Origin of the sequence: Comamonas sp. C11, from assembly GCF_024496285.1 — a bacterium.
In the GTDB taxonomy this organism is placed as follows: Bacteria; Pseudomonadota; Gammaproteobacteria; order Burkholderiales; family Burkholderiaceae_C; genus Comamonas; species Comamonas testosteroni_F.
Genome location: NZ_CP101743.1, coordinates 3,777,996 through 3,832,796 on the forward strand (window position 1 = coordinate 3,777,996; position 54,801 = coordinate 3,832,796).

54 protein-coding genes, 5 tRNA genes, 2 pseudogenes and 2 riboswitches (1 of these 63 cut by a window edge) are annotated in these 54,801 nt (G+C 60.9%); of the genes and pseudogenes, 31 read left to right on the forward strand and 30 right to left on the reverse strand.

From position 1 onward, the window contains the following. On the forward strand, window positions 1-899 hold the 3' portion of the coding sequence (locus NOX35_RS17270; protein ID WP_256493548.1) for an IS256 family transposase. It extends 328 nt beyond the left edge of the window; only the last 899 of its 1,227 coding nucleotides appear in the window; its start codon lies beyond the left edge, outside the window; it ends in the stop codon at window positions 897-899. 654 nt (window positions 900-1,553) lie between these two features. Here NOX35_RS17270 and NOX35_RS17275 read toward each other — a convergent pair. Further along, a protein-coding gene (locus tag NOX35_RS17275) for an IS3 family transposase (RefSeq protein WP_256494147.1) occupies window positions 1,554-2,800 on the reverse strand; the annotation gives its coding sequence in 2 pieces (ribosomal slippage) (window positions 1,554-2,470 and window positions 2,470-2,800; 1,248 coding nt in all). 433 nt (window positions 2,801-3,233) lie between these two features. Between NOX35_RS17275 and NOX35_RS17280 the strand changes: the two genes are divergently transcribed. Together NOX35_RS17280 and NOX35_RS17285 are read left to right on the forward strand one after the other, a co-directional pair. Beyond that, on the forward strand, window positions 3,234-3,629 hold the full coding sequence (locus tag NOX35_RS17280) for a GFA family protein (protein WP_256494148.1): 396 nt from the start codon (window positions 3,234-3,236) through the stop codon (window positions 3,627-3,629). A 27-nt stretch (window positions 3,630-3,656) separates the two neighbouring features. Beyond that, window positions 3,657-4,781, forward strand: a complete 1,125-nt coding sequence (locus tag NOX35_RS17285; RefSeq protein WP_256494149.1) for a winged helix-turn-helix domain-containing protein — start codon at window positions 3,657-3,659, stop codon at window positions 4,779-4,781. A gap of 417 nt (window positions 4,782-5,198) precedes the next feature. Here NOX35_RS17285 and aphI read toward each other — a convergent pair whose 3' ends face one another. From aphI to NOX35_RS17330, 9 genes are all read right to left on the reverse strand, one after another. Next, window positions 5,199-5,390 (reverse strand): 2-hydroxymuconate tautomerase AphI, encoded by a 192-nt coding sequence (aphI, locus tag NOX35_RS17290; RefSeq protein ID WP_182283431.1) that lies wholly within the window; start codon window positions 5,388-5,390, stop codon window positions 5,199-5,201. Between the two features lie 185 nt (window positions 5,391-5,575). After that, a complete protein-coding gene (locus NOX35_RS17295; RefSeq protein WP_256494150.1) occupies window positions 5,576-6,556 on the reverse strand; it encodes a tripartite tricarboxylate transporter substrate binding protein in 981 nt (326 codons plus the stop codon). A gap of 207 nt (window positions 6,557-6,763) precedes the next feature. Then, window positions 6,764-7,555, reverse strand: coding sequence for a 2-oxo-3-hexenedioate decarboxylase (gene dmpH / locus NOX35_RS17300; RefSeq protein WP_182283433.1), 792 nt, complete (start codon window positions 7,553-7,555; stop codon window positions 6,764-6,766). A 65-nt stretch (window positions 7,556-7,620) separates the two neighbouring features. Continuing rightward, window positions 7,621-7,746, reverse strand: coding sequence for a hypothetical protein (locus NOX35_RS17305; protein ID WP_256494151.1), 126 nt, complete (start codon window positions 7,744-7,746; stop codon window positions 7,621-7,623). Window positions 7,747-7,760: 14 nt separating this feature from the next. Beyond that, a complete protein-coding gene (locus NOX35_RS17310) occupies window positions 7,761-8,024 on the reverse strand; it encodes a hypothetical protein (RefSeq protein ID WP_256494152.1) in 264 nt (87 codons plus the stop codon). 216 nt (window positions 8,025-8,240) lie between these two features. Continuing rightward, window positions 8,241-9,278: a 4-hydroxy-2-oxovalerate aldolase AphG gene (gene aphG, locus NOX35_RS17315; RefSeq protein ID WP_256494153.1), complete on the reverse strand. Its 1,038-nt coding sequence runs from the start codon at window positions 9,276-9,278 to the stop codon at window positions 8,241-8,243. A 12-nt stretch (window positions 9,279-9,290) separates the two neighbouring features. Beyond that, on the reverse strand, window positions 9,291-10,214 hold the full coding sequence (gene aphF, locus NOX35_RS17320) for an acetaldehyde dehydrogenase AphF (RefSeq protein ID WP_256494154.1): 924 nt from the start codon (window positions 10,212-10,214) through the stop codon (window positions 9,291-9,293). A 151-nt stretch (window positions 10,215-10,365) separates the two neighbouring features. After that, complete coding sequence (gene dmpE, locus NOX35_RS17325; protein WP_182283437.1) at window positions 10,366-11,148, reverse strand: 2-oxopent-4-enoate hydratase; 783 nt, start codon at window positions 11,146-11,148, stop codon at window positions 10,366-10,368. A gap of 178 nt (window positions 11,149-11,326) precedes the next feature. Further along, the gene (locus NOX35_RS17330; RefSeq protein ID WP_256494155.1) at window positions 11,327-12,781 is read right to left on the reverse strand and encodes a 2-hydroxymuconic semialdehyde dehydrogenase; all 1,455 of its coding nucleotides are present in this window, start codon (window positions 12,779-12,781) and stop codon (window positions 11,327-11,329) included. A 112-nt stretch (window positions 12,782-12,893) separates the two neighbouring features. Here NOX35_RS17330 and NOX35_RS17335 point away from each other — a divergent pair, with 112 nt between their 5' ends. Next, complete coding sequence (locus NOX35_RS17335; RefSeq protein ID WP_182283439.1) at window positions 12,894-13,790, forward strand: LysR substrate-binding domain-containing protein; 897 nt, start codon at window positions 12,894-12,896, stop codon at window positions 13,788-13,790. A gap of 28 nt (window positions 13,791-13,818) precedes the next feature. On the opposite strand, the gene NOX35_RS17340 is transcribed toward NOX35_RS17335, so the two are convergent. From NOX35_RS17340 to NOX35_RS17385, 10 genes are all read right to left on the reverse strand, one after another. Continuing rightward, window positions 13,819-14,271: a heme-binding protein gene (locus NOX35_RS17340; RefSeq protein ID WP_182283440.1), complete on the reverse strand. Its 453-nt coding sequence runs from the start codon at window positions 14,269-14,271 to the stop codon at window positions 13,819-13,821. Between the two features lie 11 nt (window positions 14,272-14,282). Next, on the reverse strand, window positions 14,283-15,173 hold the full coding sequence (locus NOX35_RS17345) for a transporter (protein ID WP_256494157.1): 891 nt from the start codon (window positions 15,171-15,173) through the stop codon (window positions 14,283-14,285). Window positions 15,174-15,375: 202 nt separating this feature from the next. Beyond that, window positions 15,376-16,320: a catechol 2,3-dioxygenase gene (locus NOX35_RS17350; protein WP_182283442.1), complete on the reverse strand. Its 945-nt coding sequence runs from the start codon at window positions 16,318-16,320 to the stop codon at window positions 15,376-15,378. Between the two features lie 10 nt (window positions 16,321-16,330). Further along, window positions 16,331-16,696, reverse strand: a complete 366-nt coding sequence (locus NOX35_RS17355; RefSeq protein WP_182283443.1) for a 2Fe-2S iron-sulfur cluster binding domain-containing protein — start codon at window positions 16,694-16,696, stop codon at window positions 16,331-16,333. A 7-nt stretch (window positions 16,697-16,703) separates the two neighbouring features. Beyond that, window positions 16,704-17,777, reverse strand: a complete 1,074-nt coding sequence (locus NOX35_RS17360; RefSeq protein ID WP_182283444.1) for an NADH:ubiquinone reductase (Na(+)-transporting) subunit F — start codon at window positions 17,775-17,777, stop codon at window positions 16,704-16,706. A 59-nt stretch (window positions 17,778-17,836) separates the two neighbouring features. Next, window positions 17,837-18,193 carry a phenol hydroxylase subunit P4 gene (locus tag NOX35_RS17365; RefSeq protein WP_003066651.1) on the reverse strand — a complete coding sequence of 119 codons (357 nt, stop codon included), beginning with the start codon at window positions 18,191-18,193 and terminating at the stop codon, window positions 17,837-17,839. Further along, window positions 18,190-19,800 carry an aromatic/alkene/methane monooxygenase hydroxylase/oxygenase subunit alpha gene (locus NOX35_RS17370; RefSeq protein WP_256494158.1) on the reverse strand — a complete coding sequence of 537 codons (1,611 nt, stop codon included), beginning with the start codon at window positions 19,798-19,800 and terminating at the stop codon, window positions 18,190-18,192. The genes NOX35_RS17365 and NOX35_RS17370 overlap by 4 nt, the downstream gene beginning before the upstream one ends. A 47-nt stretch (window positions 19,801-19,847) precedes the next feature. Further along, a complete protein-coding gene (locus NOX35_RS17375; protein WP_182283446.1) occupies window positions 19,848-20,141 on the reverse strand; it encodes an MmoB/DmpM family protein in 294 nt (97 codons plus the stop codon). A gap of 11 nt (window positions 20,142-20,152) precedes the next feature. Beyond that, window positions 20,153-21,145, reverse strand: coding sequence for a phenol hydroxylase (locus tag NOX35_RS17380; RefSeq protein ID WP_256494159.1), 993 nt, complete (start codon window positions 21,143-21,145; stop codon window positions 20,153-20,155). 41 nt (window positions 21,146-21,186) lie between these two features. Continuing rightward, window positions 21,187-21,378, reverse strand: a complete 192-nt coding sequence (locus tag NOX35_RS17385) for a phenol hydroxylase subunit (protein ID WP_182283448.1) — start codon at window positions 21,376-21,378, stop codon at window positions 21,187-21,189. Window positions 21,379-21,683: 305 nt separating this feature from the next. On the opposite strand from NOX35_RS17385, the pseudogene NOX35_RS17390 reads away from it, so the two are divergent. Both NOX35_RS17390 and NOX35_RS17395 read left to right on the forward strand, forming a co-directional pair. Then, window positions 21,684-23,387, forward strand: a pseudogene (locus tag NOX35_RS17390) (sigma 54-interacting transcriptional regulator). A 4-nt stretch (window positions 23,388-23,391) separates the two neighbouring features. Further along, a complete protein-coding gene (locus tag NOX35_RS17395) occupies window positions 23,392-24,144 on the forward strand; it encodes a GntR family transcriptional regulator (RefSeq protein WP_182283450.1) in 753 nt (250 codons plus the stop codon). A 537-nt stretch (window positions 24,145-24,681) separates the two neighbouring features. Here the strand turns inward: NOX35_RS17395 and NOX35_RS17400 are convergent. The 3 genes from NOX35_RS17400 to NOX35_RS17410 form a co-directional block, all read right to left on the reverse strand. Further along, on the reverse strand, window positions 24,682-25,083 hold the full coding sequence (locus tag NOX35_RS17400) for a cupin domain-containing protein (protein WP_256494161.1): 402 nt from the start codon (window positions 25,081-25,083) through the stop codon (window positions 24,682-24,684). A 48-nt stretch (window positions 25,084-25,131) separates the two neighbouring features. Further along, window positions 25,132-25,965 (reverse strand): AraC family transcriptional regulator, encoded by an 834-nt coding sequence (locus NOX35_RS17405; RefSeq protein WP_256494162.1) that lies wholly within the window; start codon window positions 25,963-25,965, stop codon window positions 25,132-25,134. A gap of 131 nt (window positions 25,966-26,096) precedes the next feature. Further along, the gene (locus tag NOX35_RS17410; RefSeq protein ID WP_182283452.1) at window positions 26,097-26,702 is read right to left on the reverse strand and encodes a TetR/AcrR family transcriptional regulator; all 606 of its coding nucleotides are present in this window, start codon (window positions 26,700-26,702) and stop codon (window positions 26,097-26,099) included. Between the two features lie 146 nt (window positions 26,703-26,848). On the opposite strand from NOX35_RS17410, the gene NOX35_RS17415 reads away from it, so the two are divergent. The 4 genes from NOX35_RS17415 to NOX35_RS17430 all read left to right on the forward strand — a co-directional run bounded on the left by NOX35_RS17415 (window position 26,849) and on the right by NOX35_RS17430 (window position 30,753). Beyond that, on the forward strand, window positions 26,849-27,904 hold the full coding sequence (locus NOX35_RS17415) for a sugar phosphate isomerase/epimerase (protein WP_182283453.1): 1,056 nt from the start codon (window positions 26,849-26,851) through the stop codon (window positions 27,902-27,904). A 39-nt stretch (window positions 27,905-27,943) separates the two neighbouring features. Further along, complete coding sequence (locus NOX35_RS17420; protein ID WP_256494163.1) at window positions 27,944-28,828, forward strand: alpha/beta fold hydrolase; 885 nt, start codon at window positions 27,944-27,946, stop codon at window positions 28,826-28,828. Window positions 28,829-28,830: 2 nt separating this feature from the next. Then, window positions 28,831-29,784 carry an alpha/beta hydrolase gene (locus NOX35_RS17425; protein ID WP_182283455.1) on the forward strand — a complete coding sequence of 318 codons (954 nt, stop codon included), beginning with the start codon at window positions 28,831-28,833 and terminating at the stop codon, window positions 29,782-29,784. Window positions 29,785-30,546: 762 nt separating this feature from the next. Next, complete coding sequence (locus NOX35_RS17430; protein ID WP_182283456.1) at window positions 30,547-30,753, forward strand: integrase core domain-containing protein; 207 nt, start codon at window positions 30,547-30,549, stop codon at window positions 30,751-30,753. 32 nt (window positions 30,754-30,785) lie between these two features. On the opposite strand, the gene NOX35_RS17435 is transcribed toward NOX35_RS17430, so the two are convergent. Continuing rightward, window positions 30,786-31,652 (reverse strand): hypothetical protein, encoded by an 867-nt coding sequence (locus NOX35_RS17435; RefSeq protein WP_182283457.1) that lies wholly within the window; start codon window positions 31,650-31,652, stop codon window positions 30,786-30,788. A 204-nt stretch (window positions 31,653-31,856) separates the two neighbouring features. On the opposite strand from NOX35_RS17435, the gene NOX35_RS17440 reads away from it, so the two are divergent. The 6 genes and pseudogenes from NOX35_RS17440 (at window position 31,857) to NOX35_RS17465 (ending at window position 35,375) form a co-directional block, all read left to right on the forward strand. Continuing rightward, a complete protein-coding gene (locus NOX35_RS17440) occupies window positions 31,857-32,084 on the forward strand; it encodes a hypothetical protein (RefSeq protein ID WP_182283458.1) in 228 nt (75 codons plus the stop codon). Between the two features lie 343 nt (window positions 32,085-32,427). Continuing rightward, window positions 32,428-32,664 (forward strand): annotated as a pseudogene (locus tag NOX35_RS17445) (IS5/IS1182 family transposase); the annotation flags it as partial. A 136-nt stretch (window positions 32,665-32,800) separates the two neighbouring features. Then, window positions 32,801-33,205, forward strand: coding sequence for a group III truncated hemoglobin (locus NOX35_RS17450; protein WP_182283459.1), 405 nt, complete (start codon window positions 32,801-32,803; stop codon window positions 33,203-33,205). Beyond that, window positions 33,198-34,463: an NnrS family protein gene (locus tag NOX35_RS17455; protein WP_256494164.1), complete on the forward strand. Its 1,266-nt coding sequence runs from the start codon at window positions 33,198-33,200 to the stop codon at window positions 34,461-34,463. The genes NOX35_RS17450 and NOX35_RS17455 overlap by 8 nt, the downstream gene beginning before the upstream one ends. Window positions 34,464-34,476: 13 nt before the next feature. Further along, a complete protein-coding gene (locus NOX35_RS17460; RefSeq protein WP_182283461.1) occupies window positions 34,477-34,938 on the forward strand; it encodes an Rrf2 family transcriptional regulator in 462 nt (153 codons plus the stop codon). Then, on the forward strand, window positions 34,935-35,375 hold the full coding sequence (locus NOX35_RS17465; RefSeq protein ID WP_182283462.1) for a CopD family copper resistance protein: 441 nt from the start codon (window positions 34,935-34,937) through the stop codon (window positions 35,373-35,375). The genes NOX35_RS17460 and NOX35_RS17465 overlap by 4 nt, the downstream gene beginning before the upstream one ends. An 82-nt stretch (window positions 35,376-35,457) precedes the next feature. Here the strand turns inward: NOX35_RS17465 and NOX35_RS17470 are convergent, their stop codons facing one another. Beyond that, window positions 35,458-36,183: a ferredoxin--NADP reductase gene (locus NOX35_RS17470; RefSeq protein ID WP_182283463.1), complete on the reverse strand. Its 726-nt coding sequence runs from the start codon at window positions 36,181-36,183 to the stop codon at window positions 35,458-35,460. A 621-nt stretch (window positions 36,184-36,804) separates the two neighbouring features. After that, window positions 36,805-36,897, forward strand: a riboswitch (glycine riboswitch). Window positions 36,898-36,910: 13 nt separating this feature from the next. Continuing rightward, window positions 36,911-37,030, forward strand: a riboswitch (glycine riboswitch). A gap of 52 nt (window positions 37,031-37,082) precedes the next feature. Here NOX35_RS17470 and NOX35_RS17475 point away from each other — a divergent pair. Then, the gene (locus NOX35_RS17475) at window positions 37,083-37,748 is read left to right on the forward strand and encodes a trimeric intracellular cation channel family protein (protein ID WP_003069687.1); all 666 of its coding nucleotides are present in this window, start codon (window positions 37,083-37,085) and stop codon (window positions 37,746-37,748) included. 115 nt (window positions 37,749-37,863) lie between these two features. After that, a complete protein-coding gene (gene mnmC, locus NOX35_RS17480; RefSeq protein ID WP_256496936.1) occupies window positions 37,864-39,810 on the forward strand; it encodes an FAD-dependent 5-carboxymethylaminomethyl-2-thiouridine(34) oxidoreductase MnmC in 1,947 nt (648 codons plus the stop codon). 80 nt (window positions 39,811-39,890) lie between these two features. Here mnmC and NOX35_RS17485 read toward each other — a convergent pair whose 3' ends face one another. Continuing rightward, the gene (locus tag NOX35_RS17485) at window positions 39,891-41,210 is read right to left on the reverse strand and encodes a hemolysin family protein (RefSeq protein ID WP_256494169.1); all 1,320 of its coding nucleotides are present in this window, start codon (window positions 41,208-41,210) and stop codon (window positions 39,891-39,893) included. Between the two features lie 284 nt (window positions 41,211-41,494). On the opposite strand from NOX35_RS17485, the gene NOX35_RS17490 reads away from it, so the two are divergent. The 7 genes from NOX35_RS17490 (at window position 41,495) to NOX35_RS17520 (ending at window position 48,572) form a co-directional block, all read left to right on the forward strand. After that, window positions 41,495-43,279, forward strand: coding sequence for a nitrite/sulfite reductase (locus NOX35_RS17490; protein ID WP_256494170.1), 1,785 nt, complete (start codon window positions 41,495-41,497; stop codon window positions 43,277-43,279). Window positions 43,280-43,303: 24 nt separating this feature from the next. Beyond that, window positions 43,304-43,690 (forward strand): DUF934 domain-containing protein, encoded by a 387-nt coding sequence (locus tag NOX35_RS17495; protein WP_182283466.1) that lies wholly within the window; start codon window positions 43,304-43,306, stop codon window positions 43,688-43,690. After that, window positions 43,687-44,334: a phosphoadenosine phosphosulfate reductase family protein gene (locus tag NOX35_RS17500; RefSeq protein WP_256494171.1), complete on the forward strand. Its 648-nt coding sequence runs from the start codon at window positions 43,687-43,689 to the stop codon at window positions 44,332-44,334. Before NOX35_RS17495 ends, NOX35_RS17500 begins: the two co-directional genes overlap by 4 nt. Window positions 44,335-44,525: 191 nt before the next feature. Further along, window positions 44,526-45,458: a sulfate adenylyltransferase subunit CysD gene (cysD, locus tag NOX35_RS17505; protein WP_182283468.1), complete on the forward strand. Its 933-nt coding sequence runs from the start codon at window positions 44,526-44,528 to the stop codon at window positions 45,456-45,458. Between the two features lie 161 nt (window positions 45,459-45,619). Next, entirely contained in the window at window positions 45,620-46,993 is a 1,374-nt protein-coding gene (locus tag NOX35_RS17510; protein WP_182283469.1) for a sulfate adenylyltransferase subunit 1, read from the forward strand. Between the two features lie 145 nt (window positions 46,994-47,138). Then, the gene (gene fdxA, locus NOX35_RS17515; protein WP_003053491.1) at window positions 47,139-47,468 is read left to right on the forward strand and encodes a ferredoxin FdxA; all 330 of its coding nucleotides are present in this window, start codon (window positions 47,139-47,141) and stop codon (window positions 47,466-47,468) included. A 36-nt stretch (window positions 47,469-47,504) separates the two neighbouring features. Next, window positions 47,505-48,572: an NAD(P)/FAD-dependent oxidoreductase gene (locus tag NOX35_RS17520; RefSeq protein WP_256494172.1), complete on the forward strand. Its 1,068-nt coding sequence runs from the start codon at window positions 47,505-47,507 to the stop codon at window positions 48,570-48,572. Between the two features lie 136 nt (window positions 48,573-48,708). Here the strand turns inward: NOX35_RS17520 and NOX35_RS17525 are convergent, their stop codons facing one another. Both NOX35_RS17525 and def read right to left on the reverse strand, forming a co-directional pair. Then, a complete protein-coding gene (locus tag NOX35_RS17525) occupies window positions 48,709-50,199 on the reverse strand; it encodes a nucleobase:cation symporter-2 family protein (RefSeq protein ID WP_182283471.1) in 1,491 nt (496 codons plus the stop codon). 529 nt (window positions 50,200-50,728) lie between these two features. Next, window positions 50,729-51,268 (reverse strand): peptide deformylase, encoded by a 540-nt coding sequence (gene def / locus NOX35_RS17530; RefSeq protein ID WP_182283472.1) that lies wholly within the window; start codon window positions 51,266-51,268, stop codon window positions 50,729-50,731. 180 nt (window positions 51,269-51,448) lie between these two features. Between def and NOX35_RS17535 the strand changes: the two genes are divergently transcribed. The 5 genes from NOX35_RS17535 to NOX35_RS17555 all read left to right on the forward strand — a co-directional run bounded on the left by NOX35_RS17535 (window position 51,449) and on the right by NOX35_RS17555 (window position 52,014). After that, a tRNA-Asn gene (locus NOX35_RS17535) sits at window positions 51,449-51,524 on the forward strand. A gap of 45 nt (window positions 51,525-51,569) precedes the next feature. Then, a tRNA-Asn gene (locus NOX35_RS17540) sits at window positions 51,570-51,645 on the forward strand. A 47-nt stretch (window positions 51,646-51,692) separates the two neighbouring features. Beyond that, window positions 51,693-51,768, forward strand: a tRNA-Asn gene (locus NOX35_RS17545). A gap of 47 nt (window positions 51,769-51,815) precedes the next feature. Then, a tRNA-Asn gene (locus NOX35_RS17550) sits at window positions 51,816-51,891 on the forward strand. 47 nt (window positions 51,892-51,938) lie between these two features. Then, a tRNA-Asn gene (locus tag NOX35_RS17555) sits at window positions 51,939-52,014 on the forward strand. A 46-nt stretch (window positions 52,015-52,060) separates the two neighbouring features. Here NOX35_RS17555 and NOX35_RS17560 read toward each other — a convergent pair. Then, window positions 52,061-52,375 carry a hypothetical protein gene (locus NOX35_RS17560; protein WP_003080190.1) on the reverse strand — a complete coding sequence of 105 codons (315 nt, stop codon included), beginning with the start codon at window positions 52,373-52,375 and terminating at the stop codon, window positions 52,061-52,063. 442 nt (window positions 52,376-52,817) lie between these two features. Further along, window positions 52,818-54,104 (reverse strand): TIGR03862 family flavoprotein, encoded by a 1,287-nt coding sequence (locus NOX35_RS17565; protein ID WP_182283473.1) that lies wholly within the window; start codon window positions 54,102-54,104, stop codon window positions 52,818-52,820. 213 nt (window positions 54,105-54,317) lie between these two features. Between NOX35_RS17565 and trxA the strand changes: the two genes are divergently transcribed. Beyond that, window positions 54,318-54,647, forward strand: a complete 330-nt coding sequence (trxA, locus tag NOX35_RS17570) for a thioredoxin TrxA (RefSeq protein ID WP_003053480.1) — start codon at window positions 54,318-54,320, stop codon at window positions 54,645-54,647. Window positions 54,648-54,801 lie beyond the last annotated feature (154 nt).

Here is a 54,801-nt window from a genome sequence, read left to right on the forward strand (position 1 = left end):
GCTTCGACGACAAGATCATCTCCCTGTACGCCCGCGGCATGACGGTGCGCGAGATCCAGAGCCACCTAGAGGAGATGTACGGCACCGAGGTCTCGCCCAGCCTGATTTCCTCGGTGACCGACGCCGTGGCCGATGAGGTCAAGACCTGGCAAGCCCGCCCGCTCGATGCAATCTACCCTATCGTCTATCTGGACTGCATCCATGTGAAGGTGCGCGAGGGCGCTGTGCGGGTCAAGGCGGTGTACCTGGCCATCGGCATCACCATGACGGGCGAGAAGGAGGTGCTGGGCCTGTGGCTGGCGCAGACCGAGGGTGCCAAGTTCTGGCTGCAGGTGGTGACCGAATTGCGCAACCGGGGCGTGCATGACATCTTCATTGCCTGCGTCGATGGGCTCAAAGGTTTTCCGGAAGCCATCGAGGCCGTCTTCCCCAAGGCGGTGGTGCAGCTGTGCATCGTTCACATGGTGCGCCACAGCCTGAACTACGTCTCATGGAAGCGCCGCAAAGAAGTAGCTGCCGACCTGCGCCGTATCTACACGGCCGCCACCGCCGAGGAGGCCGAGCTGATGCTCGGTGAATTCGAGCAGCGCTGGGATACCGAGTACCTGCCCATCGGCCAGTCCTGGCGCAGGAACTGGAGCCGCTTGACCCCGTTCTTTGACTACCCGCCGGAAATCCGCAAGGTCATCTACACAACCAATGCCATCGAGTCGGTGAACATGGGCCTGAGGAAGCTGACCAAGAACCGGGGCTCGTTCCCCAGCGACGAGGCGCTGACCAAGCTGTTCTACCTGGCCCTGCGCAACATCAGCCAGAAGTGGACCATGCCCATCCGGGATTGGAAGGCTGCGCTGACCCGCTTTACCATTGAGTTCGGAGACCGCATCTCCGTCAATTGAAGTCCGAACCGTTTACACAAAAATTCGGACACGCCCCATTTTCTAGAAAAATACCAAAAAGATATCAGTGCAAGTAACACATAGAACAGCACTCCGATAAACAGCAAACCTGTGGCAGTGATGACTCGCTGCCCATCGCGCTTGAACCAAAGTGCTCCTGCGCCGCTATATAGACGTCGCTCACTGCTGCGCAGCTTCTCTCCACGCCATTGACCGAAGCTCGCGATGGCGACAACGATCTTTCCAGTAAATATCAGTACAAAATCGATACAGCACCAGAGCAGAAAGGCAATTACTTCGCTCATCAAAAATCCTTGATTGCATTAGTCAGCACTCTTTTCCATGAGGTCGGGTGAGCCATTGATCCTTCAATCTGTCGTTAAAAATGAAAACATTTTTTCTCGCGATATCGATGATGTTCTTCTTTAGTGCCGCGCAAGCCATGTCGTTTTCAGAGGCTGTGCAAAAGCTCCAGATTCTTGAGCTTGCGAGGCATAGCTCTGCGTATTGCGAGGGGCAAGGCATACCGACCAACCAATCCTATGACAACTGGCTGAACAAGAGTGGAGCCCTTTTTTCGGAAGCGCTTGTAGCTATCGAGAAGCAAGTAAGTGATCTTGCCCCCATAGTTCCGGACACCGTCCAGTCGCTAAGTTAGCCCTGATGGGCGGGGTGATTCTGCCGTCGTCGGAACTCCCTGGGCGACATCATCTTCAAACTCGAATGCGGGTGGATTTCGTTGAAGTGCTCGAACGCACCCGGCAATTGCGCCAGCACCGTCGGCGCGTCACGCAGGTCCATACGGCTCATGTAGTCGCGCTTGAAGGTGTTGACGAAGCTCTCGGCCATGCCGTTGCTCTGCGGGCTACACACGGGCGTGTTGATCGGCTTCAGGCCCAGCGATCTAGCAATGCCACGCGTCTCATGCGCGATGTAGGCGATGCCGTTGTCGGTGAGCAACTCCAATTCACGCTCCAGGGGCACGGCTTCAACCGTGCCCAAGCGCCGCTCCACGGCTTCCACCAGCATGTCGCGCACAGGCTCTCCCGCAAGTCCCTTGCCCTCCCAAGCTCGCCAGGCCAGGATCTCCCGGTCGCAGCAGTCCTTGGCGAAGGTGGCTGTGACCGTCTCGCCAGAATCGCACTTGATCTCAAAGCCGTCAGAGCACCAGCGCATGTTGCTCATCGGCACACTGACCTGGCCATCGTGAACACGGCTCGAATGCCGTCGCTTGGGCGCCTTGGGCAACAGCAGTCGATGCCGCGCCATGACCCGGTAGATGCGCTTGTGGTTCAGCACCTGTTGACCTTGCGAACGTCGCTCTCGATTGAGCAGCGCACCGGCGCGGCGATAGCCATAGCTGGGCAACTCGGCAATGTGGCGCAGCAGGTCAGCCAGCAAGGGCCCATCCTGGGCCGGGGTGCGGCCTCTGCGGTTGTCCTGCCAGTGGCCAGGGCGGTGATGCCGCACATGCAGATTCGAGCGCGCCACGCCCAGCACCGAGCAGACCGACTTCATTGGTCGTCCCCGGGCAATAAGGGCGAGCGCGCAATCCACTTTTTTGCTGCGGCAAGCTCCACGGCTTCCTTGAGTATCTCGTTCTCCAAGGTCTTTTTGCCCAGCACACGTTGCAGCTTGGCGATCTCGGCGCGAGCTGCGGCCAGCTCCGAAGCCGGCACAACCGCTTCACCGGCGCTCACGGCCACCAGCGCACCTTCGCGATCCAGTCGCCGCCAAGTGAACAGCAGGCTGGCAGAGACGCCCTCCTGGCGGGCCACGAGCGAGACGCTCATGCCCGGTTCATACGTCTTGCGAACCAAGGCCGCCTTCTCGACAGCCGACCAGCGACGCCTGCGCTGGTCTCGGGTGATGACCTCAATAGTTTCTGTATGCCTAGTCATACGCACAGTCCTATGCCTATCTCGAAGATAAGCGATGGACCGTGTCCGGAGATTCAAGGGGCTATCTCATAAGTAAGCAAGGCGTGTCAAAGGATGATCAGATAGTAGCCAGGGCGATCATCGTTAACGATATATCCAAAAGCGCTCAAGAGTACCTGTCAACGAAGGTGGTTGACTGTTCCAGGTTCGATTCGATATTGCTGACGTATTCACGTCAACTGAAGCGATGAAGCGGGCACCCGTCGTTGCAGGCAGTGAAAGTGGGTGCTTGTAAAAAGCTGCGCTCGGAGGTCCGCTACTGGCCGAACGGCGACTGTCGCTGTTCGATCCAAAGCAGACATTCCGTCAAGCTCTACAAGGCAAAGGGAAACATTGCTCATTTGCGAAATACTGTAATAATATACAGTATTAGTTTAAGAATGAAAGATGGGCTATGTTGAAAGGTAGTTGCTGCTGCGGAGAGGTGAAGTTTGAGGTCACCAGCCTGCCAACCATGATGGGCACATGCCATTGCAGCCGCTGCAGAAAGATAGGGGCCAGCACCTTCGTATTCGTCAAGCGTGATGACTTCACGTTGCTTTCTGGCGCTGACTCCATCACCACATTCAAGCCGGAAGCCCCGTACAAATACAGCCGCTGCTTCTGTTCTCGCTGCGGCTCTGCACTTGGCGAGGTGACCTCAACCGGCGAATCATTCCCCGTTGCAGCGAATTGCTTTGACGACGAATTGCCGCTCAGCAACCTCTTCCACGAATTCGTACAAGAAAAGCCCGACTGGTACGAAATATGTGATGACGCGAAGCAGTTCCCTGGGCACCCTCATCAGTAAAAAAACGTGGCAGCTCCAATACAGCACATGCGCTGGCGACAGCTTGCACTAGCGTCTCAAGGACTGGGCGGGCGCAAGAGGTTCGGCAAGGGTCTTGCTGGCACCTTGGCTGCGATTGAGCATCTGGGCTACGTGCAGATAGACACGCTGTCCGTTGTGGAGCGTGCACATCACCATGTTCTCTGGAACCGGGTGCCGGGCTACTCTTCGCAGTACCTGAATCAGTTGTCCAGTGCTGGAAAAATATTCGAATACTGGTTTCACGCAGCGGCTTACTTGCCTATGCGGGACTACCGGTTTGCGTTGCCACGCATGCTCTTCTTTCGTCGTGATGAGAGCCCCTACTTCAGGAGCGTCGATAAGGCTCTGATCGCGGAAATCCTTGCACGTGTGCGAGGAGAAGGGATGCTGAAAACACGCGACCTTAAGGAAAGCACCAAAGGCAAAAGTGTGTGGTGGGACCATGGACCAGGTCGGCGAGCACTCGACAAGTTGTTCATGCAGGGCGACTTGATGATTCGCGAGCGCAACGGCATGGAAAAGCTTTACGTGCTGCCGGAGCAATTGCTCTCCCCAGACGTGAATCAGCAAGAACCTACTGTCGATGAAATGGCGGCTTATCTCCTGGACAGCACCATGCGTGCACATGGTGTCTTTACCTTCGGACAGCTGCTTCATTTGCGTACCGGAAAGCCTTTGCGCAACGCGATGCGAGAGCTGTTGCAAGCGCGTCTGGAGCAAGGTGCCGTGCATAGATTGGATGACCTCGCTCATCCAGATACCTACGCTGTAGTTGCCAAGCCCCGAGCAGAACGTCTGTCACGTGAAAGCGCTGAAGTACGCCTGCTGTCGCCCTTCGACAACGCGGTGATTCACCGGGAGCGTCTGGCGCAGATGTTCCACTTTGATTACCGGCTTGAAAGCTACTTGCCTGCGGCCAAGCGCAAGTACGGCTATTTCTGTCTGCCCATCCTGTGGCAGGGCGAATTTGTGGGGCGTATTGACTGCAAGGCAGACCGTGGTGCCGCGCGCTTTTATGTGCACAACCAACATCTAGAACAGGGATGGGTTCCTGACACCGCTTTTCAGCAGGGGATGCAAAACGCCATTGGCGAACTGGCACGATTTTGTGGCTGCACTGAAGTTCAATAAACAATTTCGTACTTCGAGTCTCGCTGCTGAAAGACGAACGGCTGCTCATGGCCGATCTGCGACTGTCGCTGAACGACCCGTTGCAGCCGCTCAAGCCTCGTTGATCTACGACTGCTGTACAGCGATTGCCGCTGTTCCTGGCCCTATCGCGACCTATCGGCCACCGTTCCATAACGGCCATCCTAACATTGACACCGACAGCTACGCGGCGTTGTTCAGGCGCTGCCATACAGGCGGATTGCCATAGTGCCTTCTGCTGTTCCAGGCCGAAGAATGCACCATGACTTCCCAGGACCGTACATCCAAGTGATCCTATTGAAGCGGAAATAGGAGGCTTTGAATCATCTACAGACTCTGGTCGATCTAAGCTGAAGAATTTAAGACCGAGGTAATCAAGAGAGGTTGAGCCTCCGCCCGTCAGCGTCCCAGCTCTTTGGCACTGACGCCGGCAATGCCCCAGTTCTCCTTGGGCACATCGTGTATCCAGACCCGCACATTGGCGGCGGGAGCGCCAACGGCCTCGACCAGGGCCTGGGTAACCTTTTCAATCACCGCCTTTTTCTGTTCCTCGCTGCGACCTTCCAGCATGTAGATTTGTGCGAATGGCATCTGGCACCTTTTTTTCCATCAGTTATCGATTGCGCTGAGCTTGGTGGGCAGCCCCTCATCCAAAAGGATGAGGTAGCAAAGCTCAGGCCCGGGGCACAGCACCCAAAACCTCCCTGGCCCACCAGGGGTACGTAGCCCCACCCCCAAAGAGACAGGAGGAGGCCGCGCAGGAGTTCAGGGGGTACTTACGCTTTAATCCCCAACTTGCGAATCAAGTCTCCCCAGCGCTTGTTCTCGGCACGGATGAAGTCGGCGAACTGCTGCGGCGTGGTGACGCGCTGATTGCCCGAGATGTTGTCAAAGGCCTGCTGTACCTCGCCCGTCTTGGCACCGAGCTCCCAAGCCTGGTGCAGCTTGGTGATCACGGCCTGGGGCGTGGCGGCCGGCGCGACCAGGCCGAACCAGGTCTCGACCTCGAAGCCGGGGTAACCCGACTCGGCCACCGTGGGCACATCAGGCAAGGCCTTGGAACGCTGGGGCGAGGTCACGGCAATGACCCGCAGCTTGCCAGCCTTGATGTGCTGCAAGGTCGTGGCCAGCGAGCTTTCCATGCTCATCATTACCGTGCCCGACAGCAGATCGGGCACGATCTGGCTTGAGCCCTTGTAGGGCACATTGGTCAGTTGGATGCCGGCCACGGACTGCAGCAACTCGGCCGCCAGGTGGTTGCTGGTGCCAATGCCAGAGGTCGCGTAATTCACCTTGCCGGGATTGGCCTTGGCATAGGCCACCATGCCCTTGAGGTCGGAGAACGGCGCCCCCGGGTTGATCACCAGCGCGCAAGGCGTGGTGCCGACCAGGGAGATGGGACGCAAGTCCTTCTCCACATCAAAGGGCACGCTGTTGTACAGGTGGGGAGCAATGGCCAGACTGCTGATGGCTGTGAGCCCTATGGTGTAGCCATCGGTTGCGGCCTTGGCCACGGCGTCCGTGCCGATATTGCCGCCGGCCCCTGCCTTGTTCTCCACCACAAAGGGCTGGCCCAGCTTGTCGGACATGGCCTTGGCAGCCGCGCGGCCCATGACGTCCGTGGGGCCACCCGCCGGAAACGGCACGATCATGCGCACCGGGCGCGTGGGATAGCCGGCCTGCGCCAGGGCGCGCCCGGGCAGGCCCATGGCCATGGCAGCCATGGCGACCGCTGTCATCAACTCTCTTCTTTGCATTGCTTGTCTCCGTTGTCGTTCTGAAAAAACTTGAGGGTGCGCATCGTTTGGAGGCGCCAAGACAGCTCTGACTCAAATCCCAAACCCCTCAAAGCCTGGTGCTTGGCCTTTAAAACTGACGCGGCTAAGGCCTGGGAGGCCGAGCAAGGGCCGGCCCGTAGCGAGGACAGCGCCCCCCGAAGAAAGAGGGGGAAGGTGCGAAGCGACTTAGGGGGCGAACTGAATCGAGGTGCTGCCCATCCCCTGCACGCGCAAACACACATGGTCGCCAGCGGCCACGGCCACGGCCTCGGTGGCGCCGCCCGACAGAATCAGGCTGCCCGCCGGAATTTCCTGGCCACGCCGGCCCAGGTGGTTGGCCAGCATGGCGATGGCCGCAGCCGGGTGGCCCAGCACCGCCGCACCAGCCCCCATGGCCACGGGCTGACCGTTTTTCTCCAGCACCAGGCCTACTGTGCGCAGGTCCACGGCGTCGGGGCGCAAGGGCTGGCCGCCGACCACAAAGCGCGCGGCCGACGTGTTGTCGGCCACCACGCTCTTGAGGTCGAACTTGAAGTCGCGGTAGCGGCTGTCAATGACCTCGATGCCGGGCATCACAAAGTCGGTGGCGGCCAGCACAGCGCCGATATGGCAGCCAGGCCCTTTGAGCGCATGCTTGAGCACAAAGGCGATCTCGGGCTCCACCTTGGGGTGGATAAGCTCCGAGGTCTTGACCGTGCCGCCATCAGGCACGCTGAAGTAGTCCACCAGAAAGCCGAACACCGGGTCGGTGACGCCCATTTGCTTCATCTTGGCGTGCGAGGTCAGCCCGGCCTTGAGGCCCACCACGCGCGCGCCGCGCGCCAGCTTGCGAGCCAGGATGGCGGCCTGAATGGCGTAGGCATCGTCCCAGTCCATATCGGGATGGGCGTCGGTGATCTTCAAGGTATCGTGGGCCTGCAACTCGCAGGTCTCCAGATGCTCGGCAAGTTGTTCAATGGTTGCGGGGTTAAGTGCCATGTGGTGCTCCGAATATTGAAAATGAATGGACGGGCAAGGCCTGCTCAGGTCTGATCCTGTGTGAGCTAGGCCGTGACGGGAGTGAAGGGCGAGTGCGTGTTGTCCACGACTTCCAGCTCCCTGCAGCCCTGTGCGTTATTCAGCCATTGACCGCCCACGGCGGGTGTGGAGCAGACGTTGCGGCTGGGCATGCGGCCTGAGAAGCTCAGCGGCCCGACCACGATCCTGGCCTTGACGCGGCCTGCACGGCCAGATCGACCATGGCATGGGAAAAGCGCATCGTCTGCACCCTGGGCTTGCCGGTGCGCGTCTCCTGCTCGCGCGCCGCCTGGGCCGAACTCGCGCTGGTATAGCCCGAGCTGAAAGGCCAGGCCGGCGACCACCAGACTTCGTTGATCAGTGCAAGACACGGCTGACCTATCTGGCCCACGGTGTCCGCAAATGCAAAGGCCTTGGCCAGGGAGAGCATGCGTAGCTGGTAGCCGACCTAGCGCGCGGCCGCGTGAAATGCGATCACCATGGGCGGCTGCAGCGCGCCCGTGACCATGGATACGGCATCGCGCAAAGGCCGCCAGCGCCCCGGTGTTGGGCGAGATGATGGCAATGCGCAGCGCGCTGCCATCATCGGCCGCAGAGGCCCGGGGGGACTGTGCCAGACCCCAGGCCGCCGATGCCGCACGGCGCTTCATGCTGCGACCTTGATCCCGCGCGCACGCGCCATGGTCAGCGCCGTGTCTTCGATCATGTCTTCCTGGCCACCGACCATGCCGCGCCGGCCCAGTTCGACCAGCAGATCACGAGCCGGAATGCCGTACTTCTTCTCGGCCCGCTTGGCGAACAGCAAAAAGCTGCCGTACACACCCGCATAGCCCAGGGTCAGCGCGTCGCGGTCCACGCGAATGGGGAAGTCCATCAGCGGCACGACCAGGTCTTCGGCCACATCCTGGATCTTCCAGACATCGACGCCGGTCTCAATTCCCATGCGCTCGCACACGGCCACCAGCACTTCCATGGGGGTGTTGCCCGCACCAGCGCCCAGGCCTGCGGCCGCCGCATCAATGCGGTTGGCGCCTGCTTCCACGGCAACGATGGAATTCGCCACGCCCATGGCCAGATTGTGGTGGCCGTGAAAGCCCAGCTCAGTCTCGAGCTTGAGCGCAGCGCGCACGGCGGCAATGCGTTCCTTGACCTGGTCGGGCAGCAGATAGCCTGCCGAGTCGGTCACATAGACGCAGTTGGCGCCATAGCCTTCCATCAGCTTGGCCTGCTTGACCAGACCTTCGGCGCTGTTCATATGCGCCATCATCAAAAAGCCCACGGTGTCCATGCCCAGCTTGCGTGCGGCGGTGATGTGCTGCTCGCTCACATCGGCCTCGGTGCAATGCGTGGCTACGCGGATGGTAGACACGCCCAGTTCATGTGCCATCTGCAGGTGGTCCACGGTACCTATGCCGGGCAGCAGCAGGGCCGAGACCTTGGCCTGCTTCATCAGCGGGATCACGGTGGACAGGTATTCCTCGTCGCTGTGCGCGGGAAAGCCGTAGTTCACCGAGGCTCCGCCCAGGCCGTCGCCGTGGGTGACCTCGATCAGCGGCACGCCGGCCCCATCCAGGCCCTGCGCCACGCTCTTCATCTGCTCCAGCGTCATCAGATGGCGCTTGGGGTGCATGCCGTCACGCAGCGTCATGTCGTGGACGGTGATCTTCTTGCCTTTGAGTTCCATGTTGCCTCTCCTTCAGGCGGCTACGGGGGCCATGGGTGCGAGCGTGAGCTTGCCGGCCAGCATTTGTTCGGCGAACATCTCGGCTGTGCGCGCGGCGGCGGCGGTCATGATGTCCAGATTGCCCGCGTACTTGGGCAGGTAGTCGCCCAGGCCTTCGACCTCGAGGAAGACGGAGACGCGCTTGCCGTCAAACACCGGGCCGTTGACCAGGCGGTAGCCGGGCACGTATTTCTGCACCTCTGCCAGCATCTGGTGGATGGAGACGGTGATGGCGGCCTGGTCGGGCTCGTCCTCGGTCAGGCAGTGCACGGTGTCGCGCATCATCAAAGGGGGTTCGGCCGGGTTGATGACGATGATTGCCTTGCCTTTTTTGGCACCGCCTACCTTCTCCACCGCACCTGCCGTGGTGCGCGTGAATTCGTCAATGTTCTTGCGCGTGCCCGGTCCCACGGACTTGGAGGACACGGTGGCCACGATTTCGCCATAGGCGACGGCCTGCACGCGGCTCACCGCCGCTACCATGGGGATGGTGGCCTGCCCCCCGCAGGTAACCATATTCACATTCATGGCGCCGCTGCCCAGGTGCTGTATCAGGTTGACCGGGGGCACGCAGAAAGGGCCTATGGCCGCCGGCGTGAGGTCAATCATCAGCGCCCCCTGTTCGTTGACCTTGCGCGAGTTCTCGGCATGCACATAGGCGCTGGTGGCGTCGAACACGATTTGCACGCCATCGGCGTGCATATGCGGCAGCAGTCCATCCACGCCCTCAGCCGTAGTCTTGATGCCCATTTCACGCGCCCGCTTCAAGCCATCGGAATCGGGGTCTATGCCCACCATCCACACCGGCTCCAGCACGGGGCTGCGCTGCAGCTTGGCCAAGAGGTCGGTGCCGATATTGCCCGGTCCTATTAGCGCACATTTGATTTTTTGACTCATCACTGTTGTCTCCAAATAAATTTGTTATTCACATCGCCGCTCACATGCCACGCAACTGGCGCGGCCCAAGTCAGGGACAGCGAGCAAGGGCCGCCCCGCCGCAAGGCTGTCGTCCCCCTCGGGGGGAAGGCGCGAAGCGACTCAGGGGGGGTCATATGAACCTTACGGAACAACCGCCGATGCCACCGATGGAAACGCACAAGTTGTCCCCGGCCTTGACCGGCACCATGGCGGCCAGCGAGCCGGAGAGCACGACTTCTCCGGCCTCCAGCGCAATGCCGTAAGCGCCCAGGGTGTTGGCCAGCCAGGCCACGGCATTGGCCGGATGGCCCAGGGCCGCGCTGCCCGCGCCCGTGGCCACGATCTCGCCGTTTTTCTCCAGCACCATGCCGCAGGTACCCAGGTCCACATCGCGCGGGTCGACCAGGCGATCGCCCAGCACAAAAACGCCGCAGCTGGCGTTGTCGGCCACGGTGTCCTGGATCTTGATCTTCCAGTCGCGGATGCGGGAGTCGACGATCTCGAAACAGGCCATCACCCCCTCGGTGGCGGCCAGCACATCGGCTGCCGTCACGCCCGGACCCTGGAGCGTTTTCTTGAGCAAAAAGGCGATCTCGCCCTCGGCCTTGGGCTGTATCAGGCTGCTCGCCAAGACAGCCTCACCTTGGTTGAAGACCATGCCATCGGTGAGCCAACCAAAGTCGGGCTGGAACACGCCCAGCATGTCCATCACGGCCTTGGAGGTCACGCCTATCTTCTTCCCAACCACGCGCTCACCCGCCTCCAGGCGACGCGCCAGCATGCGCTGCTGTATGGCGTAGGCATCATCGACGGTGATGTCAGGATGGCGGTTGCTCAAAGGCTCGACCACCCTGCATTCACGCAGGGCCGCATACAGCTCATCGCCCAGGGAGTGTTGCAGTTCAGTGTTCATAGGAATGGCTCACGAAAAGATAAGAAGACAAAGTGGCGCTGCATTTGAACTGGCACGCCTCAACTCAGGGACACCGCGCAAGGGCCGCCCCGCCGCGCCGGTGTCGCCCCCCTCCGGCGCGTAGCGCCAGAGAGGGGGAAGGCGGGGCCGCCTAGGCGCACAGCGCCTCAGGGGGTGTCTAAAGTTTTATGCAAACATTCTTGAGCTCGGTATAGAACTCCAGCGAATGCACACCGCCTTCGCGGCCGATGCCCGATTGCTTGGCACCGCCAAAAGGCGTGCGCAGATCGCGCAGAAACCAGCTGTTGACCCAGGAAATGCCCACATGCATGCGCTGGGCCACGCGGTGGGCGCGGGCCAGGTCTTGCGTCCAGACGGCGCTGGCCAGGCCATAGACGTTGTCATTGGCCTTGGTCAGCACCTCTTCTTCGGTATCGAAGGGAGCGATATGACAGCAGGGACCAAATATCTCTTCCTTGATGACGCGTGCCGTCTCGGGCAGGCCGGTCCAGATCGTGGGCTGCACCCAGGCGCCGTCCGCATACTGGGCGCCCAGGTCGGGCACGCCGCCGCCGGTGACCACGGTGGCGCCTTCCTGCACCGCCAGCTGGTAATACGACAGCACCTTGGCCTGATGCTCCTTGCTGATCAGCGGGCCCAGCTTGGTGTCGTCGTCTTCGGGCACACCGATCTTCCACCCCTCGATCTGCTGCTTCAGCGCGGCCACAAAGCGCTCGTAAATCGGGCGCTCCACATAGACACGCTCCGTGCCCAGGCAGACTTGGCCGCTGTTGACAAAGGCCGAGCGCAACGTTCCTTCGATGGCCGCCTCGAAATCGCAGTCGGCAAAGACGATGGCGGCGTTCTTGCCCCCCATCTCCAGGCTCACGGGGCGCGCGCCCTTGGCAGCAGCCTTCATGATGGCCTCGCCAGTGCGCGTCTCGCCGGTGAAGGTGATGGCATCCACGCCGGGGTGGCTGGTGACGAACTCGCCGGCGGAATCGGGGCCGAAACCATGGACCACGTTGTAGACGCCGGGCGGAATGCCGGCCTCGTTCATGACCTCGCCCAGCAGGGCTGCAGTCTGGGGCGATTCCTCGGAAGGCTTGACCACCACGGTGTTGCCGCAGGCCAGCGCCGGGCCTACCTTCCAGGTCATCAGCAGCAGGGGCAGATTCCAGGGGCAGATCACGCCCACCACGCCCACCGGGCCACGGTGGCCGTAGTTGATCGCACCGCGCCCGTCCGGCGTGGTCATTTCGAAGAACTCCGTGGGCACGTTCTTGACCACGTCGGCAAAGATCTTGAAGTTGGCCGCACCACGCGGAATGTCGATATGGCTGGCCACACTGCGCGGCTTGCCCGTGTCCGCACATTCTGCGGCCAGAAACTCCTCGAAGCGGCGGTTGATGCCATCGGCCACGGCATAGAGTTTTTCCACGCGCTCGGCCACGCTCATACGGCCCCAGGGTCCGTTCAACGCAGTGCGCGCTGCAGCCACGGCGGCATCGACTTCGCTGCGGCCGGCCTCATGCACCTTGGCAATCACCTGGCCCGTGAGCGGTGAGTGCTTGTCGAAGCTGCACCCCGTGGAAACGTAGGCACCGTTGATGAAGTTCTGGATGTCTTTCATGGTTTTCTTCCTGTCACGCATGCTTTTGCAGCAACGATAAATTCGGTGTTCAATACTGTCCAATACTGAATTTTCCAAAATAGATACCTAAAAGGTATCAAGGAGCCACCCCATGGACTTGAGGCAGATGAGGTACTTTCTGGCGCTGGCTGAGGAGCTGAATTTCGGCCGGGCCGCGGCCCGGCTGCACATGGCCCAGCCACCGCTGACGCGGCAGATACGCGCCATCGAAGAGGAGCTGGGCACCGAGTTGTTTGTGCGCACGCCCAAGGGAGTGGAGCTGACGGCGGCAGGCCAGACCCTGCTGGACGAGGTGCCCAACATCCTGTCGCTGGCCGAGCGCGCCCGCGAGCGCACGCAAAGAGCCGGTCAGGGACTGACTGGCCAGCTGGACGTGGGCATTTTTGGCTCCGGCGTGCTGGACGTGATTCCGCGCCTGCTGGCGGCGTTTCACCAGGCCAGGCCCGAGGTGCGCATAGCGCTGCACAACCAGACCAAGGACGAGCAACTGCAGGCGCTGCGCGAACGCAGAATCACCATTGGCTTCAACCGACTGGTGCCTGCAGAACCTGGCATAGGCGTGCAGACCGTGCTCAAGGAAGCCCTGGTCGTGGGCCTGCCGGCCACGCACAGGCTGTGCGCGCGCAAAGAGGTCGCTCTGTCCGAGCTCGACAACGAGCCCATGATCCTCTACCCCAATCTCTCTTTGCATGGCCTGGCCCAGGAAGTCAGCAATGCCTTCCACCGCGAGGGCCTGCGTCTGAACGTGGCCCAGTCGGTGGAAGATGTACTGACCTGCGTGGCTTTGGTGGCAGGCGGGTTTGGCGCCTGCATTACCACGCGTTCGGCCACCAGCTTGCGTCTGCCCGGCGTGGAATACCGGCCGCTGCACTCGCGCCACTTGCGTGACATCGAGCTCAGCTGCCTGTACCGCAGCGACGATGCATCGCCGGTGCTGGCGGCCTTTCTGGACGAGGTGCGTACCTTTGCGGACCAGGGCAAAACCTAGGCCTGAGGGGGCAGGCAGGCGCCAGGTTTTAGCCACCTTGCTGGTCCTCAATCAGGCCCAGGGCCTGCAGGCCGGCCTCGGCAATGATCTCGTCCTGCTGCTCGCTGCCGCCGGACACCCCGATACCGCCAATGCGTGCGCCCTCCACCACGATGGGCCGCCCACCGCCAAAGCCCACAAAGCGCGGTCGCAGGACCAGGCCCTGGCGCACGGCCGCTGAATGCTGGGCCAAGGCCTCTTGCCACTGGCCCGTGGGCAGGCCAAAGCTCACGGCCGTATAGGCCTTGTCCGTGGCGATGTCCATGGAGTGCAGGGGTGCGCCCGTCATGCGCACAAATGCAGCCTGCACCCCTGCCGCATCCACCACGGCCACATTGACACGCACACCCAATTCCACGGCCTTGGCTACGGCCGCACCCACGGCGCGCAAGGCGGCTTCGGTGCGGATCACGGGCTGAGAAACCATCAGTGAGTCCAGCATGTCAAGCCTCCTCAAAATGCTTTGACTACTGTGAAGCGCACCAGCGAACCCTTGGGCAGGGCCCCCGTGCCGGCCGTGGCGCTGACTTCCTTGTAGACCGCGCCCTTGAGGAACACGCCTGCACCCGGCACCGGGTAGACCAGCTCGGCGCCCAGTGCATGGCGCGAGGAATGCTGGTTCGTGGCACCCGGGCCTTTGTCATCGCTGATCTGCCACTGGCTGTAACCCACCAGGCCGGCATGCACGGCACCAAAATTCTTGCCCAGACCCCATTCCAGCGTCACCTGGTTGCCGTTGCGAAAGCCCATATCGTTCTTGCCGTTGCGCTCAAAACGCATCAGACCCGAGGCCGAAACAGTCTTGGCAGCGTCAAAGTAATAGGTCAGGCCACCGGTGAGCATGGTGCTTTTGTAACCCTTGCCCGGCGAAGCCGGGTCGCGGCTGCTGGCCGAATCCAGCCAGATACCGGCACCGGCCACAGCGTCCCACTGCGGGCCATGCCAGCCCAGCACCAGTGGACCCAGATAAACGTCGCCCACGCCCGAACGGCTATCGGAAATGCCGGCCGCATTCACCGTGAGTGAGGTACGCATCACCGGCACGATGGCCTCCATGCCGTAGTCGGCACCGAGCAGCTTGTAGTTGGTGATCCAGACAAAACGGTTGGCCAGGGCCGTCACGGTTCCACGGTTGTGGCCGGGCAGGTTGTCGCCGCTACCCGGCGCGCGGAAATCGTCGATGCTGTAGTTCACCATATAGCCCAGGTAGTAAACGCCGGGCGGCGGCACGCTGGGGCCCTGCATGCCCTCCACACCGGGGACGTAATGGCCTTCGGCCTGCACGGCCGTGGCTGCCAGCGTACCCAGCAGGGCCAGGGCAGCAGATGCAATCTTGTGCTTCATCTCTATCTCTTTCTTGTGGGTTCACAGATGTCTCGGGGATCCATGGGGCTGTGCAGGGGGGCTACGCAAAAAGCTGGCGCGGCCCATATCAGGGCTGCCGCGCAAGGGCCGCCCCACAGCGCTGGCAGCGTCCCCCTGCCCGCATTGCTTGCGATGCCAAGAGCGGGGGGAAGGCGCGAAGCACCTCAGGGGGTGTTCCCCTTCAGGTGTACACATCCGTAAATGACGCCACGAGCTCACCCGTGTGATAGAAAATGCCGCTGCCAAGACGGTCCTCGCTCCAGGTGGTAACGGGGCGATCGGGCTGGGCCAGATAGCCCAGGCCGGCAAAGGTCTCGTTGCGGTTGCCGCTGGGGTCGAAGAAGTAAATCGTCTCGCCGCGCGTGATGCCGTGGCGTGTGGGAGCCACGTCGATGCGCACCTTGTTCTTGGCCATGACGTCGGCGGCCTTGAGCACGTCGTGCCAGGAGTCCAGAAAGAAGGCAATGTGGTGCAGGCCCGAGGTGGGGCCGCCCACAAAGGCGATGTCGTGCGGCGTGGTGGAGCGCGCCATCCAGGTCGCGGCTTGCATATTGCCTTCTGGGCCGACCAGAATCTGCTCGGTCAGGAAGAAGTCCATGCACTCTGCCATGAAGCGGGTGTTGTCCTCCACGGTGTTGATACCGGCCTCGGGATTCATCTCGCACATCAGCAGACAGTGATCTATCCAGTGCGCGCCTGCGCCCTTGAGGCCATCGGGCCAAGGGTCGGGGTTCAGAGAGCCCACATCCGTGCCCACGCACTCCTTCTTTGCGTACAGGCGCATCTCATGGCCGCTGGGCAGATTGAACTGCAACATGCGGCCCACCGTGGGCTGGCTGCCTTCGGGCAGCATGGTGGTCTTCACACCCCAGGCCTCGATGCGTGCCTGCAGGCTGTCGAGGTCGGCATCGTTTTGCACCTTGTAGGCCACATGGTTGAGGCCGGCGCGATCACTTTGCGTAAGGATGAGGGAATACTTGTCCCACTCGTCCCAACATTTGAGGTAGACATTGCCCGCTGCATCGCGCAGCGTGACCTTCATTCCCAGCACGTTTTCGTAGTGCTTGAGCGCAGCATCCATGTCCATCACGCGCAAGTTGGCGTGGCCGATTCGCATTACACCCATGTTTGTCTCCTTAGTTGCTTGTTGGTGTGTCGTGGGTTGTGGGCGCCGTGGAGGCCGCCCGCAGAAAAAATGGTTTGTGCAGGCGCTGTGCCACCGCAATGCGTACGGCCTCCAGCGGGGCTACACGACAGGCCAGGGTGTAGCCCTGATCGCGTTCGAGATCGCTCACATGGGCACAGCTCACGGGGCCCAGATGGCGTACCGCACCTTCGAGCACCTGCACCTTGCAGACGCCGCAGCCACCGTTGACGCAGCCCACCGGAATGCCTTTGCGCCCCAGGCGCAACATGCCACTCAGCAGGCTTTCGTGGGTGCCGCAGGCATAGGTATCGCCGGTTTGCTCCACGCTGACTTGCACGTTTTGCATGGCTGTCATGGCGGCCTCAGACACGCTTGAACAAGGGGCTGCGCGCGCCTTGCGCATCGGCGGCCGAGAGGAATTTCTCGGTGTAGATATCGCGCTCAAACAGCCGGCCCTGCATCAGGGTGGAAATACAGGCCTCGACCATGGGTGGAGGCCCGCACAGATAGGCTTTGCAACCCGCAAAGCCGCCTTGGAAATGGGCTTGCGCAGCCTCATGCACAAAGCCACGCGCGCCTTGCCAATCCCCGCAGTCCTCGCCCGATATTGCGGGGATGTAGGTGAAATGCGGGTGCTGCTCGGCCAGGGCGCGAAACTCGTCGTCGTAGTACAGCTCCTCGCGCGAGCGCTGGCCGTAGACCAGTGTGATGGGCTGCTCGCAACCCTTGGCCAGCAGCTCCAAAATCATGGCGCGCGGGCTGGAAAGCCCCGAGCCCCCAGCCATGAAGACCATGGGCTGGCGTGCCGAATGGCGCACAAAAAAGCGTCCATAGGGCCCGGCCAGCTGCAGGCTGTCACCTTCGCTCAGATGCTCGTGCAGCCAGCCCGTGCCCGCACCGCCCGGCACCAGCCGCACATTGAGCTCGATCTCCTGGGCGCAGCCGTCGGCGCCAGGCGCGTTGGCGATTGAAAAAGCGCGCGAGCCGCCCTGCTCCTCGCTCAGACCGGGTATGCGCAGCTGCACATACTGGCCCGCCTGGTAGCGTATGGGCTGCTCCAGGCGCAGGTGCAGAGCCTTGATGGTGGGCGTCAGATCGACGATACGCACCACTGTGGCTGCGAAGTCGCGCACGGGGATGATTTGCGCATCGGGCTCGTCCTCGAAATCGGCCTCGATGGTGGCATCGGACTGCAGCGTGGCGCAGCAGGCCAGCGTCATGCCGTCCTCGCGTTCCATGTCCATCAACGCGAAGGGATTGGCCGCGCCGTGGTCCACGTCGCCGTCGCAAACCTGGACCTTGCAGGTGCCGCACAGGCCATGGCCGCAGGCGTGGGGAATGTAAATACCCTGGCGCAGCGCGGCGTCCAGCAGGGTCTGGCCTTCCTCCACTTCAATCGAGGCGCCCAGGGGTTCTAAGGTCAGTTGGTAGCTCATATCGTCTCGCTCTCATTCCTGCAGCGCCGGCCAGGCCAGCGCTGCAACCGCCAGGGTGGTTAGCTGTAAGAGCCTTGGATGCCGATCAGGCCCGGGGTGCGGAAGCGGATCACGTCCTTGTGCGTCAGGCCGTTGTCGGCCAGCGACTTGGACGCATCGGGCGACCAGGGCTGGCCCGACTTGAACCACTGCACCTCGCTCCAGTCGATGCGTGCAAAGTCGGGGTGGGCGCCATAGACGTCGGGCAGCACGGCCTGGGCCAGCGCACCGAAAGGCATATCGGGCGGCAGCGGCAGGGCTACGGGTGAGCAGAACATCAGGTGGTCTTCCCAGCCGATATAGAGCAGAGGCGCGGGAAAGTTCTCGCGCACATCCTTGGCGGGAAAGCGATAGGGCTTGAGTGCGGTGACGCTCATGGCTGGGCCTCCTGGCTGGGGTTGGCGGAAGCGTTAGTGGCTGCGTTGTTGGCCGAGGTTGCCGGTGGCGGGTCGCCGCGCCAGGCCGCGAAATTGCGCTGGTCCTCCGATCCCTCAAAGTCCATGTTGTCGCGGCCCACATTCATGCCGTACCAGTCCAGCACCGCAGCCAGCGGGTCAAAGCCTTCGGCCGTGGGGTCCACATCGGGCTTGAAGCAGTTGCCCTGGTAGATCTGGTGCACGGGCAGCCAGGACTGGACAAACTTCTCGGGCTCGTCGTCGAAGACATGCTTGCAGCCGTCGCTGCAGAAGTGGTACTTGCTGCCCTCGTAGTCGGACTCGCGATAGCAGATCTTGGTGGCGTCACCGGGCTCGGTGAAGCCCATAGGGATCTGGCAGGTGGTGCACAGCATGGGCAGGGTCTTGCTGTAAAAGCGCTTGCCGGCCTGCTGCTCGGCACGATAGTGCTCCAGGCGGGGACGGTAGTGCTTGTCAAAGCTGTCCGGGTATTTTTCAGACAGCCACTGCATCTCCTGCTCGCCGGGCACCCAGGTGTGAAAAGGTGCGGCCGCCGTGTAGTTGTAGAAGATGTTCCAGGCCTGGTGGCTGATGTGGTCCTTGCCTTCGCAGGCCAGCTTCCAGCCTGCGGGCTCTCGGATGCCGTAGCGCGCCAGATCGCGGAACAGAGCGCCGCCGTTTTCCTCGGCATACATCTCCCAGGCTTCCTTCCAGCTCATCACGCGCTTGGGCAGCATGTAATCCTGCATCATGGCCACCAGGGTCAGCACGCGGTAGCCGCGCCAGAACCATTTGTCGATCCAGCGCTGCACGATGGGCACGTTGCCCGGGTCCTGCTCCAGCATGAACTTGATGCATTCGATGCCCAGCGTCATATGGCGCGACTCATCGCTTTGCGCCGAGAAGCCAAAGGTCACGGTGGACAGATCGCCGTTGTGCGCCGCGCCCGACATAAAGGGAACGAACAGCAGATTGGTCAGCACATATTCGAAGGAGAAGCTCACTGCCGTGAGGAACTCGAACGGGCCTGCGCTCAGCGCATCTTCAAAAAAGGACTTGGGCACCGACAAAAACCAGACCCGGTCGAACCAGTGACTGGAGCTGTGCATGCCGTTGAAGTACTTGTTGTAGTTGGACAGCGCATGGGTCTCGGTCTGGAAGTGGCGCAGCTCGTCGATGGACTGCATCTGCGCCGCCACGCGCGCCCCCGCACCGGTGAAATGCCGGCCCGCATGGGCAAAACCGCGGTGAGCGTAATACTCCAGCGGCACAACGCCCTGGATGAACAGCTTGAGCGCGTTGAGATAGCGCGCATCGGTCACGCCCAACTGGCCGTTGTTCTGGGCAAAGGCCTCGATCACGGCGTAGAGCTTTTTCTCTTTTTCGCCCTGGTACTTCCAGTAGGCGTCCATGGTCAGGCGGAAGGGGTCTTCCCACTTGTCCCAGTCGTGGATCTTGATGCCCTCGAACTTGTCATAGGGGAAGACCTTGTCCCTGGGCTGGTAGCTGGTCTCCCAGCCCAGGCCACGTGTCATGGCGGTGTAGCGGTCCTTGAGGCCCAGCTTTTTCTTGATTACGGGTGCGTCCATGGTGTCTCCTTGGATGGCGTTGTCTGGTGGTGTTCGGTGAGCGGCTCTTACTGGTTCCAGCTCAGGGAGAATTCGTCGTCGTCCTCCTCCACATGGCCGGACAGCGTGACCAGATTGATCTGGATCTGCTGCAGCTCGTAGGGGCGACCGGTCTGCTCTTCAATGCTGGCGCGACGTATGACCAGGCGGCCGGGGGCGTCGATCTTCACGAGACCGGGCGAGTACACGGCTTGGGCGTGGGTGTTGTCGGCGAGGATGGCGTCCACCACGGGGCGCGATTCCTCGTTGTCCTGAAAGGCGATGAACACCTTGGAGACGGGGGTGCTGGCAGATGTGCTCATGGCGCTGTTCCTCAGATGTCCAGACCGGCCTTGCGGGCACGGGCATCCAGGCTTTGGCGGACTTCGCTGAGCACGGCTGCGCCACGCGCACCCAGGGCCAGTTCGGCCACGGCGGCCAGTGCCACACCGGCATGGTCGGCATAGCTCAGATACCAGCGCGACAGCTGGCTGCGGTTGTCTGCCGATTCGGCAGCAGCCACCTTGACCACGGCATCGATCCAGCGGGCGGTCTCGGTATGCCACTCGGGCATGAAGGCCGTGAGCATGGCCACGGCCGTGCCGCCCTGCACCGTGACATGCTCGTCCACAAAGTGGTTGTAGATCAGGGGGTAGAGCAGTCCGTCGAGCACCATGTTCTGGGCAACGAACAGCTCCATGGGGTCCTGCACCACCAGCAGGTCTTCCACCAGATGGCGCAGCGGCTGCCAGGTGGGGTGCCGCATCCAGTCGTTCTTGCCGGCCTCGAGCACGCCGGGCTCGTCCATGACCAGGCCCAGGCGTGTGAGGTACTGGGCCACGCCCAGATGGTCCATGGCATGCATCATGGCCGGGGCCGTGAAGGGCGTGCCGTAGCCGCGTGAGCAGATCTGGCTGTTGTTCATATTGCCGCCCCAGGCCACATGGCGCAGCGGCATCAACACCTCGCAGGCCTTGGCGCGCAGGGCATCGGACATCTTGCCGGCCAGATTGCGCGACTCCACAAACTGGTAGTTGGCTTCCACAGCCTCCTGCTGCCTGGCGCGGGTCATGGTCCAGGTGGCGTAGTAGTACTGACGTGGATCGCGCAGCGCGTTCCAGTCCGCCATGCGGATCGCCGTGCGGCCGGTGTCGAACAGCTCGAACTCTGGCTCCCACAGCGGCCGGTAATGGAAGTGGTGCGTGGGCTGCACGCCCAACGTGGCCTCCAGATAGCGCGACGCGGGCTTGTCTCCCGTGTAGGTTGCCACGCGGGCAAAGGTATGGCGCAGCGGCTGTATCTCGCGCGCCGAAAGCTCGATATTCATGGGCTTGTCTCCTGTGTTGTCGTGGGATGCGTGAGTGATGGTCAGAGCAGCCTGGCTTTCTGGACCTGGCAGAAGGCCTCAAAGTCGGCCTCTGTCATGGCCAGCTCCACCGTGAGTTCGGGCCAGCCCACGGAGAACTCGAAGTCCACAAAACCGTTGGCGCGCCTTTGCAGCACGCGCACCGAACGGCGCGTGAGATCGCAGGCGGGAAGATCGAGAGTGCTTGTTTCCATGAGGGGCTCCTGGCGGGTCTATGGCTTTTGCAATTGCACAGCCCGTGCCAGTTCATGAAAATATCGATAAATCCAGGGTTACTCCCTAAATTTGTGCGTGTTTGAGCAAGCTGGTGATCAGTAATTCCCGGGCAAACCCTAGGACAGCAGTCACAGTGCTTCAATACCTACTGCAGTGCAGCATGATCAAATGATCAAGTACCCCATGCAAAGGTTCGCAATTCATCAATTGCGCCAGCAGTTCAAGGCCGAGGATGCGGGTCAATCCCGTAGCCAGAATTCGATGCTTTATCGATAGTTTTCTCATGCCCCACACTCCCCCCGCCTTACCCTCCGATGCCGATTTGCGCAGCTAGGTCCGCTTCTCCACCGAAGACGGACTGATCTGGCTCTCGGGCCAGCGCATGTTGCTGCTGCACCTGGCCTCTCTTCACGCCCTGCGCCGCGAAATGATGAACACCATGGGGCCCGATCACACGCGGCGCCTGCTGCTGCGTGCCGGCTATGCCGCAGGTGAGCGCGATGCACTGCTGGCACGCCAGATACGACCCACGGCCAGCCTGTTCGAGATGTTTGCCGTAGGCCCCCAACTGCACCGGCTGGAGGGTGCAGTGCGCGCCACGCCGGAAATCTTTGAGGCCGATGAGCAGGCCGGCCACTTTCAATGCGTGGTGCGCTGGGAACACAGCTGGGAAGCGGAAATCCATTTGCGCGAATGGGGTCCCCAGGACCAGCCCTCGTGCTGGATGCTGCTGGGATATGCCTCGGGTTACTCCAGCGCGTTCTTCCGTCGACCGGTGTTTTTCAAGGAAATGCAGTGCTCCACCTGCGGCCACGCACACTGCCTGATAGAAGGCCGGTTTCAACATGAGTGGCCCGATGGCGAACAAATCGCACGCGACTACGACCCCGACTCCATGCTGGTACGCCTGGATGAGCTGCAGTCCCAGGTCGAGGCCTTGCGCACCGGCCTGGCCCCTTTCGACAGCCAGGGCCCGTTGCTGGGCCATTCACGCGCCTTTCAGGCCGCGCTGGAGCTGCTGTCCAAGGCTGCTCCCACCCAGGTCACGGTGTTGCTCACGGGTGAGACCGGCGTGGGCAAGGAGCGCTTTGCGCGCGCCCTACATGCCATGAGCCCGCGTGCCGACAAACCCTTTGTGGCCGTGAACTGCGCGGCTCTGCCCGCCGACCTGATAGAGAGCGAGCTGTTCGGCGCCGAAAAAGGCGCGTTCACCGGCGCCACGGCAACGCGCATAGGGCGCTTTGAACGCGCCCATGGCGGCACGCTGATGCTGGACGAGCTAGGCGAGCTGCCCCTGGCCGCCCAGGCCAAGCTGCTGCGCGTGCTGCAAAGTGGCGAGGTGGAACGCCTGGGCGGCCACCGCAGTACCCAAGTCGATGTGCGCGTGATCGCCGCAACCAATGTAGACCTGGAAAAAGCCGTGGAACAGGGGCGCTTTCGGCGCGACCTGCTCTACCGCCTCAACGTCTACCCCATACGCATCCCCGCGCTGCGCGAGCGCGTGGACGATATCGAGCTGCTGGCCATGCATTTGCTGCAGAAATACTCGGCCTTGCACGGCAAGCCGGCCCCGGGCTTCAGCGACCGGGCGCTGACCGCACTACGCGGCCACAGCTGGCCCGGCAATGTGCGCGAGCTGGAGAATCTGGTGGAACGCGGCCTCATCCTCACGCCGGCCGGCGAACCCATCGATGTGGCTTGCCTGTTCCCCCAGTGGAGCGACAACGGCCAAAGCACCATAGACGACCAAGGCCATCTGGCCCAGGCCTGCGGCGCAGATGGCGATCTGCACACGGCCGGGGTGTACGACAGCATGCAGCACCAGGGGCTTTCGCTGGATGCCCTGGAAGACGGGCTGCTGCAAGAAGCCGTGCGCCGCGCCAGCGGCAATCTGGCCGCAGCAGCCCGCGCCCTGGGCATGACCCGCCCCCAACTCAGCTACCGGCTCTCACGCATCCGCGAACGCACCACAGGCACGGAGGAGTAAACGCTTGGCCAAGAAATCCTTTATGCAATGCCTGGCCCTGCCCGAGGCTGAATCCAGCGGCGGCGAGGCATCGCGCACCCTGACCGAGCAAACCTATGCCCGGCTGCGCACCGACATTGTCGAAGGCCGCCTGCTGCCTGGCAGCAAGCTGCGCATAGAGCATCTGCGCCAGGCCTACGAGGTCGGTGCCGGCACCTTGCGGGAGGCGTTGACGCGCCTGGTCAGTGATGCCCTGGTCACAACCGAAGGCCAGCGCGGCTTTCGCGTCTCCACCATCGCCATGGACGACCTGCAGGACATCACCCGGCTGCGGGTACATATCGAAACCCATGCGCTGCGTGAATCCATACGCCATGGCGACGCGGCCTGGCGGGCCCAGTTGCAGGCCAGCTATGACGAACTCTCGGCGGCCGAGCAACCGCTGTCCAGCGACAACCGCCGCCAGTGGGAGGCCCTGAACCTGCGCTTTCACGAGACCCTGCTCTCCGGCTATGCATCCCCTTGGACATTGAAGGTGCTGCGCCTGCTGGCGCGCCATAGCGAGCGCTACCGCTGCTACGCCATGGAGCAGCCCGCGCTCACCCGCGATGTGCATGCCGAGCACCAGGAAATCTTCGAGCTCGCCATGGCTGGCCACGAGGCTCGCGCGGCCCTGGCCCTGGAAGCCCATATTTGCACCACCCCCCATCTGCTGCTGCAGGCCATGCGCGAAGGCAAGCTGGTGTTGCCTGGCACCCGGCCGGAAGGGGAGGTATGAACTGCAGCACAGCTTTATCATTTTTATAGCTGTCTGTGCTGGATGGCAAAATGCCAGAGGACGGACAGGGCATGTCTACCTGTCCAATGGCTGTCCATCACTCGATTGCCGCTGCCATTCAGGTCACTGACCAGAATGCCTCTGTAGGCCAGCCTTCGTCGGAGGCTTGCAGGAATCAAGGTGACCTCCGCTTTTGAGCGGTAGCAGCCAGCCGCCGAGGGCTACTCAGGACCCACTGCTGTCGTTCGTTCCTCGGCAGTCAATGCTTGCATAGCAGCGATTGCTACTGTTCATGGCTGCTATGCGACCTATCTCCAACAGCTACATAGTGGTCATCCGTGCGTCTACGCGGACGACTGCCCAAGGACAGTTTTCAAGTGTGCAGCGGACAGCGGCTATTAGGTGCAGGCATATAGGTCGCTTGACGTCTGCTGTCACGTCGTGAGAGCAGGCTCTTGCGATCCCAAGGTGACTCGCTGTGCCAAAAGCTGCCGGCCGCACACACCATTTCAGTGGCCCATTGCCAGTGCCTTACTTCTATATCCAAACGTCGTTAGGAGCCCGTCGCTCCGAATCGCTATACCCGGTGTTGGGAACCCCCATGGGCTCGATCATCAGCAATTTGGCTTCCGTTGCCGCAAACGTTTTGTGCTCAGCCCCTCTAGGGACCACAGCCATTTCGCCCGCTTGCAACTCTATGCTGTGGTCTCGAAAGTCGATTCTCAACACACCTGCCAGCACAATAAATGCCTCGTCGGTATCGTCATGTGCATGCCAGATGAAGTCACCTGCGATCTTCACGACCTTGAACTGATAGTCGTTCATTTCAGCGACAACATGCGGCTGCCAATGGTCGTGAATAAGACCAATTTTACGCACCAGGTTTATGGGCACCTGCTGCCCGCGATCCTTGGCAGGGGAAGAAATGCTTACCGTCATGACTTGTCCTTTATCAATCAAAGGGCCAAGCGTAGACAAAGCAAGCTGTTAGATCTTGAACGTTTGTGCGCCAGAAGACATGGATGTGTGGTTGCACATCATCCGCAACCATCGTCCAGGCGAGATGCCAAAGGTCTGGGTGAAATGACGTGTCATATGAGCCTGGTCCGCAAACCCGGTGGATGCAGCCGCATCTGCGAGCGGAGCCCCTGAGAGCATGCGTTGTCGTGCCACATCAAGCTTGCGCAAGATCAAAAATCGCGAAGGGCTAGTGCCATAGAACATGCGGAAATCGCGCGACAGACTCCAGCGGTTCCGCCCTGTGACGACACTGAGATCCTCCACCGAGATGGTGGATTGCCAAACGTCACACAAAAAATCATGAGCCAGTTTGGTGCTCTCGAAGTCCCTGGCACGCTGCCCTCTGGTACAGCCTGCTTCGGCATGGAGCGCGAGAGCAAGCTCCACAATGGCGTCCATTTCTTCCATTGAGTTAGTTGGCCCCTGCTGGTTGTCCAGCATGGCTTTGGTGGCCACCAGAAGACGTTGGGATTGCGTGATACCGCCTTCTATGTAGGGGAGCTCCAGCCCTCGGAATACCTCCTGAATTAACGCCGGATTCACATAAATCATGCGGTAATGAAATCCGTCCTCAGTTCCTGCTTGACCGTCATGCGCTTCATCGGGATGCAGCACCATGGTGTGGCCTGGCAGGCTCTGTCGGTGAGCGCCTCGGTATCGAAAGGCTTGCACCCCTGCCATCGTGCAGCCGATGGCATAAGTGTCGTGTCGATGCATGCCATAAGCGTTGCCCTGAAAGAAGGCCTCAATGCGCTCAATTCCATGCATCGCATCGGTACGACTGAGCCAGTTGTTTTTCACTAGGCTGTCGTTCTCGTATTGCCCGTCATGCGCTTGAGGCTTCCGGATAGCTTCAGGAGGCAAAGGATTTGCGGTTGACTGATGGACGAGGATCACCTTTGGTACTTGTAGTGCTCCAATGGGACTCTGGTTCAAGCAGCCTGGCGCAAAGCTTGATCCAGCACGCCGATGGCCGCCGCTGAGGCCGCCAGCAGGCGCGAGCGCGATATGCCGTCACGGGCCTGTACTGAGATGCCATGCAACTGTGTGGCGTAGAAGTCGCCAAGAGCCTGCACATCTGCGTCTTGTCGCAACTCACCTTCGTCCATTGCGCGTTGCAGTCGGTTGATGATGGACTGCGTTCGCTCGCTACGGTGCACGGCAAGCCAGGCTGCAACTTCCTCGTTCTCTTGCGCGAAATTGGTCGCAGCCATGACAACCATGCAACCTTGTGGCCGGCTTGGTTCCGTATAGGTGGTCGCCGCATCGCGCAGCATGCGTGAGATGGCTTCACGCACCAGTGACTCTTCAGCCAGGGCCCGATCGGCAAAGCAGCCGGCCCCGGACTCATAGCGTTGTATGGCTTCGCGGAACAGTGCCTGCTTGCTGCCAAAGGCAGCATAGATGCGGGCCGAGGCGATGCCCATGGCCTGGACCAGGTCGGCCATGGATGTGCCCTCGTAACCACGCTGCCAAAACGCCAGCATGGCGCGCTCCAGCGCCTGGTCCCTATCAAATTCCCTGGGTCTTCCAGCCATCTTCCTTGTTCCTCTCAAAAGTCGGTGCGGCATCTTAGCGGCGTGTCATCCACGCCGCAGCACACCTACCTGTCGAAAAAGACTGCATTTGCGTGATAATATTCTTTGTCGATTGACAAACAATACATCAAAGCGAGGAAAAACACATGCAGACAATCAAGGGGCCAAGCCTTCATCTTGCGCAGTTCGCCGATGACAAGGCACCGTTCAATTCGCTGGAGGACATTGCGCGATGGGCCGCGGGCGTGGGCTTCAAGGCTTTGCAGATTCCTGCTTGGGATTCGCGCCTATTCGATCTGAGCACGGCTGCGCAGAGCCAGAGCTATTGCGAAGATGTCAACGGCATGCTCGCCTCGCACGGCCTGGTGGCCAGCGAGCTGACCACGCACATCTTCGGCCAGCTCGTCGCCGTGCATCCTGCCTACGACGCAATGTGCGACAGCTTCGCCCCCGAGGCCCTGCGCGGCAACCCCCAGGCGCGCACGGCCTGGGCGCTGGAGCAGCTCAAGCGCTCGGCCCGCGCCTCACGCCGCATGGGCCTGACGGAGATGGGTACGTTCTCGGGCTCCTTCGCCTGGCCCTATCTGTTCCCGTTCCCGCAGCGCCCGGCGGGCCTCATCGAGACCGCCTTCGAGGAGTTGGCGCGCCGCTGGCGCCCCATCCTGGACGCCTGCGACGAGCAGGGCGTGAACCTGTGCTACGAGATCCACCCCAGCGAGGACCTGCACGACGGCACGAGCTTCGAGCGCTTCCATGAACTGGTCGGCCAGCATGAGCGCTGCAAGATACTGTTCGATCCCAGCCACTTCGTGCTGCAGCAGCTGGACTATCTCGACTACATCGACATCTACCGCGAGCACATCCGCATGTTCCATGTGAAGGACGCGGAATTCCTGCCCAGCGGGCGCCAGGGCATCTACGGCGGCTATTCCTCGTGGCTCGAACGGGCGGGGCGCTTCCGTTCTTTGGGTGACGGGCAGGTGGACTTCAAGACCATCTTCTCCAAGTTCGCCCAGTACAACTTCCAGGGCTGGGCATCGCTGGAATGGGAGTGCTGCCTCAAGGATCAGGAGGACGGCGCACGCGAAGGCGTGGACTTCATCAACCGCCACATCATCCGAGTCACCGACAAGATCTTTGACGACTTCGCCGGTGCCCCTGTGGACCAGCGCCAGATCAACACCATGCTCGGCATCGCCTGATGCATCCCCGGCTTCCGATTCGAACAAGGAAACAGACCCATGAATGCTTTACCCTCCACCCTTGCGCACGCCCAGGATGATTTCACGCACGACTATGTGCGCATCGACGGCCGCCGCATCCACTGCATCCTGGCCGGCCAGGGCTCGCCGGTACTGCTGATCCCGGGCTGGCCCCAGACCTGGTATGCCTGGCGCCATGTCATGCAAGCGCTGGCTGCGCAAGGTTTTCAGGCAATTGCCGTCGATCCGCCGGGCACCGGTTTTTCGGATCGGCCTGAGACGGGCTACGACACGGGCTCCATCGCGCAGACCATGCACCGCACCATGCTGGCGCTGGGCCACGAGCGCTACCAGGTCGCGGGCCACGATGTGGGAATGTGGGTGGCCTATGCCCTGGCCAGCGACCAGCCCCAGGCCGTGCAGTCGTTGGCGTTGACGGAGGCCGTGATACCTGGCCTGGCGCCTGAGCCCGGTATCTTCGCACCGCCCGAGCAGAGCATCTTTCTTTGGCACTTCATGTTCAATCAACTGGCCGATCTGCCCGAGACCCTGATCGCGGGCCGCGAACGCGCCTATCTGGAATTCATGTTCAATCGATGGTCGCTGCGGCGCGACAGCGTGGCCGTCGATGTCTACGTCGACGCCTATGCGGCACCGGGCGGGCTGCGCGGCGGCTTTGCCTATTACCGGGCGATTCCAGAGACCATTCGACAGAATCGTGAGCGCGCACAGCGCCCGCTGGGCATGCCGGTGCTTGCCATAGGCGCCGAGCACGCCACAGGCGATGCGCCGCTGGCCACCTTGCGCGGGCATGCCCATGATCTGTCCGGCGTGGTCGTGCCCGGCTGCGGCCATTTCATCATGGAGGAGGCTCCACAAGCCTTCATTGCTGAACTGCTGCCCTTTCTGCAAAGGACACGATGACCATGGCCCTCGATGCAGACATCGCCCGCTATCTGCGGGAGCAGGCACAAATGCCACAGCCCCAGATGCCGCCCACGCTGGCGCAGATGAGGCAGGCCACTGAGCTCGAGCTGCGTGCGCTGCATGGCCCAGCTGAAGCCGTTGCGCGCTCGGGGGATTTCACGCTGCGCGCGCGCGACGGTGCTCCGCTGCGCCTGCGTGTTTACTGGCCATCGGCACCCGACGCACCCCAGCCCGCCCTGGTCTTTGCCCATGGAGGGGGCTGGTGTCTCGGGTCCATGGAGCTGTATGACAATCCCTGCCGCGCGCTCACCGTGGCGACGGGGGCGGTGGTGATCTCGGTGGACTATCGGCTGGCGCCCGAGCACCGCTTTCCGGTGCCGCTGCAAGACTTCTGCGACGCCTTGAAATGGAGCTTCGAGCAGGCAGAAAGACTGGGACTGGACCGCAAGCGCATCGCCGTGGCCGGGGACAGTGCGGGTGGCAATCTTGCTGCGGCCGCCTGTCTGCTTGCGCGGCATAGCGACGGCTGGGGTCCGGCCGGAGCTCCGGCCATTGCCCATCAACTGCTGCTGTATCCGGCACTCGATGCAGCCATGGACTCGCCATCTTTTGACCTGTTCGGCGAGGGTTACTACCTGAGCCGCTCGGCAATGGCGTATTGCTATCAAGCCTACCTCGCAGATCCTGCCCTGCAACGGCTGGAGCAGGTGTCCCCGCTGCACGCCGCAAGCTTGGCCGGCTTGCCGCCGGCTACGGTGATCAGCTGCGAGTACGATCCGCTGCGTGACGAGGCTGAGGCCTATGCTCGGCGCCTGCAGAATGAAGACGTCCCCGTAACGGCTCTGCGGTTGCCGGGCATGGCTCATGCCTGCATCCACATGCTGGGGCTGACACAAGCAGCACGCCGGCTGCTAGATGAGGCAGGAGCAGCCGTGCAGCGCGCTCTTGGGTAGGGCAAATCGGCCGAGTCTTGAAAAGTCCACCGTCTGCTGACGGTGGGCGATGAGGAGACGAGGTTTATTACACCAATTGACAGGATCTAAAGCCGGACATAACCGCTGCTGCCCCCAGAAAGCTGGTGGGAGGAGAGGCTGAAAAAATCTCTGAAAGGGTGGTTATATTTACGCCCGAAAAGACAGTGCAGGGTCTTCTTGGTAATTGCTGAAAAAGGGCTGTGGAGATGCGGCGAGCATAGCGATAGAGATAGGTCAGTTTGTTGGGTAGTCCTCACAGCAGTTTTTGAACAGCAAGTTCATGCGTTGCGCCTTGGTGGCCTAGATGTGCAAGATTCTGCGATCTTGGCCAGCGCGATTGAAAACATAGAGCAAAACTACCGGGATGCGGCTGCATGTGTAGGCGCAGAGTCATCGGAAAAATGACTGCTTGGGGTCTACACAAGCCTGTCGAGGCACACTGAAGCGATCCTTCGTTGAGATACTCCGATAACCACGCAATCGAGTGACCGGTTCTGTGAGTGACGCGGCCCTGCGAGGCAGACGGTGCTCAACGGCAGGTGCTGGAGATTGCTGTGGCTCAGGCCTAGGGCCCTGAATAGCTCTGATGAGCCTGCACCAAACGCTGAAGTGCACCAAGCGGCTGACTGCCTCTGGCCGAAAGGAGCCTGCCAGGGAGCGACCGCGGTAGCCAGGGATGATCATCCTCAGCCAATCCTTGATCGAAGCTGTCGGCGCACTGATAGCGAGCATTTGGTACAGATGATCAATGTTGCCGGTACACCCATTTCAATCGACCCGTACAGAACGAAGGTGCTCGACTGCTATGTCTTTGAATCGTTGCAGGAAGTGCGCTCGATGACCGAGGGCTGGCTGCATCGCTACACCCCCCCTCGCCCACATGAATCGATAGGCCGGATTCCGCTGGTCGCGTATCGTGTCAAACGTTTCCCCAACCTCTGCTTCTAGGTGGTGCAGGAAAACGAGGAGGCTTCACTGACCTACCGGGGCTCCGCCTTGATCGCCGTATTCAGGGTAGTCCACAGCTCCTTGGTGACGGGCACCATGTCCTGCCTGAAGTACCACCAGAAGTGACCGCCCACGTAATTCGGGGTAGTGATCTTCATCGTGTAATAGCGGGTCAGGTACTCGGCCTTCTTGGCTTTGCGTGAGGTACCCACTTCCCCGAACCCGATCTTGGAATTGGGGAACATCACGCGCAGCTTGTCAAACACCTGCTGCCAGTTGGGCTTGAGTCCATTGCAGTCATCCTCATAGTAGGAAATCCAGACGTAATCCAGGCCCTGCTTCATGTAGGCAGGGACATTGGTCTCGGCCCACTTGAACATTTCATTGGAGGATTGAGACCAGCAGCCCTGGTTGTAGTAGAGCGTGATCGCGGCCGTCTTGTTCTGTGCCTTCACGATGTTGTAGGCATTGGTCATCTTCGCCACCACATCGGCATTGGCCCCCAGCCACTCGCCGTTGACCTCGTTGGCTACTTCCCAGATATCCACTACATCCGACAACGCATTGAGGTATTGATTAGTCCGTTGAATGTACGCATCCACGCTGTACTGCTTGACGTAGTACGAGTCCAATATCTCACCCATCACATAGGAAACCTTGGAGATTTCCACTGCTGGCTTGCGGTAATAGTCCGGGTTCACGAACTCATCGAAGACGATGCGCGTGGTAGGCCGGTAGGCCAGCGACGACAGGCTGCGCGTGATGTCGCCAAGCCTGCTCACATCATCCACGGTGACACCGTAGATGGGAGTCGGGACTATGCGGCCCGAGGGTACGTTGGTCTGAGCAGATACTACGGAGCACAGGGAGGCAATGCAGAATGGGATAACCGCTTTCATGCGGTATCCCCCAATGAAGGGTTCAATGAATTTTTTCACTTGGATCAATATGAATCGAGGCATGGCAAGGGCAGGATGTGACTGCTTCTAGCTGGTAGCACCAGCTCAGACCGACCCTCAGTTGACTCTCGATAATTAGCTAAACGGACGACTTTAGTCCATGAAGTTTGGCTAACAGTAGCCAAATGAAACGAAACACGTTCCATGGGCCAGCGCACATATCGAGTTCACGGCTACTCGGCCCTTGTTGACGCGCTCAATGCTTTGCGGCAGCTACCAGTCAATGAGTTGATTGCCAGAGTTGATGTGCCAGCCTGGGTAACGTGGGTGAGCCATCTACATGAAGCGTTACGTGTGTTGCCTACGATATGGGTCGTTTACAAAAATGAGCGCATCGAGGAAATTGTCATCGTGCGGTTGCCAGTCGGATGATATGAACCGTGCTTTATGTGGTCACTTGTCCTTCGCTTCGCAGTCCGCTTTTGGCCGAGAGTTCCATTTCACTCATGTCCCCAAAAACAGTTACTGGATGACTTGCCGTTCACATCGAGCGCCTGCTCCGGGGACTCATGTGGACCTCACGCTCCCGGCCAAGAACAGTCGGTCAGAGGTTTTTCCAAGCCGACCGGCTCTCAATACTTCAAGCTCACCAGCTGACCTATAGGGGAAGCTGAATTCAAGCGCAATCAAACCACTGCCAAAAGAGCCTTCTTCAGTCGCAAAGTGCTAATTAACCGACCTTTGGGTGCTTATGCCAGAAGGGAAGGAAACGGGCGCTTACCGCAATGCGGCTATCGCCGCCTGCAAGCGCTTCGGGCGCAAACGATGCAAGTGCCAGAGTGGGTATCACCGATGCAGCCTGGTGGAGACCAGGAGCCACTGCATCAAGCGACTCGGTGAACAGATGATGTCACGTACGCTCGAGCGGCAGGTCAAAGAACTTCATATCCGAGCCGCTCTTTTCAATCGGTTCACTGAGCTGGGCTGCCCGCAGACGATGGCTGCGGCATAGCCACGTCTGGGGTCATGGGTAGTATGGCCCGGCGCTGATTTATGAAACAACACCATGCACCTAGAGACATGCCCAGTTATAAGATACATAATTAATGAATCTTATGTACAGCTACGACAGCGAAAGGAATTGTGCAATGAGGATTCATGAGCTTTGCACTGAAGAGGAAGTCGTCAGCTTGGTGCACTCCTTCTATGCGCGAATACGCCAGGACGAGGTGCTCGGCCCCATCTTCGATGCACGTATAGCGGACTGGGACCATCATCTGACCAAGCTGGTGGATTTCTGGTCGGCCATTTTGCGACGCACAGCACGCTTTTCAGGGGCCCCTATGCCCAAGCATGCTGCGCTACCGGGTCTAAGCCAAGAGCTGTTTGAGCGCTGGCTGGGCCTGTTCGAGATCACGCTGGCCGAGCAACCCAACCGCGCCATGGCCGATCAAGCGTGCCAGGCGGCGCGCCGTATTGCACAGAGCCTGTGGTCGGGCTACCAGATGAGCCGTGATCCCAAGGCACTACCGGCGGTGGTGAGCCATGTCTGAGCTGCTGCAGATCGAGGAGCCGATGGGGTCTGTGCCCAAACCCAAGACACCTGCACCCCAGTGGAAAGCCTTACTGGAGCTTGGCTTCAGGCCCTTGTACATGGCCGGTTGTCTGTGGGCTGCGGTGTCGGTCGCGCTGTGGGTGTTCGCGCCACAGTGGCTTGCGGGGCGTTTGGGCGGCGTGCTGTGGCATGCGCACGAGATGCTGTGGGCCTTTGTGGCGACGATTGCCGTGGGCTTTCTGCTCACGGCGGCTAGCAACTGGACTGGAAGCAACCCTATTCAGGGCCGGGCGCTGGGCGGGTTGTGCGCACTGTGGCTGCTGGCGCGCGCGGGTTTCCTGGTGGTGGGTGATACAGCTTTTGCTTTTGCCGTAGTGTGTGAACTGCTGTTTTTCGCCTCCGCTGCCGTAGTGCTGGGCTGGGTGATCTATGCAGCACGCAGCCGACGCAATTACGGCCTGCCGCTGCTGGTGTCGGGTCTGGGCGTGGCCGATGCACTCTTTCTGCGCTCGGTATGGCAAGGCAGCGACTACGCAACGCTGATGCATTACCTCTATACAGGGCTGCTGTGCATGGCTGTGATTGCACTACTGGTGGCGCGGCGCGTTATTCCATTCTTCGCGATGCGGGCGGTGACGGATCTGCAGATTCCCATGCACACGGCCAGCGGGCAGTGGCAACTCTGGGCTGGCGTGCTTGGCATTGTCTGCCTGTTGCTGGGATGGGTGCCGGGTATGGTGGCCGCATTGGCTGTCACGGGGCTGATCACCCTATGGCAGGTGTTGGCCTGGAAACCCTGGGCTGTGCGTCAGGTGCCGTTGCTGTGGATTCTGTATCTGGGTCATGCGGCCTTGGGCACGGGCCTGCTGGTGGCATCGCTCCAGGCGAGCAGCTGGGTACTGCGCTTGGCATGGCCAGTCCATGTGATCGGCGTGGCCGGCTTTGCAGTGCTGATAATCGGCATGGTGACACGTACGGCTTTGGGCCACCTGGGGCGACCATTGCGCGCCGATGGGAGCATCGTGGTCATGTATGCGCTGGTGCTTGCCGCCGCTTTGTTGCGCCTGCTGGCACTTCTGCCTGCGGGGCTCCCCCAAGCCGCACTGCATGCCTCGACGCTTGCATGGGTGCTGGCCTTTGCTTTGTACCTGTGGCGATTTGTACCCTTGCTGATTCGGCCGCGCCTGCCACCAGCTGGACTCTCAGCGGCTCAGCCCTCAGGACATGTCGCCAGCAAGTCCAGAAAATCTGTTTGAACGAGATCACTCAATGCGTCTAACCCTGATGACCGACTATGCGCTGCGGCTGCTCATGCATGTAGCCCAGCGGCCAGAGCGCCTGTGCACGATTTCCGAGGTTGCGCAGGCTTATAGCATTTCCGAGCCAAATCTGATGAAAGTCACGCATCAACTGGCCCTGCAGGGTTGGATAGAGACGATACGTGGAAAGGGAGGCGGCATGCGCCTCGCCCGTGAACCAAAGCAGATCCATATCGGTACAGTGATACGTGGACTAGAGTCCGACTTCACGCTGGTGGAATGCTTTGGCAACGACAACCGGTGCACGCTGACCGGCGACTGCCGCCTCGCTGGCATGTTGCAAGGAGCTCTGCACAGCTTCATGGCGCATCTGGATGGCTTCACTCTTGCGGACCTGATACCGCCAACGTCTGCCAGCGCAGTGCCATTGATTCCTGCCATCCGACTGACAAGAAAGGAGGCCCAGACATGAGCTATGGCCTGCTGATCACACTACACCTGCTGGCCGCCGTGGCGTTTGCAGGCACAGTGTTCTTCGAAGTCGTGCTGCTCGCCAACGTGCACAGCCGAGTGCCGAAGCAGCACATGCTCCCCGTGGAGCAGGCGCTGGGGACACGCGCCACCGCCGTCATGCCCTGGGTGTTGCTAGTGCTGTATTCTGCGGGAGCAGGCTTGGCCTGGCAGCACCGCTCGGTACTGGCGCACCCCTTGGCCAGCAGTACAGGCATGCTGATGGTGCTCAAGATTGCGCTGGCGCTTAGCGTTCTTGCGCACTTCGCCAGCGCCATGTGGTGGCGCCGCCAAGGGCAACTCAATGGGCGACGCTCGCACCGATTGCATCTGAGCGTGTTCTGCCATGTGCTGGTCATTGTCTTGCTGGCCAAGGCCATGTTCTATCTGCACTGGTAAGAGCCTAGCGACAGATGCCAAGCGGCTGCATCCAAATGCGTCATGGCAGACTTTCTCCTTGATCAGAGAGGAGTCTGCCAATTCAATATCCAAAGAACTCCTCACTACGCACATCGTCCTCATCAATACCGGCTGATATCAGCAACCGCTGCATTGACGCAACCATGGAAGGTGGGCCAGCAACATAAAAGATCGGATTAGCCAAGCCCTCAATGGCCTGCTGGAGCCACTCTCTATCGATCGTTTGTGTATCACCACTCCAATCCACGGCAGAGTGCGCCATATCCGTCATGGTGGCCTTGAGCCGGAATTTTGGATTCTTCTTTTCGAGAGCTTGAAGCTCAGAGAGAAACGCCGAATCTTCTGGACGACGATTGGAATACAGCAGAAGCAAATCCTGCTGTGACTGCTGCATTGCAGCGTTTCGCAGCATGCTCATGAACGGCGTCACGCCAATCCCACCGGCGATGAGCACACCCGCTCGCGCGGTGTTTTTGTGCAAGGTAAGCGAACCAAATGGTCCATCGATATCCAACTCAGCACCTACAGGCAGAGCTCCCAAAGCGCGTTTGTAAACGCTGTCCCTCATCCTCGTAGCAAACACTAGTTCACTCTCGTGTGGCGCGCTGACAATGGAGAATGCGTGACATCGCTCCTCTTTACTCTCCCCTGGGACCGCGCCCGGCAGCTGGATTTCAAACGCCTGTCCAGGACGGAAATCAAACCCCGCCGGTTTGGCGAGATGAAATGCCATCGTACCCTGCGCAACCTCCTCGCGTTCGAGGATTTTGCTGTGCTCTGTGCCCATGATTCACTCCTTCGCAATCGATGGATCTACACATTGGATGCGTCCAATGGAGTAAATATTCCCGTCAATCGATACCCACCGTGAGAAACGGGTCGAAATGGGCACTCTCATTGAACCGACCACCTCAGCCTGCTATGGCCGCGTTCGGCCAGAAGCAGCCCCGTTCAGCTTGATAGTGCAAACTCTCACCGAGCTTTGAACTCCCCCCCACTCAGGCTTGCAATCAAGTCGGCTTTAGGCTGACCTGAGTCACTCACAGACCCATGCCGAAGCGGCGGCAATCGCCAACACCAGTTGCTGCACGCCGCCTGTCCTTAACAGCTGTTTTACGCTCCAAGCCGGCTGTTCGAATCGCATGGCCGCCACGTACCGGCTCAAAGGGCCGCTTCTGCGTGCCACGACAGGTTCGTGTCTTCCCCAAGCAGTCTGTCAACGCCTGAAGAATGAGCGAGCCTTCGAGAGCACCGCTTGTCATGGCGGGCGGCTTGACAGACGAAAACGCAGACTTGCGCGAGCCACGGCGGGTTCAGACTGGGCCTCCGCGCCCCAGCTCGGCAGCCGCAGAACCACATTAATACAGGTATTAACCCGAATAAAGTCGCTGAAACTGGCTAGAATCGCGCCCATCCTGCGGGAGAGCGGAGCCTTTCGAGGGTTCCCGCCGAAGGCGCAAACTCCCATAATCGCTCAGGCAATAAGTACCGCAGGTGGGTCTGACAGGACCCGGATATCGCCAACTGGAGAGCAGCCCGCAACCACAAGTCTGCAGGGCTCACCGAAGGGGCAAGCATGTCCACCGCGAAGGTGCTCATGCGCAACTCTCAGGTAAAAGGACAGCGGGAGAGGCAAGCCGGACACTCCCGCCGATGTGAGTGGCTGGTCTATTTTCAAGTGCCTTCATGCTTCCTTCCGTCTCTTTGCTGGACTCGTTCCAGGCCTCCAACTTCACCGTCATGCTGGTCATCTATCTGGTGGCCATTACCGCCGAAGCCATGTCCGGCGCACTCGCCGCAGGGCGGCGAAATATGGATATCTTTGGTGTCGTCGTCATCGCCTTCGTCACTGCCCTGGGCGGCGGCACCATCCGCGACATGGTGCTGGGCCACTACCCCATCGGCTGGACCCAGCACCCTGAATATGTGTATCTGGTCATCAGCTTCGGTCTGCTGACCACTGTGATTGCACGCCATATGCACAGGCTCAAGCAGGTGTTTCTGCTGCTGGACGCCATGGGTCTGATCGCCTTTTCGCTGATTGGCTGCAATACCGCGCTGGAGCTGGGCTACCCCACCATCGTCATCATCATGGCCGGCATGATTACCGGCATCAGCGGCGGCATCTTGCGCGATGTGCTCTGCAACCAGGTCCCCGTGGTGTTCCGCCGCGAGCTGTATGCGAGCGTGTCGCTGTCCGTATGCCTGATGTTCCTGGGCCTGCGCTATCTGGATGTCAGCCCCAATATCAGCACCATCGTGTGTTTTGCCGGCGGTCTGGCCTTCCGTCTTGCCGCCATTCGTTTCAAATGGCGCCTGCCGGTTTTTTCGTACCAGCAGCGCTGGGAGTGATCGAGACTCCCCCTCTCTTGCTACGCAGGGCGGCCCTTGCTTGGCTGCTCTGACCTAGACTGCGCCATGCGTTACCCATGTAGTTTCACTTTCCATGTCTGAACCCATCACATGGATGCCGGATGGCACCCCCTACAACACCCGATTTGGCGATCGCTATCACAGCGAGCTGGGCGGCCTTGACCAGGCCCGCCAGGTTTTTCTCGGTGGCTGCGAGCTGCCAGCCGCCTGGGCTGATACAGCGCAGTGGCGCATTCTGGAAACCGGCTTTGGCTTCGGACTGAACTTCCTCGTCACCTGGTCGGCATGGAAAGCCGACCCCAGACGCCCGCGCATTCTGCATTTTGTCTCGGTGGAGGCCTACCCTGTCTCGCGCGAGGATCTGCTCGCGTTTTTGCCGGCCGATGAGGAGCTGCGCCCGCTTGGCGAACAACTGGCCGAGCAATGGTGGGGACTGCTGCCCGGCGTGCATCGCCTCTCGTTTGACGACGGCCAGGTGCTGCTGACGCTCTATATAGGCGATGCCAGGACCATGCTGCGCAAGCAGCAAATGACGGCGGACAGCGTGTATCTGGATGGCTTCTCTCCCCAGCTCAACCCCGAGATGTGGGATGAAGATGCCATGAAGAACATTGCCCGCCATTGCCGCCGGGGCACGCAGCTTGCCACCTGGTGCGTGGCCGGCCATGTGCGCCAGGCGCTCAAGGCCCAGGGTTTCGAAGTCAAGAAGCACGCTGGCGTGCCGCCCAAGCGCCATAACCTGCATGCAGCCTACAACCCGGCATGGGAGCCGCGCCATCGCCCGGACGGCCTGCCTGCGCCCGTGGGCCAGGCCGGCCACTGCCTGGTGCTGGGTGCGGGCCTGGCGGGTGCTGCCGCTGCTGCCAGTCTGGCCAGGCGCGGCTGGGAAGTGACGGTGCTGGATGCGGCGGCCGAGCCTGCGGCAGGAGCTTCAGGCCTGCCAGCCGGCTTGTTTTGCCCGCATATTTCGCCCGATGACAGTGTTCTATCGCGCTTGTCCAGAAGTGGCGTACGCACAACGCTACAAAATCTGCAGCAACTGAGCCAAGCGCAAAAGTTGCATCCAGCCCAGGACTGGGCCCATGGCGGCGTGCTCGAGCACGACCTGAACGAGCCCTCCCATCTGCCCAAGTCATGGCTGCAGCCCGGAAGCGAGACCTACCCCTGGGGCCTGCACTGGAGCGCGCCCGTGCAGCCGGCTCAGCTGGCTGCGGCCCATCTGCCCGCAGACAGTCAGGCCGTCTGGCATGAGCAGGCTGGCTGGGTGCGCCCCGCACAACTGGTGCGCGCGCTGGTGCAAGCCCCCGGTATTCATTGGCAAGGCCATGCCCGAGCTTCGCGCCTGGTGCGCGATGAAGTGCGCAATATCTGGCAGGTGCTGGATGCTCAGGGCCAGACCCTGGCCGAAGCCCCCATGCTGGTGCTGGCCCTGGGTCCGGACACCAAGCCCTTGTTGCAAGCCAGCGGCCTGGCAGCGGGGGAATGGGAGCTGCAAGCCATACGCGGCCAGGTCAGCGTGGCCGAGCATGATGCAGGGACGCTGGCGGCCATGCCGCCCTTCCCCGTCAACGGTCATGGCAATCTGGTGCCGGACTTCCCCTCGAGCGACCGGGCCGGCGCGCACCAGTGGATCATGGGATCGACCTTCGAGCGCGATGTGACCGAGCTGCCGCCCACCGCTGACGACCAGCAGGTCGCCCATGCCAGCAATGGCGAAAAACTCGCCGCTTTGCTGCCCGGCTGCAGGCAGGCGCTGCGCTCCTTCTTCGATGCTGACCAGCGACCCGCCACCTGGGCGCGCCTGCGTTGCGCGGCCTATGACCGTTTGCCGCTGGCAGGCCCGGCCGGGCAGTCGGCAGCCGATCTACCGGGCCTGTGGGTGCTGACGGGGCTGGGCTCACGCGGGCTGACGCTGTCCATGCTTTGCGGCGAGCTGTTGGCGGCACGCCTGCATGGCGAGCCGCTGCCGCTGGATGCCAGGCTGGCTCAGGCCCTGGGTACGCAGCGCCTGTGGAGTCGCTCCCTGCAGCAACCCAGGTAAGTAAGCCACTCGCAAAAAAAGCACGCAGCGCTTACGGAGAAATGCTGCGTGCCGTTTCGGGCCTGATTCTGAAGCCGGGTTTATTCGCTGCTTAACGATGCCACGGTGACCAGGGGCTCCAGTCTGGTCGCCAGCACCTTGTCCAGCGTCTTGCCGTCCATGTCCACGACTTCAAAGCGCCAGTCTTCCCACTCCACCACGTCGGCCTCGGTGGGCACGCGGCCCAGCAGCAGCATGATCATGCCGCTCAGGGTGTGATAGCGGCCGCGCTCTTCCTCGGGCACGGCATGCAGGCTCAGGCGGTCCTTGAGTTCGGGCACGGGAATATGGCCGTCCAGCAGCCAGCTGCCGTCTTCGCGCTGCACGGCCCAGCTGGTTTCAGGATCACGCGGCTGGAATTCGCCGGTAATCGCCTCGATCAGGTCCTGCAGCGTGACAATGCCCTGCACCTCGCCGTACTCGTCGATCACAAAGGCCATATGCAGATCGGAGGTGCGGAAGTTGTCCAGCAGCTCCATGCCGGTAATGGTCTCGGGCACATAGAGGGCAGCCTGCAGAGGCTGGTCCTTGAGCGCCTGCCTGCCCTTGTTGAGCAAGGCCTGCGTCAGCCACTGGCGGGCATTGAGCACGCCCACGATATTGTTCATATCGCCACGCACGACGGGGAAGCGCGCATGGTCGGCCTGTTCGACACGGGCCAGAGTCTCTTCCAGGCTCTCGTCGATATCGAGACAGATGACATCGCTGCGCGGCACCATCAGCGAGCCGATCTGGCGATCGTCCAGACGGAACACATTGCGCACCATGGTGTGCTCCTGCGACTCGATCACGCCGGCCGTGTGGCCTTCCACCAAAATGGCCTGGATTTCCTCTTCGGTCACCACGCTGCCATTGCTCTCCTTGACGCCCAGGACCTTGAGCAGGCCGCGCGTCGATGCCGACAGCAGCCAGACAAAGGGCTTGGTGGCCAGGGCCAGGAAGTTGATGGGGCGCGAGATCAGGCGCGCCAGGGCCTCTGGATGGGTCTGACCCAGGCGCTTGGGAACCAGCTCGCCCACGACGATGGAGAAGTAGGTGATCAGCACCACCACCAGGCCGGTGGAGAGGTAGTCGGCATATTTCTGGGTCATGCCCACGGTGATCAGCCAGCTCTCCAGCGGGCCGGCCAGAGCCGCCTCGCCGACAATGCCGTTGAGCACGCCGATGGAGGTGATACCGATCTGGATGGTGGAGAGGAAACGCGTCGGATCTTCTCCCAGTTTGATAGCAGCTGCCGCGCCGCTGTCGCCCTCATCCACCAGTTTCTGCATGCGGGTTTTGCGGGCGGTGACCAACGCAATTTCCGACATGGCGAAGACGCCGTTCAGACAGATGAGAGCGAAAAGTATGGCTATTTCCATAGTCAGGCACCCGCTTTCAATCCAGGCGCCTCAATCATTGAACAAGCCTTGATTCTAGAGAATGCCCGGCGCAGGGCCGCTCACAAAATGCAAGCGCGCAGAAAGGAAATTGGCTCAAGCGCTCCGTACGGGCGTTCTGGCAGCCCTTCACATATTCAATCAGATATATATGAAGCACTAAATAATCGTTTGTTTTTATATAAAGCCTCTCTACAGTTCTGACCAACGATCAAAGTGCAATGCCACCCGAGGCAAGGCATCCGCTCCACGGAAGAACTGAAGACATGTATCAATACACCGATTTCGACAAAGCGTTCGTCAAGCAACGCGCCGACCAGTTCCGTGACCAGCTCCAACGCTGGCAGGCAGGCAAGCTCACGGAAGACGACTTCCGCCCGCTGCGCCTGCAAAACGGCTGGTATGTGCAGCGCTATGCCCCCATGCTGCGCGTAGCTGTGCCCTACGGCGAGATCAACTCGGACCAGATCCGCGTGCTGGCCAAGGTGGCCCGTGAGTACGACGAGCCAGAGGCCGAAGTCTTCAAACAGGCTCTGGAAGGCCAGGGCAAGCTGGGCACGACCTATCTGCCCAAGAACTGCGCCCACTTCACCACCCGCACCAATGTGCAGTTCAACTGGATTCCGCTGAACAAGTCCGCCGATGTGATGGATCTGCTGGCATCGGTGAACCTGCACGGCATCCAGACCAGCGGCAACTGCATCCGCAACACCACCACCGATGCGCTGGCCGGTATCGCACCCGACGAGATCATCGACCCCCGTCCCTACGCAGAAATTCTGCGTCAGTGGACCACGCTGCATCCCGAGTTCGCGTTTCTGCCACGCAAGTTCAAGATCGCCATCACCGGCGCCAGCGAAGACCGCGCCGCCACAGGCTGGCATGACGTGGGCCTGCACATGGTCAAGAACGAAGCCGGCGAGATCGGCTTCAAGGTCTTCGTGGGTGGCGGCATGGGCCGCACGCCCGTGATCGGCACCGTGATCCGCGAGTTCCTGCCCTGGAACCAGATCATGAATTACATCGAGGCCATCGTCCGCGTCTACAACGAGCTGGGCCGCCGCGACAACAAGTACAAGGCCCGCATCAAGATTCTGGTCAAGGCCGAAGGCCAGGCCTATATCGATGCCGTGGAAGAGGAATTCCGCCAGATCGTCGAAGTGGACGGCGGCCCTCACACCGTGCCCCAGGCCGAGTTCGATCGCGTGTCTGCCATGTTCACCACGCCCGCCCTGCCCGTGGTGGTCGATGCTGCAGCCGATGAGCAGGCCCTGATTGCCCAGACCGCCAAGGAACCCGCCTTTGCACGCTGGATTGCCCGCAACGTCCACGCCCACCGCGTGGCCGGTCTGCGCGCCGTGACCCTGTCCTTCAAGCGTGTGGGCCAGGCCCCCGGCGATGCACAAAGCGAACAGCTCGATGCACTGGCTCACCTGGTGGACAAGTTTTCCGCCGGTGAAGCCCGCGTGACGCACGACCAGAACGTGATGCTGCCCTGGGTGCAGGTCGGCCAGCTGCATGCGCTGTGGACCGAGGCCAAGGCCCTGGGCCTGGCCAGCACCAATGTGGCGCTGCTCACCGACATGATCGCCTGCCCCGGCGGTGACTTCTGCGCGTTGGCCAATGCCCGCAGCCTGCCGATTGCCGACGCCATCACGGCCCGCTACCAGGATCTGGACGAGCTGGACGACATCGGCGAGATCGATCTGCATATCAGCGGTTGCATCAACAGCTGCGGCCACCACCACAGCGGCCATATCGGCATCCTGGGCGTGGATAAGGACGGCAAGGAGTGGTACCAGGTCACGCTGGGCGGCTCCGACGGCTCGACCCTGTCCGGCCCGGCCGTGGCCGGCAAGGTCATCGGCCCCTCGTTCAGTGCAGCCGAAGTGCCCGATGTGATCGAAGCCGTGCTCAGCACCTATCGCGACCTGCGCCAGCCCGGAGAGCACTTCATCGACGCCGTGCGCCGCATCGGCCTAGACCCCTTCAAGGAGGCCGGCAAGGCAGCCCGCCACCCTGTGGAAGCCGAAGAAGAAGCGCTGGCCTGAAGCCATAAGAACAAGGATAGAGTCATGAAAATTCTGGCAAGCAACGAATACCAGGCCCCCACCGAAAGCACCGGCAATGTGCTGGTGCTGGCCAACGATGTGAACGCCCTCGAGGTGAATCTGGACGGCATCACGCAGGTGGATCTGCATTTCCCCAACTTCACCGATGGCCGTGCCTTCAGCCAGGCCTATCTGCTGCGCCGCCGTCTGAAGTTTGCGGGCGACATCCGCGCCACCGGCGATGTGCTGATCGACCAGCTGGTTCAAATGGAGCGCACGGGCTTCAGCAGCGCCGTGCTGCGCGAAGGCGTGGACGCCGCCGATGCCCAGCGCCAGTTCGAGCGCTTTGGCGGTTTCTACCAGGCCGATGCCGTGCACACACAGCCCCATTTCGCAGAGGTGCAAGCATGAGCCAGCTCGCCCCCGTCAGCACCAACGACCTGGATCTGGCACAGATCAATACCGAGCTGGGCCGCGACGCCCAGGCGCTGGTGAACTGGGCCGTGGGCCTGGGTCAGCCCGCCATAGTCACCACCAACTTCCGCCCCTTCGAGGCGGTGATCCTGCACATGGTGACGCGCGCCAACCCCGACGTGCCCGTGGTCTGGATGGACAACGGCTACAACACCGAAGCCACCTATCAGTTTGCCGATGCGGTGACCAAGCAGCTTGGGCTGAACCTCAAGATCTACCTGCCGCTGCGCTCACGCGCCCACCGCGAGGCCGTGGAAGGCGCCACGCCGGCGCTGGACGATCCGCGCCATGCAGCCTTCACAGAAGAAGTGAAGCTGGAGCCCTTTGCCCGCGCCCTGCGCGAAACCGCTCCCAAGGTCTGGTTTACCGCCCTGCGCGCCACCGACACCGCCGTGCGAGCACAGATGGAGCCCGTGAGCATCAATCCCGACGGTCTGATCAAGGTTGCACCTCTGCTGCACTGGTCGTCCAAGGAGCTGTACGAATACTGCGAAAAGCACGGCCTGCCCAACAACTTTGACTATGTGGACCCGACCAAGGGTGAAGACAACCGCGAATGCGGCCTTCATTTGAGTCACTGACGTGCTCCCCCTGAGCCGCTTTGCGGCTTCCCCCTCTCTCTTCGGGAGGGGGACGGCAGCCTCGCCGCAAGGCGGCTCTTGCTTGCTGCCCCTGGAATTGCAGCGCGCCCGTTTTGTAAGCCGTCGATTTAAAAAGATAGCTGCTAGCCAAATATCCATAAGCGCTACAGCATTATTTGATTGGATAAAAAATGAACGCTCGTGTGGATACTTCCGTGTTGAGCCATCTCAGCAACCGTCACCTGGATGCACTGGAAGAAGAAACCATTTTCATCCTGCGCGAAGTGGCCGCCACTTTTGAACGCCCCACCCTGCTGTTTTCGGGCGGCAAGGATTCGCTGGTCATGCTGCGCTGCGCCGAAAAGGCCTTTGGCGCTGGCCGCATTCCCTATCCCTTGCTGATGATCGACACCGGCCACAACTTCCCCGAAGTGACCGATTTCCGCGACCAGCGAGCCAAGGAACTGGGCGCCGAGCTGATCGTGCGCAGCGTGGAAGACTCCATGGCGCGCGGCACCGTGCGTCTGGCACACCCCGGCGAATCGCGCAATGTGCACCAGTCGGTGACGCTGCTGGAGGCAATTGAAGAGTTCCGCTTTGATGCCCTGATCGGCGGCGCGCGCCGCGACGAGGAAAAGGCCCGCGCCAAGGAGCGTATCTTCAGTCACCGCGACAGCTTCGGCCAGTGGCAGCCCAAGGCCCAGCGCCCCGAGCTGTGGACGCTGTTCAACACCCGCATTGCACAGGGCGAGCATTTCCGCGTCTTCCCCATCAGCAACTGGACCGAGCTGGACGTGTGGCAGTACATCGCCCGTGAAAACATCGCCCTGCCATCGATCTACTACACCCACAAGCGCGATGTGGTTGAGCGCAAGGGCCTGCTGGTGCCCGTGACCGAACTGACCCCGCCGCGTGACGGCGAGGAAGTCGTGCAGCGCGATGTGCGCTTCCGTACCGTTGGCGACATCACCTGCACCTGCCCCGTGGAAAGCACGGCAGCAACCGCCGAAGACATCGTGATCGAAACCCTGGCTGCCGAGGTCAGCGAACGTGGCGCGACGCGCATGGACGACAAGACCAGCGAAGCGTCCATGGAAAAGCGCAAAAAAGACGGTTACTTCTAACGCTCCCCCTGTGGCGCTATCGCGCCTTCCCCCTCTATCGTCAGGCTTCGCCTTAGGGAGGGGGACGACACCAGCGCTGCGGGACGGCCCTTGCGCGGTGTCCCGGGTTGGGCCATGCCTGTTCAAGGATCACGCCCAGGCTTGATCGAAGAAAGAATGCGATGACTGAAACTATTAATTCCGTAGCTGCTAGCGCAAACCCATCAAGCGCTTCAAGCCAATTTGATGCACATAACAGCAGCGCGCTGCGCTTTATCACCTGCGGCTCGGTCGATGACGGCAAGAGCACGCTGATCGGTCGTCTGCTGGTGGACACCCGCGCCGTGCTGCAGGATCAGCTGGCCGGCGTCACCAAGTCCGGCGAGACGGATCTGGCCCTGCTGACCGACGGCCTGGCCGCCGAGCGCGAGCAAGGCATCACGATCGATGTGGCCTACCGCTACTTTGCCACCGAGTCGCGCAAGTTCATCATCGGCGATGCTCCCGGTCACGAGCAGTACACACGCAATATGGTGACGGCCGCATCGAGCGCCGATGCCGCCGTGGTGCTGGTCGATGCCACCAAGCTGGACTGGAAGAACGCCGATCTGGAGCTGCTGCCCCAGACCCGCCGCCACAGCCTGCTGGCCCATCTGCTGCGCGTGAATTCGCTGGTGTTTGCCGTCAACAAGCTTGATGCCGTGCAGGATCCGGCCCTGGCCTTTGCCCATATCAGCGCGGCGCTGCAGAAGTTCACTGCCTCCGCAGACATCAAGATCACGGCCACCGTGCCCGTGTCCGCGCTCAAGGGCTACAACGTGGTCAGCAGCACTGACGGCTGGGCCGGCTACCACGGCCCGAGCCTGCTGCAACTGCTGGAGCAACTGCCCAACACGCCCACCGACAGCAATCTGGCGCTGGCCTTCCCCGTGCAGTGGGTGGAGAAGTTCTCTTCCTCGTCCGACACCAGCCAGGGCCGCCGCGTGTTCTGGGGCCGTGTCGCCACGGGCGTGGCCCGGGTCGGTGCCCAGGTGCAGATTCTGCCCAGTGGCCAGCTCGCGACCGTGGCTCAGGTCATCGACCATGCCCGCGCCCCCAAGGAAGTGGCTGCAGGCCTGTCCGCCGGCATCACGCTGGACCGCGAGGTCGATGTCTCGCGCGGCGACTGGATCATTGCCGCCCCCGTGCAAGCCGAAGTGGCCGAGGACGACTTTGATGCCCCTGCTGCCGCAAGCCCCTGGCCCAGCAGCCGCGAGATCACCGCCACCGTGGCCTGGATGGACACCGAACCCCTGGTGCCCGGTCGCGTCTACTGGGCGCTGCATGGCCATCGCTGGGTCAAGGCCAAGGCGCGCCGCTTGGTGCACCGCCTCAATATCAATACACTGGACAAGGAAGATGCCCAGCAGCTCGAGGCCAATGCCATCGGCCAGGTAGAGCTGGTGCTGCAGGAAGCCATTCCGGCCGCCCCCTTCACCCAAGCCCGCCAGCTGGGCTCGCTGATTCTGGTGGACACAGCCAGCAATGCAACCGCCGGTGCTGCGCTGGTGAACTGAAGCCCATGAAGACAGGGCCGCAACGGCGATCTGACCGTCAAACCAGATCTCCATACGGCCTTATCCAGCCAGGCACTGGCGCTGCGCGGGAAAAAACCTAAAATCACGGGGTTTTACCAATCCCCACCCAAGAAGAAGATTCTCAATGACTCACGTCGTTACCGAAAACTGCATCAAGTGCAAGTACACCGATTGCGTGGACGTTTGCCCCGTGGACTGCTTCCGTGAAGGCCCCAACTTTCTGGTGATCGATCCCGATGAATGCATTGACTGCGCCGTCTGCATTCCCGAGTGCCCGGCCAATGCCATCTTTGCCGAAGAAGATGTGCCTGCCGATCAACTGGCCTTCATCAAGCTGAACGTGGATCTGTCCCAGCTCAAGAGCTGGAAGAGCATCACCAAGCGCAAGGCTTCGCTGCCCGATGCCGACGAGTGGAATGGCAAGCCGAACAAAGTGGATTTGCTGGAGCGCTAAGCCAGTCTGGGCGCGGACTGCGCTACGCTTGCCGGCATGAGCCTGTCCAACGCAACGACCAACGCTTCCCTCTCACTACAACCCGCCGTGGAAACCGACGCCATCATCATTGGCGCAGGTCCGGCGGGTTTGTTTCAGGCCTTTCAGCTTGGCCTGCAGGGCATTCAAGCCCATTTGATCGATGCCCTGCCCCATGTGGGCGGCCAGTGCAGCCAGCTCTACGCACACAAGCCCATCTACGACATCCCCGGCATTCCCGTCTGCACGGGCCTGGAGTTGGTGCAACTGCTGGAGAAGCAGATCGCGCCCATGCAGGTGACCCGCCATCTGTCCCAGCAAGTACAGACCCTGCAGGCCCTTGAGGACGGGCGCTGGCAGCTCGGCACCGCGGCAGGGACGCTGTTCCATACCCGCACCGTCTTCATCGCCGCAGGCGTCGGCGCGTTCGTGCCCAAGGCCCTCAAGACGCCAGGAGTGGATGGACTCAAACCAGGTCAGCTGCACTATCACCCGCAGCAGCTGGATATGGCTGCAGGCCGCCAGGCGCTGGTCTATGGCGGCGATGAGCAAGCCGTCGCAGCAGCCATTGACTGCAGTTCAAGCGCGGCCCGAACCGTTCTCATGCACCGCCGTGACAGCTTCAATGCCGAGCCGGCACAACTGACCCGGCTTCAGCAGTTGCGCGAGTCTGGCGCTGTCGAAGTGCTGATCGGCCAGATCACCGGAGTGCGGCACGGCGATGGCCGACTGGAGGCCGTGCAATGGATGGACGGCGAAGGCAATGAACATCTGCAGCCTGTCGAACAGTTGCTGGTCTACCAGGGCATTTCACCCAAGCTGGGCCCTTTGACGGAATGGGGACTGGCCCTGGAGCGCAAACAACTGGCGGTGGATCCTGCAACGCTTGCCACCAGCGCCCCGGGGATTTATGCCATTGGCGACATCGTCAGCTACAGCGGCAAGAAACGGCTGATCCTCTGCGCCTTCCACGAGGCCACCATGGCCGCGTTTGCAGCCGCCGAATACCTGCAAGGCAGCAAGCCGTTGCTGGAATACACGACGACCAGCGCGCGCCTGCATGCCATCCTGGGCGTGTCTCACTGAAGAGCTGCCAGCGCCTTGCCTCGGACTCCTTGGAGTCTGCAGCTTCTGAGGCAGGCATAAAAAAACCGCCATCCCTCGGGATAGCGGTGTAAATCACGACGGGGTCAGACCCCACCGCGCGCACTTTGATCTCGGCTCAATGGCCATGTGCAGGCTTGACCGGAATGATGGGCACTTCCTTGCCTTCCTTGTCGTAGACCTTGCCACCTTCGACGCGGTCGCCATCGGCCAGGGCTTCCAGCACATGCTGGCTCAGGGCGCGGCCATAACCGGCTTCAAAGACGGAAGGCTGATCGGAATTGCCTTGCTTGAAGTGGTTGTAGAGCAGGTTCAGGGTCACGGCAACCAGGGCCGTTGCGCTGATGCCCGAGTGGAAGATCGTGGCAAACCATTCGGGGAACTGGTCGTAGAACTTGGGAGCTACCACCGGCAGCAGGCCCGCGCTCACCGAGGTGGCAACAATGATCAGATTCATGTTGTTGTTGTATTCCACCTTGGCCAGGGTACGGATGCCGCTGGCAGCCACGGTACCGAACAGCACCAGGCCGGCGCCGCCCAGCACGGAAGGAGGCACGCAGGCCACGATGCGGCCCATCACCGGCAGCACGCCAAACACGATCAGGATCAGACCGGAGAAAGCCACCACGAAGCGGCTCTTGATACCGGTCACGGCCACCAGACCCACATTCTGTGCAAAAGCGCTTTGCGTGAAGCCGCCAAAGATGGGGGCCACGATGCTGGAGAGCATGTCGGCGCGAAGACCATCACCCAGACGGCGACCGTCCACGGGGCTGTCCACGATTTCGCCCACGGCCAGCACGTCGGCCGAGGTTTCCACCAGGATCACCAGAATCACGATGAACATGGAAATGGTGGCTGCCATGTCGAAAGTGGGCCAGCCGAAATGCAAAGGTGTGGGCACCGCAAAGATGGGGCCGTTGAACACCTGCGAGAAATCGGCCTTGCCGATGAACACGGCCGTGATGGTGCCCACCACGATCGCCACCAGAATCGACAGGCGCGACAACATGGCATTGCCCAGCTTGCTGAACAGCAGAACCATGAACAGCGACAGACCGGCCAGACCGATATTGCCCATGCTGCCGTAATCGGCAGACTTGGCATTGCCACCCATGGCCCAATGCGCGGCTACCGGCATCAGCGACATGCCAATCACGGTGATCACGCAGCCATTGACCAGCGGCGGGAAGAATTTGGTGATGCGCGAGAACACCGGGGCAATGATCAGGCCCAGGATCGAGGAGTACATGACGGCACCCAGCACGCCAGCCATGCCGCCACCGGTGTGCAGAATACTGACCATGGTGGCCACGCCTGCGAACGAAACGCCCTGAACCAGAGGCAGACGGCAGCCGAAGAAAGGAATGCCCAGCGTCTGCAGCAGGGTTGCCACACCGCCCATGAAGAGGCAGGCAGTCACCAGCAGACCGGCATCGGCAGCAGACATACCAGCCGCTTCAGCCACAATCAGAGGCACCGCCACGATGCCGCCGTACATGGTCAACACATGTTGCAAGCCATACATGAGGTTGGCGGTGACGCCAAGATTCTCATCTTCGGGGCGCTTGACGGCCGCATCTCTGGATGCTCCGGTCTGATCGTTCATCTTTGTCTCCTAAATTACCTACTCACCAAGGCTCTAGAGGCCTTTCGCTCTGTCCGGTCGACTTGCAGCAACTCTTTCGGCAGCGATCTTTTCCGGTCGCCCCGGCGAGGCCTTGTGCTGCAGCCAGTCGCTCTTCTTCGAGAGCGATCCGACCTATAGAAAAGAGCAAACCACTCTTTCATTCACCCAAGTCAGTCTTTCAATCTCCTTTGATTGCGGGGCATCCGCCGGACGGACTATTCCATTACGCAATCAAAGCCATACCCAGAAGGGCATGAGTCGAGACTGTACGTTGCCAGGACACCAAAATTGTCTACAGTTTTGTATACAAAGTCCTGACCAGAACCTTTCCAAAGCAAAAAACAGCCTCATTGGCTGCGATCGGGCACTTGAAATTGATGCAGATCATGCCTATCGAGGCATTCATGCTCTCTATAAAGAACAAAAGGATGCAAGACACATTCCCAGTTGTGTCTTGCATCCAGCAGAGAAGAGAAAAGAGAGATCTGGAGCGCTTGTCAATGGCCGATCAGTCTTCCTCGGCCTGGGCGATGCCGGGAAACAGCACATCGGTATAGCCGAAACGACTGAAATCGCGCACCCTCATCGGATAGAGCTTGCCCCAGAGGTGGTCGCACTCATGCTGAACCACGCGCGCGTGAAAGCCCTCGACCGTGCGGTCAATCGGGTCGCCGTAGATATCAAAGCCGGTGTAGCGCACCTTGTTCCAGCGTGGCACCATGGCTCGCAGACCGGGAACAGACAGACAGCCTTCCCAATCCAGCTGCTCCTCTTCACCGATGGGTGTGACGACTGGATTGATCAGCACGGTGCGGGGCACTATGGGGGCATCCGGATAACGCGGGTTGGGCTCACCCGAGCCAAACACCACCATCTGCAAATCCTCACCGATCTGCGGCGCCGCCAGGCCGGCACCGTTGGCAGCATGCATGGTGTCCAGCAAATCCTTAAGGAGCAGATGCAGCGCATCCGTATCAAATTCAGTCACCGGCTTGGCAAGCCTCAGCAGACGGGGATCACCCATCTTCAAAATGGTACGTACAGTCATATATCAATACGGCGTGCAGCAACCACCGGGTCACCGCACTGTTCAATCATCAAAAGCATAGCGTCGCGACCAATCCACGTGAACGGTGCGGCCAGTTCGGGTATCAGGCACAGAGAATTTAATGAAATTGTGATGAACTTCCTGCGAGCTCATTTTTACACCCTATAATCTAGGTCTTCTTCCTCAATAGCTCAGTCGGTAGAGCGCCGGACTGTTAATCCGTAGGTCCCTGGTTCGAGCCCAGGTTGAGGAGCCAAGAATTTCGATGCTTTGCGGATATCAAGGCATCACACCGACATATTCCTCAATAGCTCAGTCGGTAGAGCGCCGGACTGTTAATCCGTAGGTCCCTGGTTCGAGCCCAGGTTGAGGAGCCAAAATTTAATCGCCTTGCAATCGCTCAAGGCATGTCACACCGACACATTCCTCAATAGCTCAGTCGGTAGAGCGCCGGACTGTTAATCCGTAGGTCCCTGGTTCGAGCCCAGGTTGAGGAGCCAAAATTTAATCGCCTTGCAATCGCTCAAGGCATGTCACACCGACACATTCCTCAATAGCTCAGTCGGTAGAGCGCCGGACTGTTAATCCGTAGGTCCCTGGTTCGAGCCCAGGTTGAGGAGCCAAAATTTAGTCGCCTTGCAATCGCTCAAGGCATGTCACACCGACACATTCCTCAATAGCTCAGTCGGTAGAGCGCCGGACTGTTAATCCGTAGGTCCCTGGTTCGAGCCCAGGTTGAGGAGCCATTCAAAAGCCTGTATGCAAACCATACAGGCTTTTTCTTTTATCTGCTCAGGCAGCTCTCACCACGCCCACCGAAGCACCCACGGGTGGCGCATCTACGGCGACGGCCTTGTGTGCAGAGTGAGGGACATAGGGATAGTGATGCGGCACCACGGGAACATGCTGCTCGCCCTGCTCCCAGGCTCGCAATTCATCCTCCAGTCGAGCAGCACGTTCGGCGTACATCTGAGCGGAGGACTGGTAGTACTCCGCCGCGATAGTGTGCTCCAGAACAGCCATGCGTGCCTCTTGCAGATAGGCACGCGTACGGCGGATATAGCGCGGTTCGGAACGTCCAAAACCGAAGATCTTGCCGAAAAACATGACCAACCTCCTTTTCCGGTAACAACGCAAATCCGTCACGACTCCTCAACCGATGGAGCAATGTTGCCAGCGTAATGTCTCCGGTTCAAGACATCTGTCCCACAGCAAGAGTTCGCCTCGTAGGAGGGGCACCCGCCACTTGCGGCCGCTCGCCCAAGGCCAGCTCCAGACAGGGCTTGAGACACTGCTTTCCAGTCACAAAGCCCAACTCAGGAATCAATCAGACACATTGTTCGGGTATTTCCGCCCCCATCGCCCGGCGAGCAAGGGCCTGCTTGGCGATTCAAGCGAGGGCAAGCCCACAGGACTCCCTCGCCGCGAGCTGCTGCCACCCCCGGCCTGCCCATGCACTGCTGCAGGCAAGAGCACCCGCCATCACGACGGGATCACTCCAGAATTCGATGCCGCGCCCCTGCCGCACAGACAAGCACGAGCTCGCGAGTCAGCTGCCCTGCAGAAAGCTCTGCACCCCCTCGGCCACACGAACGCCAGAGGACATACAGGCCGTGAGCAGATAACCGCCCGTGGGCGCCTCCCAGTCCAGCATTTCTCCCGCACAGAAGACACCTGGCAGAGCGGCACACATTCCCCTCGCATCCAGCGCCTCCAGACGAACTCCGCCTGCAGTGCTGATGGCCTCATCGATCGGGCGCGGTGCGATCACCATCAAAGGCACGGCCTTGATCGTGGACGCCAGGCGCTTCATGTCCGCCATGCCATCCTTGCCGAGCACCTCATACAGCAAGCCCGCCTTGATGCCGTCAAGACCCAGGCGCCCCTTGAGATGACTGCTGAGGCTGCGCGAGCCGCGCGGCCGCATCACCTCCTGCTGCACACGCTCAGCACTCCACTGCGGCAACAGATCCAGCTCGAAGCGCGCAGTGCCCTGACGGGCAATGCAATCCCGCAACAAGGAAGAGACAGCATAGATCAAGCTCCCCTCCACCCCGGTCTGCGTCGCAACAAATTCACCTTGACGCTCAAAGCTGGCACCTTGCTCGTCCACAAACTTCAAGACGACCGACTTGAATGGCTGCCCGGCAAAGCGCTGTGCAAAGACCCCGCTCCAGCCGGCTTCACGCCCTTGCGGCCAGCCCACATCGAAGCCGCAGTTGGCCGCCTGCAACGAAGCAATGCCCACCCCCTTGTCCTGCAGCAACGAAACCCAAGCACCGTCCGAGCCCAGACGCGCCCAGCTGCCTCCGCCCGTCGCCAGCACCAAAGCCTTGCAGCCAATCTTGACCCTGGCAGTTTCTGTCTGGAGAGCCGGCTTGCCATCCTCTGCCCAGCCGATCCAGCGGTGACGCATATGAAACTGCACGCCCTGCGACTTCATACGCACCAGCCAGGCACGCAGCAGCGGCGCAGCCTTCATATCCGCGGGGAACACTCTTCCGGATGTCCCCACAAAGGTATCAAAACCCAGCTCTTTGACCCAGGCCTGAAGCTCGCTCGCACCCCACTTTTCGAGCCAGGGAGTCAAATCTGCAGAGCGGCCGCCATAGCGAGTCACAAAGCTCGAAAACCCCTCGGAGTGCGTAAGGTTGAGACCGCCCTTGCCGGCCATGAGGAATTTGCGAGCCGCCGAGGCTTTCGCCTCGAACACTCTGACCGACAAGCCGGCCTTCGCCAATTGCTCGGCCGCCATCAAGCCTGCAGGCCCGGCACCGATCACAGCCACATCACAGACCCATTCGGAATCGGCCATCAAGGGCTCCGAGACACTCATACTTCTACCACCTCAATCTGCCGGCAGCCACCGGCCGCCAAAGGGTGCGCAGAATACCACCGACAGCATTTCTGCAATATTGCGGGCACTATTAGCGCGATAGCTGCAAACAACCAGCCACACACAGTGACGGGAGATGAGTTTCTGTCACAATCAAGTCACTAGGCGAATAGACCGCCTACCTTTTTGATTCAAGAAAATCCAGGACTACAAATGGCCAGCGAATTGATCAAGCACATCACGGATGCAAGCTTTGAGTCTGACGTACTGCAACCCGGCACGACCGTGCTGGTGGATTACTGGGCTGAATGGTGCGGCCCTTGCAAGATGATCGCCCCCATCTTGGACGATGTGGCCGAAGGCTACAAAGGCAAGGTGCAGATCGCCAAGATGAATGTGGACGAAAACCGTGAAATCCCTGCCAAGTTCGGCATTCGCGGCATTCCCACGCTGATGTTGTTCAAGGACGGCCAGCTGGCCGCCACCAAGGTTGGCGCGCTGAACAAGACGCAACTGTCCGCCTTCCTCGACCAGCACATCTGATGCATTCAACAAACAGAGCTCCCAATGGAGCTCTGTTTGCTTCTGGGCACCCTCTGCCCTCCTTCATTGCATCTGTTACAGACCCGGCACAGGCTGCAGATGACAAGTCCTCGATAAATTGCTTGCAAGCTGCGCCAGTTTTCCTGTCATAATG

What these genes read in the sequence shown, in the direction of transcription:
- aphI (WP_182283431.1), bottom strand. Translation starts at nt 5,390, where the DNA reads ATGCCATTCGCACAAATCTACATGCTGGAAGGTCGCAGCGAGGAACAG.
- NOX35_RS17310 (WP_256494152.1), bottom strand. Translation starts at nt 8,024, where the DNA reads ATGCTCTCCCTGGCCAAGGCCTTTGCATTTGCGGACACCGTGGGCCAG.
- dmpH (WP_182283433.1), bottom strand. Translation starts at nt 7,555, where the DNA reads ATGGCACTTAACCCCGCAACCATTGAACAACTTGCCGAGCATCTGGAG.
- NOX35_RS17525 (WP_182283471.1), bottom strand. Translation starts at nt 50,199, where the DNA reads ATGAACGATCAGACCGGAGCATCCAGAGATGCGGCCGTCAAGCGCCCC.
- NOX35_RS17465 (WP_182283462.1), top strand. Translation starts at nt 34,935, where the DNA reads ATGAGCTATGGCCTGCTGATCACACTACACCTGCTGGCCGCCGTGGCG.
- NOX35_RS17440 (WP_182283458.1), top strand. Translation starts at nt 31,857, where the DNA reads ATGGGCCAGCGCACATATCGAGTTCACGGCTACTCGGCCCTTGTTGAC.
- NOX35_RS17475 (WP_003069687.1), top strand. Translation starts at nt 37,083, where the DNA reads ATGCTTCCTTCCGTCTCTTTGCTGGACTCGTTCCAGGCCTCCAACTTC.
- NOX35_RS17565 (WP_182283473.1), bottom strand. Translation starts at nt 54,104, where the DNA reads ATGAGTGTCTCGGAGCCCTTGATGGCCGATTCCGAATGGGTCTGTGAT.
- NOX35_RS17380 (WP_256494159.1), bottom strand. Translation starts at nt 21,145, where the DNA reads ATGAATATCGAGCTTTCGGCGCGCGAGATACAGCCGCTGCGCCATACC.
- NOX35_RS17430 (WP_182283456.1), top strand. Translation starts at nt 30,547, where the DNA reads ATGATCAATGTTGCCGGTACACCCATTTCAATCGACCCGTACAGAACG.
- NOX35_RS17340 (WP_182283440.1), bottom strand. Translation starts at nt 14,271, where the DNA reads ATGCTGGACTCACTGATGGTTTCTCAGCCCGTGATCCGCACCGAAGCC.
- NOX35_RS17345 (WP_256494157.1), bottom strand. Translation starts at nt 15,173, where the DNA reads ATGAAGCACAAGATTGCATCTGCTGCCCTGGCCCTGCTGGGTACGCTG.
- def (WP_182283472.1), bottom strand. Translation starts at nt 51,268, where the DNA reads ATGACTGTACGTACCATTTTGAAGATGGGTGATCCCCGTCTGCTGAGG.
- NOX35_RS17285 (WP_256494149.1), top strand. Translation starts at nt 3,657, where the DNA reads ATGCGCTGGCGACAGCTTGCACTAGCGTCTCAAGGACTGGGCGGGCGC.
- NOX35_RS17485 (WP_256494169.1), bottom strand. Translation starts at nt 41,210, where the DNA reads ATGGAAATAGCCATACTTTTCGCTCTCATCTGTCTGAACGGCGTCTTC.
- NOX35_RS17435 (WP_182283457.1), bottom strand. Translation starts at nt 31,652, where the DNA reads ATGAAAGCGGTTATCCCATTCTGCATTGCCTCCCTGTGCTCCGTAGTA.
- NOX35_RS17425 (WP_182283455.1), top strand. Translation starts at nt 28,831, where the DNA reads ATGGCCCTCGATGCAGACATCGCCCGCTATCTGCGGGAGCAGGCACAA.
- dmpE (WP_182283437.1), bottom strand. Translation starts at nt 11,148, where the DNA reads ATGAACACTGAACTGCAACACTCCCTGGGCGATGAGCTGTATGCGGCC.
- NOX35_RS17500 (WP_256494171.1), top strand. Translation starts at nt 43,687, where the DNA reads ATGAGCCAGCTCGCCCCCGTCAGCACCAACGACCTGGATCTGGCACAG.
- NOX35_RS17410 (WP_182283452.1), bottom strand. Translation starts at nt 26,702, where the DNA reads ATGGCTGGAAGACCCAGGGAATTTGATAGGGACCAGGCGCTGGAGCGC.
- NOX35_RS17360 (WP_182283444.1), bottom strand. Translation starts at nt 17,777, where the DNA reads ATGAGCTACCAACTGACCTTAGAACCCCTGGGCGCCTCGATTGAAGTG.
- NOX35_RS17520 (WP_256494172.1), top strand. Translation starts at nt 47,505, where the DNA reads ATGAGCCTGTCCAACGCAACGACCAACGCTTCCCTCTCACTACAACCC.
- NOX35_RS17450 (WP_182283459.1), top strand. Translation starts at nt 32,801, where the DNA reads ATGAGGATTCATGAGCTTTGCACTGAAGAGGAAGTCGTCAGCTTGGTG.
- cysD (WP_182283468.1), top strand. Translation starts at nt 44,526, where the DNA reads ATGAACGCTCGTGTGGATACTTCCGTGTTGAGCCATCTCAGCAACCGT.
- NOX35_RS17420 (WP_256494163.1), top strand. Translation starts at nt 27,944, where the DNA reads ATGAATGCTTTACCCTCCACCCTTGCGCACGCCCAGGATGATTTCACG.
- NOX35_RS17330 (WP_256494155.1), bottom strand. Translation starts at nt 12,781, where the DNA reads ATGAAAGACATCCAGAACTTCATCAACGGTGCCTACGTTTCCACGGGG.
- NOX35_RS17470 (WP_182283463.1), bottom strand. Translation starts at nt 36,183, where the DNA reads ATGGGCACAGAGCACAGCAAAATCCTCGAACGCGAGGAGGTTGCGCAG.
- trxA (WP_003053480.1), top strand. Translation starts at nt 54,318, where the DNA reads ATGGCCAGCGAATTGATCAAGCACATCACGGATGCAAGCTTTGAGTCT.
- aphF (WP_256494154.1), bottom strand. Translation starts at nt 10,214, where the DNA reads ATGAGTCAAAAAATCAAATGTGCGCTAATAGGACCGGGCAATATCGGC.
- NOX35_RS17370 (WP_256494158.1), bottom strand. Translation starts at nt 19,800, where the DNA reads ATGGACGCACCCGTAATCAAGAAAAAGCTGGGCCTCAAGGACCGCTAC.
- NOX35_RS17460 (WP_182283461.1), top strand. Translation starts at nt 34,477, where the DNA reads ATGCGTCTAACCCTGATGACCGACTATGCGCTGCGGCTGCTCATGCAT.
- NOX35_RS17295 (WP_256494150.1), bottom strand. Translation starts at nt 6,556, where the DNA reads ATGCAAAGAAGAGAGTTGATGACAGCGGTCGCCATGGCTGCCATGGCC.
- NOX35_RS17280 (WP_256494148.1), top strand. Translation starts at nt 3,234, where the DNA reads ATGTTGAAAGGTAGTTGCTGCTGCGGAGAGGTGAAGTTTGAGGTCACC.
- aphG (WP_256494153.1), bottom strand. Translation starts at nt 9,278, where the DNA reads ATGGAACTCAAAGGCAAGAAGATCACCGTCCACGACATGACGCTGCGT.
- mnmC (WP_256496936.1), top strand. Translation starts at nt 37,864, where the DNA reads ATGCCGGATGGCACCCCCTACAACACCCGATTTGGCGATCGCTATCAC.
- NOX35_RS17375 (WP_182283446.1), bottom strand. Translation starts at nt 20,141, where the DNA reads ATGAGCACATCTGCCAGCACCCCCGTCTCCAAGGTGTTCATCGCCTTT.
- NOX35_RS17350 (WP_182283442.1), bottom strand. Translation starts at nt 16,320, where the DNA reads ATGGGTGTAATGCGAATCGGCCACGCCAACTTGCGCGTGATGGACATG.
- NOX35_RS17510 (WP_182283469.1), top strand. Translation starts at nt 45,620, where the DNA reads ATGACTGAAACTATTAATTCCGTAGCTGCTAGCGCAAACCCATCAAGC.
- NOX35_RS17400 (WP_256494161.1), bottom strand. Translation starts at nt 25,083, where the DNA reads ATGACGGTAAGCATTTCTTCCCCTGCCAAGGATCGCGGGCAGCAGGTG.
- NOX35_RS17385 (WP_182283448.1), bottom strand. Translation starts at nt 21,378, where the DNA reads ATGGAAACAAGCACTCTCGATCTTCCCGCCTGCGATCTCACGCGCCGT.
- NOX35_RS17335 (WP_182283439.1), top strand. Translation starts at nt 12,894, where the DNA reads ATGGACTTGAGGCAGATGAGGTACTTTCTGGCGCTGGCTGAGGAGCTG.
- NOX35_RS17490 (WP_256494170.1), top strand. Translation starts at nt 41,495, where the DNA reads ATGTATCAATACACCGATTTCGACAAAGCGTTCGTCAAGCAACGCGCC.
- NOX35_RS17495 (WP_182283466.1), top strand. Translation starts at nt 43,304, where the DNA reads ATGAAAATTCTGGCAAGCAACGAATACCAGGCCCCCACCGAAAGCACC.
- NOX35_RS17365 (WP_003066651.1), bottom strand. Translation starts at nt 18,193, where the DNA reads ATGAGCGTCACCGCACTCAAGCCCTATCGCTTTCCCGCCAAGGATGTG.
- NOX35_RS17305 (WP_256494151.1), bottom strand. Translation starts at nt 7,746, where the DNA reads ATGCCCAGCCGCAACGTCTGCTCCACACCCGCCGTGGGCGGTCAATGG.
- NOX35_RS17355 (WP_182283443.1), bottom strand. Translation starts at nt 16,696, where the DNA reads ATGACAGCCATGCAAAACGTGCAAGTCAGCGTGGAGCAAACCGGCGAT.
- fdxA (WP_003053491.1), top strand. Translation starts at nt 47,139, where the DNA reads ATGACTCACGTCGTTACCGAAAACTGCATCAAGTGCAAGTACACCGAT.
- NOX35_RS17455 (WP_256494164.1), top strand. Translation starts at nt 33,198, where the DNA reads ATGTCTGAGCTGCTGCAGATCGAGGAGCCGATGGGGTCTGTGCCCAAA.
- NOX35_RS17560 (WP_003080190.1), bottom strand. Translation starts at nt 52,375, where the DNA reads ATGTTTTTCGGCAAGATCTTCGGTTTTGGACGTTCCGAACCGCGCTAT.
- NOX35_RS17415 (WP_182283453.1), top strand. Translation starts at nt 26,849, where the DNA reads ATGCAGACAATCAAGGGGCCAAGCCTTCATCTTGCGCAGTTCGCCGAT.